Genomic DNA, 56612 nt, shown 5'->3' on the forward strand with positions numbered 1-56612 from the left:
AACTCTCACCATGCGGTGGAGCCGCTTATCCGGTATTAGACCTCGTTTCCAAGGCTTATCCCAGAGTCTGGGGCAGGTTACTCACGTGTTACTCACCCGTTCGCCACTGATCCACAAGAGCAAGCTCTCGCTTCACCGTTCGACTTGCATGTGTTAAGCACGCCGCCAGCGTTCGTCCTGAGCCAGGATCAAACTCTCCGTAAATGTTCAAACCACGACCCCATCCAAAGACAAGACCGTGAAACCTTTTACGAAAACAGTCAAAGACTGCGTTCGAACCCCGGCATCAAACAAAACATCACTGACATTTCGTTATCTACCAAAGGAATCCCACATCCCCACCACCAAAACTGGCAGCCAGGATGCCGGGAATTAATAATTTGGCATCGACTATGTGGCACACTGTTGAGTTCTCAAAGTTCGGACACGCACCTCACTCAGTCTCACAACCTCGCTCGGGGCAACCCTTCAATCTTACCCATTCTCACTGGAAAGTCAAACCGGCTTCCCGGTCATTTTCCATATTGAATGGCGGTGCTTTTCCGAATCATTTCCGATCCGGCTGAAGCAACCTCTCAATCTTACCCATTTCCTGGAGCCTGTCAAATCGCTATTCTCGCGATCCATCAGTCAGGAGCCGGGCGTCCTCGGTCGCATCCAGTCCAAGCGCACGCACTTAGTCTTCGATACATTCGAGGAGCTGCTTCGACGCCTCCCGCGGCCTTGTTCAGTCCTGCGGTGAGCGTGGAGCCCGTGGCCTTCTTCAGTCCTCCGGAGCTCGTTCCCGTCGTCGGCAACGGAGAAAACATTACGGGCTTGTGAACGCCAGGTCAAATCCCGTGTCGCCCGGGCGTGTCGCACCTGTCTTCCCTGGCAGACAGCCAGATTGGCCGTGCAACGCGCCCTCGCGACGTCACACCTGCCGCAGAAGTCCCACGGTCTTCTTTCCTCGCCGCAGCACGGACCACCCACCTGCGACGACGTCCTCGGTTCCCAGCACCGCGTCGACGTCCTCGACCTTCACGTTGTTGACGTACGCGCCGCCCTCCTGGATGGCGCGACGGGCGGCCGACTTCGACGGCACGATGCCCGTCGCGACGAGCGCATCGGCCACGGAGATCCCGGCTACGGCCTCGACGCCGCCGAGCTCCTTGGCGCAGCCCGAAAGCGTCTGCTCATCGAGGGACACCAGATCGCCGCGACCGAACAGCGCCTGCGAGGCATCGACCGCGCCCTGCGCGGCCTTCTCGCCGTGCACGAGCGTGGTGACCTCCCACGCAAGCGTCCGCTGCGCCTCGCGCTTGAACGGTTCCTCGGCCACCTTGGTCTCCAGCGCATCGATCTGCTCGCGCGTGAGGAAGGTGAACACCTTGAGGTAGCCGATGACGTCCGCGTCGGCCTGGTTCAGCCAGAACTGGTAGAAGGCGTACGGGCTCGTCATCTCCGGGTCGAGCCAGACGGTGCCCGACTCGGTCTTCCCGAACTTCGTGCCGTCCGCCTTCGTGATGAGCGGGGTGGCCAGCGCGTGCGCGCTCCTACCCTCCGCCTTGCGGATCAGCTCGGTGCCTGACGTGAGGTTGCCCCACTGGTCGGAGCCACCGGTCTGAAGCGTGCAGTCGTAGCGGCGGTACTGCTCGAGGAAGTCCATGCCCTGCAGCAGCTGGTAGCTGAACTCGGTGTACGAGATGCCCTCGTCCGAGTTGAGGCGGCGCGCAACCGTGTCCTTCGAGATCATCGTCCCGAGTCGGAAGTACTTGCCGACGTCGCGCAGCAGCTCGATCGCCGACATGTCCTTGGTCCAGTCGTAGTTGTTGACCATCCGAGCGGCGTTGTCGCCCTCGAAGCTCAGGAACGGCTCGATCTGACCGCGGATGCGCTCGACCCACTGGTGGACGACGTCGACCGGGTTCAGCGTGCGCTCCCCCGCCATCTTGGGGTCGCCGATCAGGCCGGTCGCACCGCCGACGAGTGCGAGGGGCTTGTGCCCCGCCATCTGGAAGCGACGCACCGTGAGGATCTGCACGAGGTTGCCGATGTGCAGGCTCGGCGCCGTCGGGTCGAATCCGCAGTAGAGCGTGACAGGCCCCTCATCGAGGTGAGCCCGCAGCTCATCCTCTCCGGTGGTGAGCGCGATAAGCCCGCGCCAGGTCAGCTCGTCAAGGATGTGCTCAGTCATGATGGGGCCATTGTGCCAGTGCGTGCCGACTACCAGTGCGTGCCGACTACGACTCCACGTGCAGCTGGTCCACGGTCGCCGCCTCGAGCCGGCCCGCATCGGGGACGCGGGCCAGGCCGGGCTCGCGTGGGATCGCGAGCTGACCGTCCTCGATGACGAACGGGTCGGTGATGTCCTCGGCGTAGAAGCGGTCGGAGGCCGAGATGTCACCCGGCAGGGTGAAGCCCGGCATGCCGGCGAGCGCCGCGTTGGCGGCGCGACCGATGCCGGTCTCGAGCATCCCGCCGCACCACACCGCGATGCCGTGCGCGCTCGCGAGGTCGTGGATCCTCCGCGCCTCGAGGTAGCCGCCGACGCGCGAGGGCTTGATGTTGATGATCTGCGCCGCGCCCATCGCGATCGCGTCGGCGGCCTTGGTGACCGACACGACGGACTCGTCGAGGCACATCGGCGTGCGCATGCGCGTGGCGAGCTCGGCATGCTGACGCATGTCGTCCTCGGCGAGCGGCTGCTCGATGAGCAGCAGGTCGAACTCGTCGAGCTTCGCGAGGTGGTTCGCGTCGACGAGCGTGTAAGCGGCGTTCGCGTCGACCTGGAGGGGGACGTCGGGATGCGCCTCGCGCACCGCACGCACCGGGTCGAGATCCCAGCCGGGCTTGATCTTCAGCTTGATGCGCACGTAGCCCTCGTCCAGGTAACCCTGCACGACGTCGAGCAGCTGCGGGACCGAGTCCTGGATGCCGATCGAGACGCCGGAGGGAACGGACGTGCGCGTGACCCCCAGGTAGTCGGCGAACGAGGTGCCCGCGGCGCGCAGCTGGGCGTCGAGGACCGCCATCTCGACGGCGGCCTTCGCCATCCGGTGGCCCACGATGCGCTCGAGGTGGTGCGCGACCGTCTCCGCGGTGAGCGGCGCCTTGCGCTGCGCCTCGAACAGCATCGGGAAAAGGTAGGTCGTCATCACGTCGATGACACCCGCCGTGTACTCCTCGGAGTAGACGGGCTCGCTGAGCGCGCCGCACTCGCCCCACCCGACCACCTCGACGCCGTCGACGTCCGCATGGAGCTCGAGCACGAGCACCCGGCGATGGGTCTGGGTTGAGAACGAGGTGGTGAACGGAGCGACCAGCGGCAGGTCGAGCGTGCGCAGGGCGACGTGGGTGATCCTCATGGCTTCTCCAGCAGGTAGTGACCATCGCGGGTGGCGGCGACCAGCCGCCACCCGGCGTCGAGCAGGGGGACGAGGGTGTCGCGCAACGCGACTCGCCACAGCGCGGCCGTGGCGGGATCCCGTCGGCGCAGGCCCTCGATGTCGGCGGGCAGCGCCGCCGACACGGACGATGCGGCAGCGGGCAGGGGCGCGACGACGGGCAGGTCGTCGGGACCGACGGACAGCACCTCAGGGACACCCTCGGCGGACGCGGGCTGCGAGTCCGCCGAGGGCAGCGGCACATCGAGCGGCCAGCTCACGAGGATGCGATCGCTTCCCTGGCCAGCGTTCACCCCGTCGACCATCTCTCCGTAGAAGTCGACGAGGTAGTCGGCCAGCCCGGCGCCGAGCCTGCGCATGTTGAACGCGGCGTTGCGCGCGACGAGCGGGTCGTACGTCCAGGTGATCCGCGTCAGTCCGCGGTCGAGGCACCAGGCCCGCTGATGCAGTTTCATCGCGGTGCCGATGCCACGGCCCGCGGTCCCCGAGACGACGCCGGCGACGTGCGAGTGCAGCGCCTCCCCGAGCGGCTGGGCGAGGAAGCCGACGCACACGCCGACCATCGTCTCGCCCTCGAAGGCCGCGGCCACGTAGCTGCCCGCATGCTCGAGCGCGACGAGCGCGGGCGCGGTCAGCACCGTGGCGCCCCAGATCTCGTCCAGCACCCTCTCCGCCTCGGGGCACTGCGCGGGGTGAAGCGTGCGCACGACGACGCCCGCGCGGACGGCGGACTCGTCGGCGTCCTTCCACGCGTCGGCGAGGACCTGGGTGTCCACGGCGTTCATCGGCGGCCTCCCTCGGCGAGCAGGTCCCTGATCAGCAGCGAGGCGAGCGCCGTCCGATGCGGGACGTGCGCGAGCACCACGTGCTCGTCCTCGGCATGCGCGCCGCCGCCGACGGCCCCGAGCCCGTCGAGCGTCGGGCAGCCGACCCCGGCGGCGAAGTTGCCGTCGGAAGCGCCGCCGACGGCGATCTCCTCAAGCGCGTCGATCCCCGCCTCCGGCGCCAGTCGTGCCGCCCTCTCGTACAGCGGCAGGGCGGATTCGCGCTCGAGCGGACGGCGGTTGACCTCTCCGTGCAGCACGATCCGCGCGCCGTCGAGCACGGGCTCGAGGCGGCGGAGAGCGGCATCGACGCGGTCCTGCTCGGCGACGGTCCGACACCGCACATCCACGTTGACCCGCGCGTTCGCGGGCACGGTGTTGCCCGTCGTGCCGATCGTCGCTCGGGTAGGCGTCACGGTCGTCCCTGCCGCGGCGTCCGCGATCGACTCGAGCGCGAGGATCTGGTGGGACAGCTCGATCCCCGCGTTGACGCCCTTCTCGGGGTCGAGCCCGGAGTGGGAGGCGCGGCCGACCGCCTCGACCTCGTACCAGGAGACGCCCTTGCGCGCAGTCTTGAGCGCGCCTTGCGCACCCGCGGAGGCCTCGAACACGAGGGCCGCCTCGTGTCGTGCGGCCTCCTCCTCGATCAGCGTGCGCGAGGTCAGCGAGCCGATCTCCTCGTCACCCGTGACCAGCAGGGTCACGCCGTCGACTGCCTCCGGACCCCCGGCCTGTGCGAGCATCGCGACCGCATGCACGGCCTGCACGGTGCCCACGATCATGTCGAAGCACCCCGGCCCTCGCAGCACTCCGTCCCGCACCGAGAACGGGATGCGCGCAAGCGTGCCGAGCGGCCACACGGTGTCGTGGTGACAGATGAGGAGCACCCGGCGCGGGCCGGTGCCCAGGGACCAGCGCAGGTGCGGGACTCCGTCGATGACGAGTCGCTCCGATGCGGCGGCCAGCCCCGCCTCGGCGAGCCTCGCGCCGATGACCGCGTCCGTGAGGTCGGCGCTGAGGGCGATCGCGCGCGGATCCTCCGACGGCGACTCGCACTCGATCAGCTCTTTCGCATCGGCGATCATGCTGTCGAGCCGGGCGCCGGCGGAGTCGAGAAGAGTCACCTCGTCATCGTGGCACGGCCCGCGTTACGGCGTCGTTTCCCGCTCGGCCCGTCGGAACCGTCCTGTCGCGCTCGAGCTGCCGTCGCATCGTCCTGGTCCCCGCGACGTGGTCCCCCCGGCCGATCGAGGCGCGGGGTCAGTCGAGGTAGGGCTGCGTGCCGTCCACGATCACGTCGGCCGCGCCTCGCACGCCCTCGTCGGCCAGGAACACCTGCTCGCTCGCCTGCCACCGCTCCCATTCGTTGCGCATCGCCTCGCCGTCGCGCTCAACGCCCCTCGCGACCCGCACGTCCCACGGCGCCTCGACGAAGACCACGAGCGACGCGAAATCGCGGGCGGCTCGCTGCCCGACCCCCACACCCTCGATCACGAGCGTGTCCGCCACGGGCACCGGGATCGTCTCCGCGCGTCGTCCCTCGTACCAATCCCAGCGGCCGAAGGCGCCGTGCTCGTGCCGCGACAGCGGCTCAAGGATGCCGTGACCCAGGATCGGCCACATGGTCGGCAGTCCGTCCCAGCCCTCGTAGATGTCGTCGCCGTGGATCACCTGCGCGCACATCTCCTCGCCGAGCCTTCCGCCCAGCGTGGTCTTCCCCGAGCCGGCGGGGCCGTCGATCAGCACCACGCGGGTCGTCCCGCAGCGCACCGGGGATCTCCGCACCCGGGCCGCGAGGTCCCGCACCGAGAGCTGTCCCATGGGGCACAGCATAGGGTGTGAGGATGGCGAACGAGGCGCTTCACCCCAGGGTCCAGCAGGTGCAGGCGGCGCTCCACGCGGGCGGCGTCGACGTGACGGTGAGGCAGATCGACGAGTCCACGCCGACCGCCGCAGCCGCCGCCGAGTACCTGGGATGCGACGTCGGCGCCATCGCGAACTCGCTCGTGTTCATGGCGGATGACGAGCCGATCCTCGTGCTCACCTCGGGGGCGCATCGCGTGGACACCGCGCACCTCGCCGAGCGCATCGGCGCCGCCAAGGTGCGCCGCGCCTCGGCCGCTCAGGTCACGTCCGCCACGGGGCAGGTGATCGGCGGGGTCGCCCCGGTCGGTCATCCCGCTCCCGTGCGCACCTACCTCGACGTGGCGCTGCTCGAGTACGACGAACTGTGGGCGGCGGCGGGCATCCCCGCGTCACTGTTCCCGATCAGCTACGCCGACCTGCTCCGCGTCACGGGCGCGATCGAGGTCGAGGTCGACTGAGGGGTCAAGGTCGGCACCGGCTGAGGCCTGCGAGGGTCGACCCTCGCCTCGACGCGAAGCGGTCCGGCCGAGCCCCGGCTACTGCTCGTAGGACGTGAAGCCGCTGCCGCTCACGCGAGCGAAGTAGCCGAAGCCCCAGCCGCCGCCCGAGGCAAGCTGCCACCCGTAGTAGGAGTCCGAGGAGTCACGCGTTCCGGTGAACCAGATGACGTCGTCCACGCCGTCGCCGTCGAAGTCGCCGGAGGCGACATCGTGCAGCGCGGGTGACACCGTGCTCCACTTGGCCCGCTCCCAGTCGTCGAAGCCCTCGACCGTGCCCGAGGCGAGCTGCCAGCCGTTGTACGCCGTGTCGCTGCTCGACGTCCCCGTCATCCAGATGATGTCGTCCGCACCGTCGCCGTCGTAGTCGCCGTACGTGAAGCGCTTCTTGCTCGGCACGAGGACGCTGTTCTTCACCTTGAGGTAGCGGCTGAACTTCTCTGTCGAGCCGTAGCTCATCTGCCAGCCGGACTTCTTGGACGACGAGCTCCGCGTGCCTGTGAACCACACGACGTCGTCCGCCCCGTCGCCGTTGAAGTCGCCGTAGCCGAACTCCTGCTTCGCCGGGGTCACGCTGCTGGCCTTCACCTGCACGAAGCTCCGGAAACCCGTGGTCTTCTTGCCGCGGGCGAGCTGCCACCCCGACTTCTGCGCGGTCGCACTCGCTGTCCCCGTGAACCACAGGACATCGTCCCGCCCGTCCCCGTTGAAGTCTCCGTACGCGAGGGTGCGGTCGGCAGGGGTCGAGGAGCTTCCGCTCACGCGGACGAACCCAGAGATCCCGTTGGCCTTGCCGTAGGCGATCTGCCAGCCCCAGAACTTGGCGTTCGATTTGCTGCCCTTGCCGGTGAACCAGAGGACGTCGTCATATCCGTCGCCGTTGAAGTCACCGATCGCGACCTCATGGTTCAGAGGAGAGACCGCGCTGTGGCGGACCTTCGTGAACGACGCCATCCCGCTCGCGCCGCCATACGAGACCTGCCATCCGTTCTTCTTGACGTCAGCACGCGTCGTGCCGGTGAGCCACAGCACGTCCTCGTAGTTGTCGCCGTTGAAGTCGCCGTACCGGAACTCGTCCGTGAATCCCGCGTCGAACACGTCGAAGTCGATCGAGTCGACCTCCTTGCCTGCACCCTTGGGGCGCAGCGCGTACGCCATGCGGGCGTCCTTGTCGTCGTTGATCGATCCGATCCACGACGTCCGTCCCTGCGCGGTCTGCAGGATGCGCCCGTGGCCGAGGTAGATGGCGACGTGACGGATGTCGTCGGGATCGCCGGTGTCGGACCAGAACATGAGGTCGCCCGGTTCCAGGGAGTCGCTCGCGAGCGTCGTCCCGCGGCCGACCTTGATCTGCTTTCCGTCGCCCCAGTACTGACCCCTCGACGAGGCTGGGTCGACGACGCCGGGGCTGACGTGCCTCCACGCCAGGTACACCGATCCCGAACAGTCGAAGCGGCCCTGCTCACGCGCGCCGAGCGCGTAGTCGACCCCCACGAGCGAGGTGCGGGCGTAGTAGGCCGCGGCCTGCCCGGCGGTGACCGTCGCGGCCTGCGCGGGCGGCGACACGACTGCGGTGACGAGGCCCCATGCGAGGGCGAGGATGAGCGCGAAGCCGAGCCTGGCCATCCATGACCGTTCCGCGTCGCCGCCCTGGGCGGACCGTACGCGTGCGTGCGTCATGGATGCCTCGCTTTCTCTCGAATGACCTCACACCCCCTATCGGGCGCGATGGTCGAGGGTAGACAGCAAATCGGACGATGGCACTGCAAATGTGACGAAGCCCACCGCGTGGCGTCGATCAGACCCCGGGAGGCCAGCCGGCGAGCTCCGCGGCGAACCATCCGCACCAGCCGGCGACGCCCGCCATGAGCGCGAGGCCCACCCACGTGGGCATGAGGTACGCGTACGACAGCGCTACGCAGACCGCCGCGGCGAGGAAGGAGGCGATCGCGAAGGGCGGCCCAAGGAGATCCCTTGCGTCGAGCCCCAGGCAGACGAGCGCGACGGCCTCCAGGAGCGCCACCACGTGGAGCGCCGAGTAGAACGCGCTGACGATGAGGGTGATCCGAGCAGCGTCCCCCGCGCCGTCGAGCGATCCGATGCGGTAGACCAGCCGACCGTGGAGCGCGGATGTCGCGATCGCGACCGCCGCGGCGACGACGGTCAGCACGGCTGCAAGCGCTGTGCCGAGCCCCACCGGGCTCATGGTGCGCCACGCGGCCACCACGCCGACGATCGCGACGACGCTCAGGATCACGAGCAGCTCGTCGATCCACGCGATCCGCGTGCGCCGCGGGGCGACCCAGCCGTCGACCTCATGCGCCGCGGGCGCGCCACCCACGGAATGCTCGAGCACCGCGGCCACGATCAGCCCGAGACCGAGCACCACGAATGCGATTGCTGCGACGGCCTGGTCCATCGGCACCCCCGGGGACGGCGGAGCCCCCGTCCGCCTCCGCCAGGGTACGACGCGGGCTCGCGCGGGTGACGACCGTGCAAGGTGGCGACGCAGGCGCGCGGAGGCGCAACGCGCCTCAGATCACGACGCGGACGAGGCCCAGGGCCGGAAGTGCTTCACGCGCGCACGCGCGGCCTTGCCCTGCTCGACGACCTGCTCGGGCGCGGTGCCGCCGACGTTGTCGCGGGCAGCGAGCGAGCCCTCCACGGTCAGTACCTCGAGCACCTCGGGCGTGAGGCCCTCGTGGATCGCCTGCATCTCCTCCGGCGTCATCTCGTGAAGCTCCTTGCCGCGCTTCTCGCACAGCCGCACGCACGCTCCGGCGACCTCGTGGGCCTCGCGGAACGGCACGCCCTGCTTGACCATCCACTCGGCGATGTCGGTCGCGAGCGAGAAGCCCGCGGGCGCGAGCTCGGCGAGACGCTCGGTCTGGAACCGCAGCGTGCGGACCATGCCAGCGAACGCGGGCAGGACGACCTCGAGGGTGTCGACCGAGTCGAAGACGGGCTCGTGGACCTCCTGGATGTCGCGGTTGTACGCGAGCGGCAGACCCTTGAGGGTCGCAAGGAGTCCTGTCAGGTGGCCGATGAGGCGACCCGCCTTGCCGCGCGCGAGCTCGGCGATGTCGGGGTTCTTCTTCTGCGGCATGATGCTCGACCCGGTCGAATACGAGTCGTCGAGGCGGACGAAGCCGAACTCCACGGTCGCCCACGCGATGATCTCCTCCGAGATGCGCGAAAGGTCGGTGCCGATCATCGCGGTGACCCACGCGAACTCGGCCACAACGTCGCGCGAGGCGGTCGCGTCGATCGAGTTCTCGCACGGACCCAGGAAGCCGAGCTCCTCGGCGACCGCGGCGGGGTCGAGCCCGAGCGTCGAGCCCGCGAGGGCGCCTGCGCCGTAGGGCGACCACGCGGCGCGCGCGTCCCAGTCCGTGAGCCGCTCGACGTCGCGCAGCAGCGGCCACGCGTGCGCCATGAGCGAGTGTCCGAGGGTCACGGGCTGGGCGTGCTGGAAGTGGGTGCGGCCGGGCATCGGGTCGGAGAGGTGGCGGTCGGCCTGCTCGAGCAGCGCGTCGACGGTGTCGAGCAGCATCGAGGCGATGAGGCGCGCGTGACGGCGCAGGTACACGCGGGGAAGGGTCGCGATCTGGTCGTTGCGCGACCGTCCGGCGCGGATCTTGCCGCCGAGCTCGGGGCCGACGCGCTCGATCAGCAGGCGCTCGAGGGCGCCGTGCACATCCTCGTCAGAGTCGGCCGCGACGGCCTTTCCGGAGGCGACGTCGCCACGCAGCCGCTGCAGGCCGTCGACCATGGCGGCCACCTCATCGTCGTCAAGGAGTCCCGCCTTGTGCAAGGCGTGCGCGTGGGCGATCGAGCCGCGCAGGTCATCGTCCGCGTAGCGCCAGTCGAAGTGCGTCGACTTGCTCAGCGCGGCGAGCGCCGCGTCGGGTCCGCCCTCGAAGCGTCCGCCCCACAGCGCGCCCTCGTTGGTGCCCTCTGCCTTGCCCATGTTCACTCCCCTGACTCCGTCCGACGGCTCGCGGCCGCCGCTACCGACACTCTCTCACCCGCAGGATGCCTCGACCTGCGGAAACCGACACTGACCTACCCGGATGGCGTAGCCCGCCGCCCGACACGGCGACCGGGTGCCCGGTGGTCACCCACCCGGCACCCGGTCGCGATGTGGCTGCTAGTAGCCGAGGCGCGCCTGACGCGCCGCCGCCTGCTTCGCCGCGAGACCGTAGATCTCGATGTAGCCGCGGGCGGCCGACTGGTCGAACGTGTCGCCCTCGTCGTAGGTGGCCAGGTTGAAGTCGTACAGGCCGGTATCCGACTTGCGGCCGTCGACGATCGCCTTGCCGCCGTGCAGCTGCATGCGGATCTCGCCCGACACGTACTTCTGGGTGTCCTCGATGAACGCGTCGAGCGACTGCTTGAGGGGCGAGGACCACATGCCGTCGTAGACCAGCTCGGTCCACTCGTCGGACATGCGGCGCTTGAAGCGGGCCTGCTCGCGCTCGAGCGTGACGTTCTCGAGCTCCTTGTGGGCCTCGATCAGGGCGATCGCGCCGGGAGCCTCGTAGATCTCGCGCGACTTGATGCCGACCAGGCGGTCCTCGACGATGTCGATGCGGCCGATGCCGTGGGCGCCGGCGCGCTGGTTCATGATCTCGATCGCCTGGAGCGGGGTGACCTTCTCGCCGTCGATCGCGACGGGGATGCCCTTCTCGAACGTGATGAGCACCTCGTCGGGCACCGGCGGGAAGGCCGGGTCGTCGGTGTAGTCGTACACGTCCTTCGTCGGGGCGTTCCAGATGTCCTCGAGGAAGCCGGTCTCGACGGCGCGGCCCCACACGTTCTGGTCGATCGAGAAGGGGTTCTTCTTGGTGGTCGCGATCGGCAGGTTGTGCTTCTCCGCGTAGTCGATCGCCTTGTCGCGGGTCAGCGCGAGGTCGCGCACCGGCGCGATGCACTTGAGCTCGGGTGCGATCGAGGTGATGCCGACCTCGAAGCGGACCTGGTCGTTGCCCTTGCCGGTGCAGCCGTGCGCCATCGTGTCGGCGCCGAACTGCTTCGCCGCGGCCGCGATGTGCTTGACGATCACGGGCCGCGACAGCGCCGAGACCAGCGGGTACTTGTCGTGGTAGAGCGCGTTCGCCTTGAGCGCGGGCATGCAGTACTCGTTCGCGAACTCGTCGCGCGCGTCGGCGACGTACGCCTCGACGGCGCCGCAGTCCAGGGCTCGCTGGCGGATGACCTCCAGGTCTTCACCACCCTGGCCGACGTCCACGGCCACGGCGATGACCTCGGCGCCGGTGGCGTCGGCGATCCAGCCGATGGCCACCGAGGTGTCCAGGCCTCCTGAGTAGGCCAGCACGATCCGATCCGTCATGAGCTTCTTCCTTCTACGAGTGCTTGTGTGAATGTTCTGGGTGGTTCAGTGGTCATGCGGGGCCACGCCCGAGGCGCGGTCCAGGAACTTCTGGGCGAGCCGCAGCCCGCCGTCCGCGTCGCGCGAGATCACGAGCACGGTGTCGTCTCCCGCGACGGTGCCGACGATGTCGGGGTCGTCGTGGCTGTCGATCGCCGACGCGAAGTACTGCGCGCCGCCCGAGGGCGTGCGCAGGACGGTGATGTTGGCCGAGCCGTCCGCGCTGAACAGCAGCTCGCCGCACAGGCGCGTGAGCCGCTCGCCGGTGGTCTCCTCGGGGTCGCCCTCGTTGCCCACGGCGTACACGTGGCCACCGGAGGAGGCCCGCACCTTCACGGCGCCGATGTCGCCCAGGTCGCGCGACAGCGTCGCCTGGGTCACGGAGATCCCCTCCGCCTCGAGCCGCAGCGCGATCTCGCCCTGAGAGCCGATCTTCTCGGTCTCGATGAGGCGACGGATCAGCGCCTGACGCGCGGCCTTGGTGGCGGGGACGGCGGCCTTCACTGCGACACCAGCCACGTGAGCAGCGCCTTCTGCGCGTGGAGCCGGTACTCGGCCTCGAGCCACACGATCGACTGCGGGCCGTCGATGACCTCGGCGGTGATCTCCTTGCCGCGGTAGGCGGGCAGGCAGTGGAGCACCTGCGCGCCGTCGGCCGCGAGCTCGAGCGTGCGCGCGTTCACCTGGTACTGGTCGAACTGGCCGTGCCTCGCGGACGACTCCTCCTCGTCGCCCATCGAGATCCACGTGTCGGTCGCGATGATGTCGGCGCCGCGCACCGCGTCGTCGTGATCCGTCGTCACGGTGATGGACCCGCCCTGCTCGGCCGCGATCTTCTTCGCGTCCAGGACGATGCGCTCGTCGGGCATGTAGTCGGACGGGGCGCCCACGCGCACGTGCATCCCGGCGAGCGCGCAGCCCAGCAGGTACGAGTGCGCCATGTTGTTCGCGCCGTCGCCCACGTAGGTGAGCGTGAGCCCCTTGAGGGAGTCCACTCCCCCGCGCGCATCCGCGATCGCGGCCAGGTCGGCGAGGATCTGGCACGGGTGGAACGAGTCGGTCAGCGCGTTGACGACCGGCACGCCGGCGTGCTCCGCCATCTCCTCGATGAGCTCCTGCCCGAACGTGCGCCACACGATCGCGCTGACCTGCCGCCCGAGCACCTTGGCGGTGTCGGACACGGACTCGCCGCGGCCCATCTGCGAGGTGTTGGAGTCGAGCACGAGCGGGTAGCCGCCGAGCTCCGCGACGCCGGCCGAGAACGACACGCGGGTGCGGGTGGACGGCTTGTCGAACAGCACCGCGACCGCGCGCGGCCCGGCGAACGGCTGGAGGAGGTGACGATCTGCCCGGAAGGCGAGCGCGAGCTCGAGGACCTCGCGCTGCTCGGCCGCGGTGAGGTCGTCGTCCCTCAGGAGGTGGCGGGTCACGAGAGCGCCTCCTCGGGGGCGGTCGCGGACGATGCGGCGGCTGCCTTCGCGAGGTGCTCGCCCAGGTGGGCCTGGAGCCACTCGACGAACGTGTCGGCCTCGGGCCGGGTCAGGACGAGCGCCGGGGCCAGGCGGATCGTGTCGGGGCTGGGCGGGTTCACGATGAAGCCGTCCTCGAGCGCGGCGGCGGCGACCGCGGCGCTGATCTCCGCCTCGAGCTTGATGCCGAGCAGAAGGCCCTCGCCACGCACCTCCGAGACGCCAGGGATCGCCCCGATGGTCTCCTTGAGGTGCTCGCCGAGGGACTTCACGTGAGCGAGCAGGTCGCGCTGGTCGATCGCGTCGAGGGTCGCGAGGGACGCGGCCGCCGCGAGCGGGTTGCCGCCGAACGTCGTGCCGTGCTGGCTCTTGCCGAGCAGCGAGCCCGCCTCCTCACCGAAGCCGATGACCGCACCGATCGGGAAGCCGCCGGCGAGGCCCTTCGCGAGCGTGACCACGTCGGGCTGGATGCCGTGCGCCTGCATCGCGAGCCACGTGCCCGTACGCGCGATGCCGGTCTGGACCTCGTCGGCGATCATGAGCGCGCCGTGGCGGCGCGTGAGCTCGCGCACCGCGGTGAGGTACTCGTGGGTCAGCGGGATCACGCCGGCCTCGCCCTGGATCGGCTCGAGGAACATCGCGGCGACGTCGTCGCCCATCGCGGCCTCGAGCGCGGCGATGTCGTTCGCGGGCACCCACTCGACGCCCGGAGCGAGAGGCTCGAAGGGCTCGCGGTAGGCGGCGTTGTATGTGAGCGCGAGGGCTCCGGTCGAGCGGCCGTGGAAGGCCTTCTCAAGCGCGAGGATCCGCGTGCGGCCGGTGCGCCGGGACATCTTGAACGCGGCTTCGTTGGCCTCGGTGCCCGAGTTCGCGAAGAACACGCGCGAGCCGGCGGGCGCGCCGGAGATCTCGAGCAGGCGCTCCGCGAGCTTGATCTGCGGCTCGGTCGCGAAGAAGTTCGAGACGTGGCTGAGCGTCGCGGCCTGGGTCGCGATCGCGCCGGCCCACTCGGGGTCGGCGTGGCCGAGGACGTTCACGGCGATGCCGCTCAGGAGGTCCAGGTAGCGCTTGCCGTCGGTGTCCCACACGTGGCTGCCCTCGCCGTGGCTGAGCACGCGCATCGGCACGCCGTAGGTCGCCATGATCGAGTGCTCGTAGCGCTTGAGGCCGACTGCCCCGGCGGTCGCGCCGGACTCGCCGTGCGCCGAGAGGTCGGATCCGTCGTGGTTCATGTCCACAGCTCCTTGTCGGGAAGGATCATCGTGCCGATGCCTTCCGAGGTGAAGATCTCAGTGAGGATCGAATGCGGCACGCGACCATCGATGACGTGCGCCTGCTTGACGCCGCCGCGCACCGCGCGCAGGCAGGCCTCCATCTTGGGGACCATGCCCGACTCGAGCGTCGGCAGGATCGTGTCGAGCTCGCCCGCGTGCAGGCGCTGGATCAGCGAGTCCCTGTCCGGCCAGTTCCGGTAGAGACCCTCGACGTCGGTCAGCGCGATGAACTTGCGCGCGCGCAGCGCCACGGCGAGCGCCGAGGCCGCGGTGTCCGCGTTCACGTTGAGCACGGTCGTGGAGTCGTCGACGTCGGGGGCGACGGTGGAGACGACGGGGATGCGCCCCGCCTCGATGATGTCCTGCACGGCGGCCGGGTTGACCTTGACGACGTCGCCGACCAGGCCGACGTCCACCGGCTGACCGTCGACGGTCGCGTAGCGGCGACGCGCCTGGAAGAGGCCCGCGTCCTCGCCGGACAGGCCGACCGCGCGGGGGCCATGCTCGTTGATGAGGCCCACGAGCTCCCGGGTGACCTGCCCGGACAGCACCATGCGGACCACGTCCATGGCCTCGGGGGTCGTGACACGCAGGCCCCCGCGGAACTCGGACTCGATGCCGAGCTTGCCGAGCATCTGTGAGATCTGCGGTCCACCGCCGTGCACCACGACGGGGCTCAGGCCCAGCAGGCGCAGGTGGACGACGTCCTGCGCGAAGGCGCGCTTGAGCTCGTCGTCGACCATGGCGTTGCCGCCGTACTTCACCACGACGACCGCGCCGCGGAACTCCTCGATCCACGGCATGGCGTCGATGAGGACGGAGATCTTCTGGGCGGCGCTGAGGCCGTCAGTCATACGTGCTTCGGCAGTCATGGTCACCTCAGGAGGAGTAGGCCGAGTTCTCGTGGACGTAGTCGTGGGTGAGGTCGTTGGTCCACACCGTGGCGCTCGCCTCGCCGGCGTGCAGGTCGACCTCGACCAGCACCTCGCGGCCGGTGAGGTCCACGAGGTCGCGATCGTCGCCGACGCCCGCGGCGCGGCACACCTGGACGCCGTTGATGACGACGTCGAGGGCGTTCGCGTCGTACGGGGCGACCTCCTCGGGAACCGTGCCCGCGGCGGCGATCACGCGACCCCAGTTAGGGTCCTGGCCGAAGATCGCGGCCTTGAACAGGTTGGAGCGCGTGATCGCGCGGGCGACGGCCTCGGCCGCGTCCTCGCTCGATGCGTTCACGACGGTGACAGCGATGTCGTGGCTCGCTCCCTCGGCGTCGGCCACGAGGCCGCGCGACATCTCCGCGGAGACCTGGGTGAGCGCGGCGACGAAGTCAGCCTCCGACGGGGCGACTCCCGAGGCGCCCGAGGCCAGCAGCAGCACCGTGTCGTTGGTCGACATGCAGCCGTCCGAGTCGACGCGGTTGAACGTGGTGCGGACGGCCTCGGCGAGCGCGGCCGACGCAAGCTCCTCGGTGACGACGGCGTCGGTCGTGATGACGCACAGCATCGTCGCCATCCCCGGCGCGAGCATGCCCGCGCCCTTGGCCATCCCGCCCACGGACCAGCCCTGGCCCTCGGCGACCGCCTGCTTGGTGACCGTGTCGGTGGTGAGGATCGCGTGGGCCGCATCGTCCCCGCCCTCGGCGGAGAGCCCGGCCGCCGCATCGTCCACTCCTGCCAGGAGCTTCTCCATGGGAAGCCGGACACCGATGAGCCCGGTCGAGCACACCGCGACGTCGCCTGCGGACACGTCCTTGCCCGCGGCCTGGAGGACCTCGGCGACGTGCTCGGCGGTGCGATGGGTGTCGGCGAAGCCCTCGGGACCCGTCGACGCGTTCGCGCCGCCCGAGTTCAGGACGACGGCGTCGACACGACCGTCGGCGACCACCTGGCGGCTCCAGGCCACGGGCGCGGCGAAGACGCGGTTGGAGGTGAACACGCCGACGCCGACGTGCTCAGGCCCCTCGTTGACGACGAGCGCGACGTCCTTCTTGCCGGTCGACTTGAGGCCCGCGACCACTCCGGCCGCGGCGAATCCCTGGGGGTGAGTGATGCTCACTGCAGTGCCTTCCCTGCGCGCCCTACGGCGCGACGCCGATCGTGTTGAGGCCCGTGGTCTCGGGCAGGCCGAGCGCGACGTTCATGCTCTGCAGCGCGGCGCCCGCGGTGCCCTTGACCAGGTTGTCGATCGCGCACACGACGACGACGCGACCGGCCTTCTCGTCGACCGTGACCTGCATCTGAGCCACGTTCGCACTCAGGGTCGAGGCCGTCGTGGGCCACTGCCCCTCCGGCAGGACGATCATGAAGGGCTCGTCCTTGTACGCCTCGATCCACGCGTCGCGCACGGTCGCGGGGTCGACGCCCTCCGCGAGGGGCGCAGTGATGGTCGCGAGGATCCCGCGGGCCATCGGCACGAGCGTCGGGGTGAAGCTGATCCGCACGTCAGCGGCGCCGGCCTTCGAGAGGTTCTGGACGATCTCCGGGATGTGCCGGTGGGTACCGCCGACGGCGTAGGGCACCGCGGCGCCCATCGCCTCGGAGGCGAGGTACGGAACCGCGAGCTTCTTGCCCGCGCCCGAGTAGCCGTTCGCGAGCACCGCGACGATGTCGGTCGGGTCCACGAGGCCAGCGGCGACGCCCGGCTGGAGGCCGAGGGAGACGGCAGTGACGTTGCAGCCGGGGACGGCGATGCGCTTGACGCCCTCGAGACGCGAGCGCTGGTGGCCGTCGGGCGTGATGAGCTCGGGCATGCCGTAGGGCCACGTGCCCGAGTGCTCGCCTCCGTAGTACTCGGCCCACGCCTCGGCGCTCGCGAGCCGGTGGTCGGCGCCGCAGTCGATCACGAGGGTCTCGGGCGGCAGCTGCGCGGCGATCGCACCCGACGTGCCGTGCGGCAGGGCGAGGACGACGACGTCGTGACCGGCGAGGTTCTCCGGGGTCGTGTCGACGATCACCCGGTCCGCGAGATGCGGCAGGTGCGGCTGGTGCTTGCCGAGCGGATCACCCGCCGAGGAGTGCGCGGTGAGCGCACCGAACTCGACATCGGGGTGCGCGCTGAAGACGCGCAGCACCTCGCCTCCTACGTAGCCGGAGGCACCTGAGACAGCGACCGAGATCGTCATATGCATAACTATACACAGGAATGAATACAACGGGGTTCGGTGGCGTCACCGCGTGTCGCCGCATACCCGGGGCGCGTTCTTCCGGCCGCCGGGACGCCTGCACAATGGACGCATGAAGCGCACGCTCACCCTCGCCGCGGCCGCGGCGCTCGCCCTGTCGGGATGCTCAGGAAACGACGCTACCCCCACGAGCAGCGCGTCCGCGAGCGCAACGCCCTCCGCATCGTCGTCGGCGACCGCCTCTGCCTCCGCGGGCCCCGCGATCTCGATCGACCCCTCGGCGTCCACGATCGCGCTTCCCGAGGCGTTCTGCGACGATGCCGACCAGCTCTATCAGCGCGACCTCACCGTCTCGGAGGCGCTGGGCGCGATCGATCCCACCGCGCTCACGGAGGAGCAGCTCGCCGATCCCGACGTGTTCTCCGGATACCTCCAGGCGATCGACATCGACGGCTGGGAGTCGTGGCGCGCCCTGTACCTGCAGGCGGCCGAGGACTCGCAGTCCGAGCAGATGCGGGAGTGGATCGACGTGATCGTCGCCGCCACCGACCTGCAGTACGAGGCGTACGCCGAGGCCGCCGAGACGACGGACAACATCACCGACTGGACCGCGGCGGTCAACGAGATCCTCTACGAGCGCGCGGATGAGCTCGAGGCGACCGGCAACGAGGCGCTCAACGCATCCGAGGCCTCGCTCGCGTCGTGCAGCATGCCGCTGTCGGTCCCGGCGGGCGAGCTGCTCGGCTACGTCGGCTGACCCTGGGCCACGGGCGCCCCGGCTTCCTCAGCTCGCAGGTGCCCGACTGGACCCGCTCCCCCAGCCGCGGGAATCGCCGCGGCCGGGCATACGCTGACAGCACCATGAGAGCCATCCAGATCTCCGCCACCGGAGGACCCGAGGTCCTCACCGTCGCCGACCTGCCCGAGCCCACACCGCAGCCCGGCCGCGTCCTCGTGAGGACCACAGCCGTCGGCGTGAACTTCATCGACACATACCACCGCAGCGGCGCCTACCCGATGCCGTTGCCGTTCGTGCCCGGCCGCGAGGGCGCGGGCGTGGTCACGGACGTGGGCGACGGCGTCGACGGGATCGCGGTCGGGGACCGCGTCGCGTGGCCCTTCAGCCCCGGCTCGTACGCCGAGATCGTGTCGCTCGCGCCCGAGGACATCTACGCCGTCCCCGAGGGAGTGTCCCTCGAGACTGCCGCCGCCGCGATGCTACAGGGGCTCACGGCGCACTACCTCGTGACGTCCGTGCACCCGGCCGCCGACGGCGAGACGGTGCTCGTGCACGCCGCCGCGGGAGGCGTGGGGCTGCTGCTCACGCAGATGGCGACGTCGCGCGGCGCCCGCGTGCTCGGCACCGTCAGCTCGGACGCGAAGGCGGAGCTCGCCCGCGGGGCCGGGGCGGAGGTGATCCGCTACGACGCGATGACCGACATCGCGACCGAGCTTCCCGAGGCCGTGCGCTCCCTCACCGGCGGCGAGGGTGTCCATGCCGTGTACGACGGCGTCGGCGCCTCGACCTTCGACGGCTCCCTCGCGTCGCTGCGACCACGCGGGATGATGGCACTGTTCGGCGCCGCGTCCGGACCGGTGCCGCCCTTCGACCTGCAGCGCCTCAACGCGGGCGGATCGCTGACCATCACGCGCCCGTCGCTCGGGCACTTCCTCGCGACCCCCGACGAGCGCGCCTGGCGCGGCGCGGAGCTGTTCGGCGCGATCCGCGACGGCTCGCTCGACGTGCGCATCGGCGCGACGTATCCGCTCACCGAGGCCGCCGACGCGCACCGCGCGCTCGAGGGCCGCGCGACGACCGGCAAGGTGCTGCTCCTGCCCTAGCCCGGCGCATGTCGCCCCCGCGCGGCGCGACGGCGTAGACAGCGGCGCGCCCTTCTGGGCGGCGACGCCAGGGTCAGCGCACCCGTGCGCCGTTCACGGCAGCGGCGCCTCGCCGAGAGCGGTATCCGGCGCCTCGACCCGCATGTGATGCGGCTTCACGAAGAACGCCGTGAGCACGCTCGCGACGAGGATCGCGGCGGCGGGCAGCATGACGGTCTGGGACATCGCGACGGAGAAGGGCTCGGCGAGCTCCTCGGGAAGCGTGAACGATCCCGAGATCTCGGTCGAGAACCCCTCTCCTCCCCCGCCCAGGTGCGCGGACAGGCGTCCCACGATCAGCGTCGCGACGGCCGCGGAGCCGATCACCGAGCCCACCTGTCGGGTCGCGTTGTAGACGCCCGATCCTGCCCCCGAGGACTGCGGCGGAAGGGCACGGTTGGCGGTCGTCGCGAGCGGCCCCCACGTGAACGCCGAGCCGACGCCGATCAGCAGCGACGCCCCGAGCAGCAGGACGATCGAGGCGCCGGGTCTCATGAGCACGGCATAGACCCATAGGCCCGCGGACATCATCACGGTGCCGGGCACGGCGAGCAGCCGCGGGTGGACCGTGTCGACCAGACGTCCCGAGAGCCGTGCGAGGAAGAGGGACATGAGCGCCGACGGCGCGGTCATGAGCGCGGCCTGCGTCGGGCTCATGCCGAGCACGATCTGGAAGAAGTACATGACCGGGATCATCATGCTCGTGACCGTGAAGCCGACGGCGATGACCGCGCCGTTCGCGATCGCGAAGTTGCGGTCGTGGAACAGCGACAGTGGCAGCAGCGGCTCCTTGCGCGTCCTCCCCTGCCACCACACGAAGACGGCGAGGCACGCGAGGCCGCCGACGATGCACAGCCACACCCACGGCGCCCAGTCCTTCGCCTGACCTTCCTGAAGCCCGAAGACGAGGCCGAACATGCCGAGTCCCGACAGCGCGACGCCGACCCAGTCGAACGAGTGCGAGTGCGTCTCGAGCGTCGGCACGAGGAACCACGCGGCGACGAACGCAATGATGCCGATCGGCACGTTGACGATGAAGATCCATTCCCAGCCTGGACCGTCGACCAGGACGCCTCCCGCGAGCGGGCCCAGCAGGCCGGCGATGCCGGCGGTCGCGCCCCACAGTGCCATCGCGCTGCCGCGCCGGGCCGCGGGGAAGGTGCGGGTGATGACCGCCATCGTCTGCGGCGTCATGAGGCTCGCACCGAGGCCCTGGAACGCGCGCGCGGCGACGAGGTTGCCGATCGCGGAGCCCGGCAGCACGTCCGCAAGCCCGCAGAGAAGGGACGACACGGTGAAGACCGCAAGGCCGATGAGATAGATCCGCCGGGGCCCGAACCGATCACCGAGCCTGCCGGTGATGAGGAGGGGCACCGCGTAGGTGAGCAGGTAGGCGCTCGTGACCCAGATGACCGCATTGGTGTCCACGCCGAGCGCGGACTGGATCGACGGGTTCGCGACCGTGACGATCGTCGTGTCGATGAGGATCATGAAGAAGCCGAGGATCAGCGCCCACAGCGCGCGCCACGGATTCTGGACCTCTTCCAACATCCCCGCCTTCCCGCTGACCTTGCCCCTCGTCGACTCTAGACCAGCGGGTCGCGGCCCAGGTGCCGCATGAGGGATCACCACCAGGCACAATGGCTCCATGCAGAACCTCAGGATGCGGATGATGCGGGAGGAGGACGTCCCTGCGGTGACGTCCCTGAACCGAGGCGCGTCTCCCGCGGTCAACATCCTCACCGAGGAGGAGGTGTCTGCCCTGTTCGGGCTGTGCGACATCGCGCTCGTCGCGACCAACCGCGAGCGCCAGGTCCAGGCGTTCCTGCTGTCGCTCGCCCCCGGGCAGCCCTACGAGTCCGAGAACTACCAGTGGTTCGAGAGCCGCGGCATCCGCCACCAGTACATCGACCGCATCGTCGTGTCCCCGTCGGCCAAGGGCACCGGCATCGGCCGCGCGCTGTACGAGTCGGTGTTCGAGCGGGCACGCGAGCGCGGCGCCAACGAGGTGAGCTGCGAGGTCAACACCGAGCCCGCGAACCCCGGCTCCCTCGCGTTCCACGAGCGGCTCGGGTTCCGGCTGCTCGCGGAGCAGTGGACCAAGGGCGACACGGTGAAGGTCGCGCTCCTCGCGCGCTCCGTCTACTGAGTCCCGCGCGCTACAGGACGCGGCACTCCCACACGCCGACGAAGTGATCGCCGGAGTCGGGGTCGGCGACGTCGAACGTGCCTGAATCGAGGCCGTCGCTCACCGTGACGATGCCCGCACCCTGGATCGCCTTGCCGCTCGCGTCGAGGAAGGTCACGACGCCGTCATACGTTCCCGCGTCGTCGACGTCCTGGGGGACGCCGAGCGTCGCGGTGGCCACTCCCTCCGCGACCGCGAGGTCCTGGACCACGATCGCGAGGCCGCCGTGCGTCTCGGGGTCGCCGCAGTCCGCCGTCACGAGCGGGTCGTCATCGACGGCCCGGGAGGCCTCGACGCGCACCCCGATCGGCTGACCGTCGGACTGGCGCACCCCCTCGATCACGGCCGTCACGGGGCCGCGGCGGATCGACGCCATCGGTGTGGCGGCTCCTGGAGAGACCGAGGGATCGACCGAGGGGACGGGATCGGCCGCGACGGGCGCGGACGCGTCGCTCGACTGCACGACATTCGTCGGCAGGGAATCGGTGGACAGCGCGGAGTCCTCGGGAGGAGCGCTTGCGCATCCTGCGAGGGTGAACGCGAGCGCGGCCGCTGCCAGCGTGGCCGTCACCTCGCGCATGGGCCCTCTCCCGTCGCTCACGGGGCGCTCCGACGCCCCGTCTACGACAGTTGTACCGCGACCGGGGGTGGCGTGTCGATGACATTGGTCACACCGGCGAGTCGCGTCATCCGGGGACGCCGTCCCGAACCGTTCAGTCCACCCTCGTCGCGGCGATGATCCCTGCGTACGGCTGGAGGATCAGGTCGAGGTCGCGGTCGGCGCCCTCGGCCCACAGGCCCGAGATCTGGCCATCGAGATAGAGGGCGTTCGGCGCCCCGAGCCCGTCCCTGAACATGCGTGCGAAGGTGTCGAGGTTGACCACGTCGTCCGAGATCGCGAGATACACGATGCCGCCGTCCTCGGACACCCCGACGCCGCTGCGATAGGCGACGTTGGACGAGCCGGGGGTGAACTCGGGATGGATCTCGCCGTCGAGCACGAGCGCAGGCCCGGACTGGGTCGCCTGGACCACTCCCGCGGGATCGTACGCGGTCGAGTCCACGACCTCGGCGGTGCCGTCGTCCAGGACCGCGAAGACGCCGTTGGGCTTGAGGTGGAAGTTCCCGTAGCCGTCGTTGAGGTTGAGACCGACGAGCTGCTCGCCGTCGGAGACGAGCAGGCCGCCCGGAGTGTAGGTCTCGGTGAAGATGCCGGCGTTGGTGAGGACGTCGCCGTCGACCTCCGCCAGGTAGGTGCCGCCTGGCTCGCCGTCCCAGACCACGCGGATGTCCCACTCGGACAGGTCGAGCTCGGCGACGGCGAACTCGAGCCCCTCGAACTCGTAGGGCTGGACGGCGGAATCGGGGTCGACACCGTCCTCGACCGGGTCCTGGGCGCTCGAGGTGGCCGAGGGCGACGGAGAGGACGACGGAGAGGACGATGCGGTGGCGGTGCTCTCGCTCGACGCGTCGGTCGTGTCGGCGCCGTCCGTCCCGGAGCACGCGGCGAGCAGCAGCACGACGGCACCGAGCGCCGCGACCCGGCCGTGCAGGGGCCGGCGGGACACGATCGTGAGGGGCGAACGCATGGCGCACAGCCTAGGCGGTCGGCGGTCGCGTCGAACGCGCCGGGGCGAGCGCGACGATGGCCGGGGAACAGATCGAACGCGTCACGGGTTTGACCGCATGGACGCCGTGGTCGCGGTCAGGCTCCGCGACCGCGAGCGCCACTGAGGAGACAGACAGTGAGCGACTCGACGCACCGGTACGACCCCCACCGCTCCCCCCTCGCGCGCTCCGATGCGTTCGTGTTCTTCGGGGCCACCGGGGACCTCGCCCGCAAGCAGATCTTCCCCGCACTGCTGGCGATGGTGAGGGACGGCACCCTCGACGTCCCCATCGTCGGCGTCGCCTCCTCCGGATGGACGGTCGACGACCTCAAGGCGCGCGTCCGCGAGTCCGTCGGCTCCTCAGCCTCCCGACACCCCGAGGCCTTCGCGCGACTGCTCGAGCTGCTGCGCTACGTCGACGGCGACTACCGGGACGCCGCGACCTTCGACGCCCTGCGGCGTGCGCTCGGCGACGCGACCCGCCCGACCCACTACCTCGCGATCCCGCCCGCGCTGTTCGGCACCGTGGTCGAGGGCCTCGCGGCCGCAGGCCTCCACGAGGACGCGCGCGTCGTGGTGGAGAAGCCCTTCGGGCGCGACCTCGAGACGGCGGTCGAGCTGGATGCGATCATCTCCTCGGCCTTCCCCGAGCAGTCGGTGTTCCGGATCGATCACTTCCTGGGCAAGGAGGAGATCATGAACCTCCTCTACTTCCGCTTCGCCAACGCGCTCGTCGAGCCCGTCTGGAACCGCGACAGGATCGCGAGCGTGCAGGTCACCGTAGCGGAGGACTTCGGCGTCCAGGGGCGCGGCGCGTTCTACGAGTCGGCGGGCGCGCTGCGCGACGTGGTCGAGAACCACATGTTCCAGATGGTCGCGCTGCTCGCGATGGAGGCTCCCGCCTACCAGGGCTACAAGGCCGTCCACGACGCCAAGGTCGCCGTGTTCAAGGCGATGCGCCCCCTCACGCGGGAGGACATCGTGCGCGGGCAGTTCGAGGGATATCGCGACGAGCCCGGCGTCGCGCCCGACTCCGACGTCGAGACGTTCGCCGCGGTGCGGCTGTGGATCGACTCGTGGCGCTGGGCCGGCGTGCCCTGGTACCTGCGCACGGGCAAGCATCTGCCGACGAAGGCCGCCGAGGTCGTGGTCGAGTTCAAGCGTCCCCCGCAGCAGCTGTTCGACGACGCGCTGAGCGGCGCCGACCGACCCAACTACCTGCGCTTCCGGCTCTCCCCCGTGCCGCAGATCGCCCTCGCCGCGCGGGTGAAGACCCCCGGCGAGGAGTTCCGCGGCAGCCAGCAGGAGCTGCGCGTGCATGTGGATCCCGCATCCGACAGGCCCGCGTACGCCCGCCTCCTGTCGGATGCGCTGCGCGGCGACCCCTCGCTCTTCACCCAGGAGGAGTCGATCGAGGCCGCATGGCGTGTGGTCGACGCGGTGCTCGACGATCACGCCCCCGCGGTCACGTACCCGCGCGGGAGCTGGGGTCCCGCCGAGGCCGACGATCTGATCGCTGCGCACACCACCTGGATGAACCCCACCACCGATGAAGGAGACGACGCATGACCACCGACACCCCCCTGCAGCTCGGCATGATCGGCCTCGGCCGGATGGGCGCCGGCCTCACGCGGCGCCTGCTCGCCGACGGACACACGGTGGCGGTGCACGACGTCTCGGCCGACGCGGTCGACGCGCTCGCCGCCGAAGGCGCGGCGCCCGCGCACGACCTCCCCGCGCTCGTGGCCGCCCTGGACGCTCCCCGCGCCGTGTGGGTCATGGTGCCCGCGGGCGAGATCACCGAGGACGTCATCGGTCGGCTCGCCGACGTGCTCGAGCCCGGCGACGCGATCATCGACGGCGGCAACTCGTACTACCGCGACGACCTTCGCCACGCCGCGGAGCTCGCCGCGAAGGGCATCTCCTTCGTGGACGTCGGCACCTCGGGCGGCGTGTGGGGCGCCGAGCGCGGCTTCTCGCTCATGATTGGAGGCGACGACGCGACGGTGGGACGCCTCACGCCGATCTTCCGCACCCTCGCGCCCGGCGTCGAGGCCGCCGCACGCACGCACGGCAAGGATGGCAAGCTCGAGCCCGGCGAGGAGGGCTGGCTGCACTGCGGGCCTGTCGGCGCGGGCCACTTCGTGAAGATGGTGCACAACGGCATCGAGTACGGGCTCATGGCCGCGTACGCCGAGGGATTCAACATCCTCAAGGCGGCCAACGCGGGAGTTCCCGGCAGCGCCGCGCATGAGGCGCAGACCGCCCCGATGTCGAACCCCGAGTACTACCAGTACGACTTCAAGGTGGACGAGGTCGCCGAGGTGTGGCGTCGCGGCTCCGTCGTCGGGTCGTGGCTGCTCGACCTCACCGCCGACGCCCTCCACGCCTCCCCCGAGCTCTCCGAGTTCTCGGGCGAGGTCGCCGACTCGGGCGAGGGGCGCTGGACCTCGATCGCCGCGATCGACGAGGGTGTGCCCACCCCCGTGCTCACGACCGCGCTGTACTCGCGGTTCGCCTCGCGCGATCTCGACGCCTACGCCGAGAAGGTCCTGAGCGCGATGCGCAAGGGCTTCGGCGGGCACGTCGAGAAGCCGACCGGCGAGTAGCCGAGGTCCAGGGCGCGGGATCCGCCCCGCACACCACGTGCCTCGCGTCGGGGCGCGCTGCCCCGACGCGTCCACCCGCCTCGGCGCTCACCCCTCGCGAGCGGGAACGGTCCGACTTAGCCTGGTGCTCACGAGACGCGACACAGTCCTGGGACCCTTGTCCCGCGCGAAGCAGCCCAGCCAAAGGCAAACTTCAGGTAAAGGACGGGTCCCCGGGAGTCTGCCTGTCCTCGCCGCGACAGCGGCCACACCGGCACCGCCACCTCAGGCACCGCCGTACACCTGACGACGAAGGAGTCCACGTGAGCACCACTGCCCCGACTCAGCTGCTTGCCGACGTCGACCTCGCACCCGAGGTCCGCGCGGCGCTCGAGGCGAGCCCCCGCGTGACGATCCCCGCCACGCGCGAGGAGCTGTACCGGATCGCCCTCGGACCGGAGGGCGGCCCCGTCTTCTCGGTCGACTACGACGTCAACGGCACGCCCGTGACCGAGGCCACGGTGACCCGCTGCCGCAACGGCATCGCGGTGAACTACCCCGAGGACTACATGCGGCGCCGCGACCCCAAGTGCATGGTGATCGCCGACGACCGTCCCACCGACAAGACCCGCTACGCGGACCGCTTCGGCGAGTCCTTCGACCGCGTGCGCATGGAGACGATGCAGTGGCTGGGCGAGCAGGAGCTCGTGGTCGTGCCGTTCAAGGCCGGTGGCCTCACCTACGGCTCGCCCTCGCTCGCGATCGTGCCCGCCAGCTCGGCGTTCTTCGCGCTCGCGCTGGTCGACCTGCAGGGCTGGACGACGTTCGAGGAGATCGGCACCTTCAGCCCGCGCTCGATCCTCTACGTCGCGCCGCCCTTCCGCCACACCCACTTCGACGGCAAGCAGGTCGTCGTCCACGACCGCACCGAGACGCTCCACGAGATCTTCGCGTACAACCTGTACCCGGGCCCGAGCGCCAAGAAGGGCGTCTTCTCCGTGCTGCTCGACATCGGCGAGGAGGAGCGCTGGATCACGGCGCACGCCTCGTCCGTGCGCGTCACCACGCCGTACGACAACGACACTGTGATCATGCACGAGGGCGCCTCGGGCGGCGGCAAGTCCGAGATGTGCCAGGACCTGCGCCGCGAGGACGACGGCCGCATCCTCGTCGGCCGCAACGTCGTGACCCAGGAGGACTACCGCATCACGCTGTCGGAGACCTCCGAGCTCTCCCCCGTGACCGACGACATGACGCTGTGCTACCCGTCGATCCAGGACGGCTCGGGACGCATGGTCGTCGCCGACGCCGAGGACGGCTGGTTCGTGCGGGTGGACGGCCTCACCGAGTACGGCAACGAGCCGCACTTCGAGCAGGCCGTGATCCACCCCGAGGAGCCGCTGGTCTTCTTCAGCATCGACGGCGTGCCCGACGCGACCGCGCTGCCGTGGGAGCACACGCCCGACTCGAACGGGAAGCCCTGCTCGAACCCGCGTGTGGTGATCTCCCGCAAGAACATCCGGAACATCGTCAACGAGCCCGAGCCCGTCGACGTCCGCACGTTCGGCGTCCGCATGCCCGCGTGTACGGAGGACAACCCCACGTACGGGATCATGGGCCTCACGCACTTCGTGCCGCCGGCCATCGCGTGGATGTGGCGCATCATCGCGCCGCGCGGCGACAAGAACCCCTCGATCGGCGAGCACGCGGACGCGGTGAAGAAGCTCGAGCACGGCGGCATGGTGTCCGAGGGCGTCGGCTCGTACTGGCCGTTCTCGACCGGCACCAAGGTCGCGGCCGCGAACCTGCTGATGGAGCAGATCGTCACCTACGACCGCACCCGCTACGTGCTCGTTCCCAACCAGCACATCGGCGCGTACAAGGTCGGCTTCTCGGCCGAGTGGCTCACCCGCGAGTGGCTGGCCCGCAAGGGCGGCGGCCGCATGCGCGTGGACCAGCTCGAGGCCGCCCGCTGCCCGCTGTTCGGCTACAGCCCCAAGGAGATCACGCTCGACGGACAGCCCATCCGTCAGACCCTGCTGCGTCCCGAGATGCAGTCGGCGGTCGGCGAGGCCGCATACGACGCGGGCTGCCAGATCCTCACCGGGTTCTTCAAGTCCGAGCTCGAGCAGTACCTCACCGATGACCTTCACCCGCTCGCGCGTCAGATCATCGAGACCTGCATGAACGACGGCACCGTCGCGGACTACGAGAAGCTCACGCCGATGTTCCTGTGACGCGGACTCTGTCGCTCGCGATGCCGGCTCACCGGCCTTCGGGCGCCTGACGGCCGTCCGCCCCGCTCACCGCCCTGTCGCGGGACTACGCTGGAAGAACAGCGTGATCCTGCGGCAGGGCGGTCGTGCTTCGGCCGCCGAGGAGGTGTCCGATGGCGGGGCTCTCGACGGGTTTCGATCCCGCACTGAGCGACCCGCGGTCGGTGATCGCCGAGGCCCGCGGCGACGTCGACTCGGGACTGACGTCGGCCCAGGCCGCCGAGCGCCTCGCGCGTGACGGCCCCAATCGGCTCACGGAGTCCGTACGCACTCCTGCCTGGAGACAGCTCCTTCACCAGCTCCGGGACCCCCTCGTCTACCTGCTGCTCGGCGCGATCGTCATCTCGCTCGCGGCATGGATCGCGGAGGGTCACGACGAGACTCCGTGGGACGCGCTCGTCATCATCGTCGTGGTGGCCGTCAACGCGGTCCTCGGCTTCGTGCAGGAGCGCCGCTCCGAGAACGCGGTGGCGGCCCTGCAGCGGATGTCGGGCGCGACGGCGCTGGTCGTGCGCGACGGAACCGCCGTCCGCATCTCCGCCGCCGACGTGGTCGTGGGCGACCTCGTCATGCTCGCCGAGGGTGACGCGGTCGTCGCCGATGCGAGGATCATCGACGGCAGCGTGTGGGCCGCGGAGGCCTCGCTCACGGGCGAGAGCGCACCGGTCGCGAAGGACCCCGCGACCCTCGCGGAGAGCGCACCCTTGGGCGACCGCTCGTGCATGGCGTTCGCGGGCACCGGCATCACCCGCGGCGCCGCGCGAGCCGTGGTCACGGCCACGGGCATGCAGACCGAGACGGGAAGGATCGCGGGACTCCTCGAACAGACCGAGCAGGCCCCCACTCCCCTGCAACGCCAGATCAGGACGCTGAGCCGCATGCTCGGCATCGCGGTCGTGATCATCGCCGCCGTGGTGATCGCCGCGGTGTTCCTCACGCGCGAGGTCTCGACGCCGAGCGAGCTCGTGGCCGTACTCCTCCTCGGAGTCGCTCTCGCGGTCGCGGCGGTGCCGCAGGCGCTGCCCGCCGTCATGACGGTCGTGCTGGCCCTCGGGGTCCAGCGCATGGCGCGCCGCAACGCGATCGTGAAGGAGCTGTCCTCACTCGAAGCGCTCGGCTCTGCCTCGGTCATCTGCACCGACAAGACCGGCACCCTCACGGAGAACCGGATGACGATCCGCGCCCTCGTCACCGCCGCCGGCGAGACGGAGATCCGGAGCGAGACGACCATCGGCGACGACGCCGCCGCGGCGGTGGTGCTGACGTACGGCTCCCTCGCGGGCGACGCGGTCCTGTCCTGGCAGGACGGCGAGCCAGTCTTCGAGGGCGATCCCACCGAGACCGCCTTCCTTGCCGCCGAGCATCGGCTCGGACTCGCCTCGCGCCGCTCGGGCCTCACGCGAGTCGCGGATGTCCCCTTCAGCTCGGAGCGTCAGCGCATGAGCATCGTCGCCACGGACGACGCGGGTGGCGCCCTGCTCGCCACCAAGGGCGCCCCAGACGTGATCCTGCCGCGCTGCACGAGGGTGCTCGACGCGGCTGGCGAGGCGCGCTGGGACGAGGAGGCCCACGCGACCATCGAGCACGGGATGGCGGATCTCGCGGAGCGCGGGATGCGCACCCTCGCCGTCGCGTATCGGCGCTTCCCCGCGATCGTGGAACCCTCAGAGGAGCACGAGACCGACCTGGTCCTGGCGGGAGTCGTCGGAATCGTCGACCCGCCACGCGCACAGGTCCCGGCCGCCGTCGCGGAGGCGCGAGCGGCCGGCGTCCGGGTGGTCATGGTCACGGGCGACCACCCCGCGACCGCCCAGGCGATCGCGGCCGACGTCGGGATCGCCGACGCGGAGAGCCCCGTCGTGTCAGGGGCGGATCTGGCCGCGATGACGGATGACGAGCTCGACGACGTAGTCGGCCGCTCGGTGGTGTTCGCGCGCGTCGCCCCCGAGGACAAGCTCCGGCTCGTCGACGCATACCAGGCGCGCGCGGAGGTCGTCGCGATGACGGGCGACGGCGTCAACGACGCCCCGGCGCTTCGCGCCGCGGACATCGGAGTCGCGATGGGTCGCGGCGGCACGGAGGTCGCGCGCGAGGCGGGCGCGATGATCCTCGCCGACGACAACTTCGCGACGATCGTGATGGCGATCAGGGAGGGGCGCGGCATCCTCGAGAACATCGCGCGCTTCCTGCGGTTCCTCATCGCGGCGAACCTCGGCGAGGTGCTCTCGGTGTTCTTCGGCGTCGTCGGCGCGGCGACGCTCGGGCTGACGGCGTCGGACGGCACGCTCGTCGCTCCCCTGCTCGCGACCCAGATCCTGTGGATCAACCTGCTCACGGACATGGGGCCGGCGCTCGCCGTGTCGGCGGAGCGCTACGCCGACGACCTGATGGAACGGCAGCCTCGTCGCCCGCGCGACCCGATCCTCACGCCCCGGACGTGGCTGTTCATGGGCTGGACCGCGGTCTGGATGGCGCTCGCGACGCTGCTGACGCTCGACGGCTTCCTGCCGGGCGGACTGATCGAGGGCACGTCGGACCTCGAGACCGCCCGCACCGCGGCGTTCACGGTGCTCGTGTTCGCCAACCTCACCGTCGCGTTCACCGCAAGGTCCGAGACGGTCACGGTGATGCGCGGGCTCCTGTCGAACGGCTGGCTGTGGGGCGCGGTCGCACTGTCGGTGCTGCTGCAGATCGCCGTCGTCCACGTGCCCATGCTCAACACGGCCTTCGAGACGGCGCCGCTGAGCCTCGGGCAATGGGGCGTCTGCGTCGCGGCGACGGTCGCGGTGCCGCTCGCAACCGAGGCGCTCAAGGCGGTCCTGCGCGCCCGCGACCGCAACCGCAGCCGTGGATGAACGACGCCCGGGACCTCCGCATCGTCCCGTTGCCTTCTCGCGATAGTAGGTTGAAGGCGGCAACTTGCGAGCAGGAGGACGAATGGACGCGGCTGAGCAGCGGGCCCGCATGAACGAGGTCCCGGTCGAGGACCCGACCCGCACCGAGTACGAGAAGCTCATGAACGACGAGTGGTTCAAGTACCGCTCGGGCCCTGAGCTGGCGGACATGCAGCGCGCGACGATCGGCACGCTGCGTGAGATCAGCGCGAACTACTTCGACGACCCCGTGCGCTCGACGGAGATCCTGTCGGAGCTGGTCGGCGACTGCGGCCCCGGGCTCGACTTCCGTCCGCCGATCTACCTCGAGTACCGCGAGCGCGTGCACTTCGGCACGAACGTCTTCATCAACTCGAACCTCATGATCCTCGGCTCAGGCGAGGTGACGATCGGCGACAACGCCCTGATCGGTCCCGAGGCGCGGTTCTACACCGTCAACCACGCGTTCGACGTCGAGACGCGTCGCGAGGGCTGGGAGCGCGCGTTCCCGATCGTGCTCGAGCCCGACGTGTGGCTCGGCGGCTCGGTCGTGATCTGCCCGGGCGTGACGATCGGGCGCGGCTCGGTCGTGGCCGCGGGCTCGGTCGTCACGAAGGATGTCCCTCCGATGACCGTCGTGGGCGGCAACCCCGCGCGCGTGCTCAAGCACCTCTGATCGATCATCTCTGATCGAGGCCGCGCGCGGCGCGCGGCCTCGCGGTGAGGCGCCGGGCCGTGTGCGGGATCAGCGCGTGGTGTCGTCCTCGTCGGCGTCGGCGTCGGAGGTGTCGGCGGGCTCAGCGTCGGCAGACTCGGCAGCCGATCCCTCGGGCTCGTCCGCGGCATCGGTGCCGGTCGCCTCGACAGCCTCCGCGCTCGCGTCGTCCTTCTTCTTGGGGCCGGTGAGCCAGCCGGTGTTCAGCGGACCCTCCTCCTTGGCGCCCTTGTAGAACTGCCAGCCGAAGTAGATGACGGCGATGGCGATGGCGATGTAGAAGAACGCCTGCGCGGCGATCTCGGTACCCTGCCCGGCGGCTTCGGCGAGAATCATGCGGGGATTCTCTCACGGCCAGCGCGTGCGGGCACAGCCCCCGGGGAAGCACCGTGCGCGACAACGAGAACGGTCCTCATGACCGACTTCTCCTGAGGAGGAAGCGGCCCTACTGTCGAGGCATGAGTCCCCACAGCCACGGGCCAGCCGAGCACGCGGGAGGACGCCACCGCGCGCGCCTCACGGCGGTATTCGTGATGGTGGCGGCATTCATGGCCGTCGAGATGGCGGTCGCCCTCGCGAGCGGTTCGCTCGCGCTGCTGTCCGACGCCGGTCACATGGCCGCCGACGTCGTGACGCTCGGAGCCGCCCTGATCGCGACGCGCGTCGCGACGCGCACGGACTCGACGGGCACGCGCACCTACGGCTCGTACCGTGCCGAGGTCTTCGCCTCCGGCATCGCCGTCGCCGTGATGCTCGCGGTCTCGGCGTACGTGGTGATCGAGGCGGTGCAGCGCATCGGCTCGTCTCCGGAGATCCCCACGTGGCCGATGCTCGTGGTCGGCGCCCTCGGTCTCGCGGTCAACGTGGTGAGCCTCGTGCTGCTGAGGGCAGGTGCCGAGGAGTCCCTCAACGTGCGAGGCGCCTACATGGAGGTGATCGCGGACGCGGCCGGCTCGGTGGGAGTCCTGGTCGCCGCCGGGCTCATGATCGTGACCGGCTCGCCCGTGTGGGACGTCGTGGTCGCCCTCGCGATCGGCGCGTTCGTCGCCGTGCGCGCGGTTCTGCTCGGCCGGGAGGTGCTCGCGGTCCTGGGCCAGCACGCGCCGCGCGGCTTCGACGTCGCCGCGGCGGCCCGGGACCTCGCCGCGGTCGACGGCGTGCTCGATGTGCACGACCTCCACGCGTGGACGCTCACGTCCGGCATGAATGTCGCGACCGCCCACCTGCTCCTGGCCCAGGACGCTCAGCCGCGCGCTGCGCTCCTGGCCTCGCAGGAGGTGCTGCGCGACCGGCACGGCATCGCGCATGCGACTCTTCAGCTCGAGGAGTCGCCGTCGGCGCAGTGCCACGACGTGCGCTGGTGACTTCCAGCGCTCGCCCAGGCGCTACAGCTCGAGCCGGATCTGCTCCGCGTCGAGCTCGCGCATCGACGCCTGAAGCGTCGCGCTCGTGAAGATCCCGACCGAGCGCGCGTCCAGCAGGACCTCGCGCTGCGCGTGGATCACGGCGAGCCGCTCTCCTCGCTCGTCGAGCTCGAGCCCCTCCTCCCGGGCCTGAGCGACCGCATCGTCGGCCGCCTCGCCGAGCATCTCGTCGAGCTTCGCCCGCTCCTGCGCGCGCTGCTGAGGAGTCTGACCGGGGTCGGGCTTGAGGAACTTCACGAGGGTCTCCGCGGTGCCGCCCTGCACGCCGAGGGACACGACCGCGACGACGAACGCGATGAGGATCAGCAGCGACCTTTCGGGGGCGTCGGAGGGAAGCGTCTGGGCACCCGCGATCGTGACGACGCCCCGCATGCCGGACCACACGAGCAGCGCGCCGTCGCGCCAGCCGAGCTGTGTCGACGCCTGGTGCGTCGCATCGGCCTCCGCGCGCACCAGCCGCACCCGGATGCGGCGATGCAGCTCCTCCTCGGGACGCCCGGGTCGCAGCCGGACGCTCACGCGGTCGAACCAGATGAGCGGCGGCGGGGTGCTCAGATCGGCGAGCTGCGCCTGGTCGGCCGCGATCCGCTCGCGCTTCTGGTCCGCCGTCTCGGCGTCGCGGCGCAGGATCCCCATGAGCGGCACGATGAAGGCCGTGCGGATGAGGAGGCTCAGCGCGAGCGCGGCCAGCGCGATCCCGACCGCGCGCCCGACGCCCTGGTGACGCTCCTCGACCTCCTCGATGACACCGAGCAGCTCGAGGCCGAGGATGAGGTACACGGCGCCCTCGAGCACGAGCTCGAGCGCATGCCAGGTCTGACGGTCGGCGACGCGATGCTGCGGGCTGAGGACGTGCGCGGCGCCGTTGCCGGTCACGAGCCCGGCGACCACGGCGGCGACGAGTCCCGAGGCGCCCATCATCTCGGCGGGGATGGCCGCGACGAACGGGACGGTGAACGTGATGACGGTGTTCACCGTGGTGTCGCGCACGTACGACCGGACCCACAGGTTCAGCAGGCCGACGATCCAGCCGACGATGACGGCCACCGTCAGCGCGCTCACGAACACCCAGCTGACCGACCAGAAGGTCACCGCGGCCGCGGTGGCGGCGACGGCCGCGCGCAGCAGGACCAGGGCCACGGCGTCGTTGAGCATCGACTCGCCCTCGAGCACCGTCGTGACGCGCGGGTTCACGCCGAGCCGCTTGATGATCGCGGTGGCCACGGGGTCCGTGGGGCTCACAAGCGCACCCAGCGCGAGCGACCATGCCCAGCTGAGGTCGAGGATCCAGTGGAAGAAGACCCCGAGCAGCGCGGTGGAGAGCAGGACGAGGATCACCGAGAGCCCAGAGATCGTGCGCAGCTCGCGCCTGAAGTCGGTCGCGGGGATCTGCACGGCGGCCGCGTAGAGCAGGGGCGGCAGCACGCCGGAGAGGATGATCTCGGGCTCGACCTCGACCTCGGGCATGCCGGGCACGACGCTGGCGAGCACGCCGAGCGCGACGAGCAGCAGCGGCGCGGCGATGCCGAGCCGAGGGCTGAGGGCGTGCGAGGCGGCGATGCCGACCAGGGCGAGGACGCCGAGGATGAGCAGCTGCTCCACGGTCACACCACGCTCTCGGCGAGCACCTCGAGCGCGCGGTGGCGCTGCTCGTACGGGACGAAGAGGTGGTCGTGCTTGGCGCCGGCCACGACGTTGCAGGCGATGCCCGCGTCCGCGAGCGCCGTCGAGAAGGCCGCGGTGAGACCCACCGCGTCGAGCGACGAGTGCACCTCAAGCGTGATCCATGCCGACTCGAACTCGTGGTCGAGCCGGAGGTTGGTCGCCGTCGCGAGGTCGACGACGATCGAGATCCCCTCGTCCTCGACCATCGTCGCGACGGGCGTCACCCCCCTCGGCACGGCGGGCACGGTCGCCCAGACGTAGCGTCCCTCGTTGAGCCGAGGGTTCATGCCGCCGAGGAGCAGCTCGAGATCGTCGATGCCTGACATGACCCCAGCCTAGGGACTCGAGCCGCGGAAATGGCAGGGAGTGCCCGGGGATTCGCAAGGGACGATGCGGCACGTGGTCCAGGACGAAGCGGCCGGGGTGGGCGAGGGACGATGCGGTGAAAGGTGCAAGGTCGGGGCCTGGTCCGGGGCCGGGGCCTGGTCCGGGGCCGGGGCCTGGTCCGGGGCTGGGGCTGGGGCCGGGGCCGGGGCTGGGGCCTGTCAGAAGAGCGTGGCCGGGGCGGCGATGCCGGCACGCGCGAGCTCAAGCTCGACCAGGTTCGTCTCGTTCCCCGCCTGGCGGGCCTTCACGTTCCCTCGGTCGGCGCGCCCCATCGCACCGTCGGCGTCGGCGCCGCGCACGACGCGCGCCTCTGTCCCGACCGCCCGTGTGCGCCTCCACTCCCCCTCGCGATCGCGACCGGTCGAGGGCCCGGCCCCGCACGCCTCCGAAGAAGCCGAGGCCGAGGCGGTCCCCGTCACCGCGGAGGACGCGACGCCGCCGGTGTTCTCGTCGAGGAACGCGCGGTCGAGGCGGTGCGCGCGGATGAGCGGCTTGATGCGCGCGGCGAGTTCGCGCCTGTAGCCCTTCGGCGCGTACGCGCCGTCGCCGTACAGCGCGCGGTAGCGGGGCGTGAGGTCCGGGCGGTGGGTGTTGAGCCACCGCGCATACCACTCCTTGACGCCCGGTCGCAGGTGGAGCGCTGTGTAGGTGACGGCGGTTGCCCCCGCGTCCTTGATGCGACCGAGCGCCGCGTTGAGGTACTCCTCACTGTCGGTGAGGAACGGCAGGATCGGCATCATGAAGACGGTGACGTCGAAGCCCGCGCCTGCGGCCGCGGACACCGTGGCGAGCCGCGCGGCGGTCGTGGGCGTTCCCGGCTCGATGGTCTGCTGGAGGTCGTCGTCGAAGATCGCGATCGACATCGCGAGGTCCACGGGCACCCTCGTGGCGGCCTCGGCGAGGAGCGGGAGGTCGCGCCGCAGGAGCGACCCCTTCGTGAGGATCGAGAACGGCGTGCCCGAGTCCGCGAGCGCCGCGATGATCCCCGGCATGAGCCGGTAGCGCCCCTCGGCGCGCTGATACGGATCCGTGTTCGTGCCGAGGGCGACGTGCTCGTGCGACCAGCTGGGCCGCGACAGCTCTCGCCTGAGCACCTCGGCGATGTTCGCCTTGACGATCAGCTGCGAGTCGAAGTCCCGCCCCGCGTCGAGCTCGAGGTACTCGTGGCTGGGCCTCGCGAAGCAGTACACGCACGCATGGCTGCAGCCTCGATACGGGTTGATGGTCCACGTGAACGGGACCACGGAGGACTCGCCGACGCGATTGAGCGCGCTCTTGGCGGCGATCTCATGGAAGACGATGCCGTCGAACTCGGGGGTGCGGACCGACCGGATGAGGTTGCTCATCCGCGCGAGGCCCGGCAGCGCGTCGGGCGCCTCCGCCTTGAGCGTCTGGCCGTTCCACCTCATGCCCTGATTCGAACACGTGTTCGAATCCGGGTCAAGCGACGCGCCGCGCTCGTGGAAGGGCGTCAGCGGCGCCCGCCGTCGCGCACGCGGGGCAGGGAAGCGTCAGGCGAGGACTGTGCAGGTCAGGCGAGGACGGTGCAGGTCAGGCGAGGACGGTGCAGGTCAGGCGAGGACGGTGCAGGTCAGGCGAGGACGGTGCGGCCGAGCGCGAAGCCCGTGACGTGCGCGATGTAGACGCGGTACCAGTCGATCGCGAAGCTGTGGTCGCCTGCGGCGATCTGGACGTCGCGGAGGTACAGCGAGTCCGGCACGGTGTCCGCGCGCTCCTCGAACTCGATCATGCCCTCGGTGGGGTCGTGCGCGAGGTCGCCCGCGAGCGCGGCGAGGGTCTCGATGCCGACGTCACCCGGGTGGCCGCCCGTGTTGTAGCGACCCCAGTACTCCCGCGCCGACACGAGCTCGCCGGTGATGACGAGCCCGCCCGTGCTGAGGGTGAGTCCGACCGAGGACACGGTCGAGAGGGTGGTGGCCTTCGCAAGACCCTCGAGGGAGAGGGGCGACAGCTCTGTAGCGGACATGCGGATACCTCCGTAGGGACGGTTTCCGTCACGCTAACAGCGAGGATCACACCGGGGAACGGGTAGGTGCGACACCCCACAACCGCTCACATCGGGCCCTTGCTGGACGATGCGGCGGCCACCGCGGGGCCAGGGCCGGGAGACGGGGTGCTGAAGTGAGGCGGACCGCCTGGCGTCAGCCCCTCGGGTCGCGCATCTCGACGACGTCGAGCAGCGCCCCCGTGCGGCTGAGCCGCCGGCCGCGCGCGACGATGTCCATGCCGAGCCGCTCGTAGAGGGCGATGTTGCCCTCCTCCTCGGCGCGCACGGTGCACGACAGCCCCTCGAGGCCGCCCGCCTGCGCGGTCTCGCGCAGCGCGGCGACCACGAACGAGGCGATGCCCCTGCCGCGCGCCTCGGGCACCACTCCCAGACGCCCGAAGTAGCGGGTGCCGTCACCCGCGTCGTGATGCTTGACCATCGCGACGGCGACTCCGTCGAGGCGGGCGACGGCGACGTGCACGCCGTTGCCCATCTCCTTGGCGAGGGAGCGCGCGTTCTCGAGCATCGCACCGGCGGTCTGACCCTTGGCGGTGTACTCGGCGAAGGCACGATGCATGACGTCGATCGCCTCGACCGCACCCTCGGGCGCGATGCTCAGCTCGATGTCGACCTGCGGGGCGCCCTCGGCGCTGCCACGCTTCTTGGTTGCGTTCACGAGGTGACACGATAACCCGGTCGCGCCGGGACCCCGGACCACGCCCCTCTTAGGCCTGGCAGATGTCCGCTTTGCGGGGCGCTCAGGCCCCCATCGCGAGCGCCACGGCGAGGCCAGCCATCACGGCGGCGATGACGCCGTCGAGCACCCTCCATGCGCCGGGACGGGACAGCGGCCCCGAGAGCAGCCGCGCGCCGTAGCCGAGCGCGAGGAACCAGACCACCGAGCCGCTCATCGCGCCCGCGGCGAAGATCCAGCGGAGGTCGCCATACGTCGACGCGACGGTTCCCATGAACAGCACGGTGTCGAGGTACACGTGGGGGTTGAGCCACGTCACGGCGAGGACCGCGAGGAGCGTCACACGCAGGGTCGATGGGGTCAGGGAGGGGGCGAGCGTCGTCGCGGCGCGGCGGGGATCACGGCTGGTGAGCTCGCTGCCGACGGCTCGGTGCCCCAGGCCCGCTTCCCCGACCGGCCCGACACCTGCATCGTCCGAGGAGGCGCGCCGACCACCCGAGGCGACGCGCACATCGTCCACCTCGAGTGCCGCCCCCGCGGGCCGCCAGGCGCGCCGCGCGGCCACGACGGCGTAGCCGAGCAGGAACGCCGCCCCGCCCCACCGCGCGACGCCGACCAGCCAGGGCACGCTCAGGACCGCGGCCCCGACCCCGGAGACCCCCACGGCGATGAGCACCGCGTCGGAGGCCGCGCAGATCGCCACGACCATCAGCACGTGCTCGCGGCGCAGCCCCTGACGCAGGACGAACACGTTCTGCGCGCCGATCGCGACGATGAGCGACAGGGAGAAGCCGAGCCCGGCGAGGTAGGTCATACGGCGACGGTAGCCAGCCCGCAGAAGAAGCACCACTAAGCATTTGCGATGCTCCATTAGCCTTGCTTATATGCAGATTCCCGCAGACCTCGCCCACACGCTCGCGACCGCGGTCGCGGAGGGCTCGCTCGAGGCCGCGGCCCGCGCGCTGCACCTCACCCAGCCCGCGGTCAGCCAGCGCCTGAGAACCCTCGAGCGGCTCACTGGCCAGGTGCTGCTCGTGCGCTCCCGCCCCGTGCGCGCGACCGCCGCGGGCGAGATCGTCATCCGCTACGCCAAGCAGGTCGCGCGGCTCGACGCCGACGCGTCCGACCTGCTCGGGCTCACGGGCGCTGGCGCGCCGTCGCTGTCGATCGGGGTGAACTCCGACTCGCTCGCCACATGGTTCCTCGCTCCCCTGGCCCGGCTGACGGAGAGGCTCGGCGTCGTGTTCGACCTCCATCGGGACGACGAGGGGCGCACGGCCGACCTGCTGGCGAACGGCACGGTGGCGGCCGCGGTCACCACCCAGCGCGATCCCGTGCCGGGCTGCACCTCGACGCGCCTCGGCACGATCGCCTACCGGGCGGTCGCATCGGAGGGATTCGCGCGTCGCTGGTTCCCCGAGGGAGCCACTCGCGAGGCGCTCGAGTCCGCCCCGCTCGTGGACGTGGACCGCGAGGACAGGCTGCAGACCCGCTACCTCGAGGCCGTGGGAGCGGACGCCGCGCTGCCCCCGCGCCATCGGATCCCGACCACGCCGGACTTCGGGCGCGCGATCGCGATGGGCATGGCATGGGGCCTGATGCCTCAGGTCCAGCGCGAGGCGACGACGGGCATCGTCGAGCTCGGCGGGCCGGAGATCACGGTCGACCTGCACTGGCAGCAGTGGCGCGTGCACTCGACGCTGCTCGACGAGGTCGCCGCGGAGGTCGCGGCCGAGGCGGCGCTGCACCTCACGGCTCAGCCCGGCTAGCGATCCGCGAGCGCCGCGAGGAACGCCTCCTCGTCGGCGGCCGCGAACACGGTGAGGATCACCTCGGACACCGAGGTCGGCCCCGCGAGGTGCACGACCACCTCGTGCACCGCGATCGGCGCGGCGATCTCGACGGGGAACCCGTAGATGCCGGTGCTGATCGCGGGGAAGGCGACGGAGCCCAGCCCATGGGCGGCCGCGAGCGCGAGCGACTCCCGGTAGCACGAGGCGAGCAGCTCGGCCTCGCCGCGGCCCCCTCCGTGCCAGACGGGACCGACGGTGTGGATCACGTGGCGCGCGGGCAGCCGGTACGCGCCCGTGATCCTCGCCTGTCCCGTCGGGCAGCCGCCCAGGGTGCGGCATTCGGCGAGCAGCTCGGGCCCGGCCGCGCGGTGGATCGCGCCGTCGACTCCCCCGCCGCCCAGCAGCGACTCGTTCGCGGCGTTGACGATCGCGTCGACCGCGAGCGTCGTGATGTCGGCGCGCTCGACCCGGATCCCCGGCCCCCGCATCGTCGCTGGCCCGTCAGTCCGAGGGCGGCGGATCGTCCTCGCCGCCCGGAGGCATGTGCGTGTGCTCGGGCGCCCTCGCGAGGAAGACGATCGATGCGGCGAGGCCTCCCCAGATGACGGCCATCGCGAGCAGCATGAGCAGCAGGGCGTCGGCGCTCATCGCGCACCTCCGTTCGCGTCAGGCGGGCCGGGTTCCTCGCCGTCCCCGGACGACGCGGTCGCGGGGTCGTAGGGCTCGGTCACCTTGGCGCCGACCTCGGCGGGCAGCCGCAGCTGGGCGCGCGTGGGCCAGACGTTCGGGTGCTCGACGTCGCGGCGCCACCGCAAGCGCGGCATCACGAGACCCATCACGATCAGGAACGCCACGGTCCCCCAACCGAAGGTGACGAGGAACCACGTCGGGTAGCCCTCGTAGCCGTCGACTGCGAGCGTCACGGCCTTGTCGACGAGCATGTAGATGAGCAGCACGCCGACCGCGCTCACGAGCAGATGCCAGTAGCGGCCGGGGCGCAGCGGCGAGACGGCGGCGAGGTGTCGCTCGAGCTCGACCGCCCGCTTGCCGAACCACAGCGACGCCGCGATCATCCCGATCGCCCCCGCCACGATGCCGAGCTGGTTGGACCACTGGTCGACGGTGTCGAGGACGTACAGCCCGGTCGTCGTCCCGAAGGCCACGATCGACAGGCACGCGGAGACCAGGCCGAGGACGGTCGCGCTGATGCGGGGGTTCCAGCCGAACTTGTCCTGCAGCGCGGCGGACATCGTCTGCATGATGGAGATGAGCGAGGTGAGCCCGGCGAGCACGAGCGAGGCGAAGAACAGGGCACCGAAGATCCACCCGCCGGACATCTCCGCGATCACCGCGGGGAACGTGACGAAGGACAGCGACACGCCCGCGATGCCCGACAGCTCAGAGACCCCCACCCCCTGCTCGTGGGCGAGGAAGCCGAGCGCCGCGAAGACCGCGATGCCGGCCAGGAGCGAGAAGGAGCTGTTGCCGAAGGCCACGACGAGCGCAGGCCCCGTGATGTTCGAGCGGCGGCGCCGGTACGAGGCATACGTGATCATCACGCCGTACGCGAGGGACAGCGAGAAGAACACCTGGCCGTACGCGGCCACCCACACGTCGAGGTTCGCGAGCGCGGAGAAGTCCGGGGTGAAGAGTGCCTCGACCCCGTCCCATGCGCCTGGCAGGAACAGCGCGCGCACCACGAGGATCCCGAAGGTCGCGATGAGCAGCGGGATGCCGACCACGTTGAGCCGCTCGACGCCGTTGTGCAGGCCCAGGGCGAGCACCCCGATGGTGAGACCCCACACGAGCACGAGGGGCAGGACCACGCCGGGCACGAAGTCCAGGCTCACGCTCGCGCCGTCGGCGAGAGCAAGGTAGTCGCCGAAGAAGAAGCCGCTCGGGTCGTCCGCATAGTCGAGCCCGAAGCTGAACCAGAAGTAGCTCAGCGCCCACGCGATGATCACCGTGTAGTAGAGCCCGATCACGAAGTTGATCGCGATCTGGAACCAGCCGAGCCCCTCGGCATGGCGGTGGACCCGATGCATCGACAGTGGCGCGGAGCCGCGGAAGCGGTGGCCGATGGCGTTCTCGAGGAACAGGATCGGGATGCCCGCGGTCACGAGGGCGAGCAGGTACGGGATCATGAAGGCGCCGCCGCCGTTCTCGAATGCCTGTCCGGGGAAGCGCCAGATGTTCCCCAGGCCGACGGCCGAGCCGACCGCGGCGAGGATGAAGGCCGTCTGGCCGCTCCAGTGCTCGCGCGTGGCGGGCGCCGGCTCGACGGCGTCCTGCGCCGCGTCTCGGGACATGACGTCCTCCTCCGCTCTCGTGGGCATGCGACTGACCGCGCGCACCAGCGACGATGTGGCCCACGCTAGTCCGACAGAGCCGGGAGCGCGCCCCGAGTCCGCTGCCCGGTGTCAAAGATCACCGCCCCCAGAAATGGGGGCTGTCCGGCGGCGCCCGGTGTCGATAGCGTCCAAGCAGTCCCCCGGACCACGAGAAGGACGCGCACCGATGCCGTACTACCGCCACGAGGCTTTCCGGTTCTTCCTCACCATCGTCGGCGCGACCACCGTCGTCGCCATGGTGACGGGGCTGTTCGTGCCGCCGCTCACCGCGGTGTGCAGCACTCTCCTCCTGGGGGCGGGCGCCACCTTCCTGGCCGTCGTCGTCGCGATGGAGACCCGCGAGGCGCTGCGCGGCCTCCGCCGGCGCCACGCTGCCGCGTCCCGCCGACTTTCCTGAGAGGCGCGATTGCGGCCGGGTCCGCGCTCGCGCGGGCGAATTCCTCCCGCCGGACGATGACGCATCACTCCAGGAATGCCTATGATCGCCGCATGCCCGATGGCCATAGATCCCCGCTGACCACCCATCGCCGTACGGGAGGGCGCCCGTGACCGAGGCATGGCTCCTCCTCCTGCTCGCGCTGCTGCTGATCGCCGCGAACGCACTCTTCGTCGCCGCCGAGTTCGCCTTCATCACCGTGGACCGGCCCACGGTCGACAAGGCCGCCGAGTCCGGAGACAAGCGCGCTGCATCGATTCAAGCGGCGCTCAAGCACCTCTCGACGGAGCTGTCGGGCGCGCAGCTCGGCATCACCGTGACCTCCCTGCTGGTCGGCTTCATGGCCGAGCCCTCTGTCGCGACGCTGCTCGCTGCGCCGCTCGAGGCGACTGCCCTTCCCGAGTCGACCGCGACCGCCGTGGCGCTGGTCCTCGCGTTCCTGATCGCGACCGGGACCCAGATGGTGTTCGGCGAGCTCGTCCCCAAGAACTGGGCGCTCGCGGAGCCGCTCAAGATCGGCCGCGCCGTCGCGGGCGCCAACCGCGGCTTCACGTGGTTCGCCGGACCGCTCATCCGCGTGCTCAACGGCTCCGCCAACCGCGTCGTGCGGATGTTCGGGATCGAGCCCCGCGAGGAGCTCGCCTCCGCGAGGTCCGCCCAGGAGCTCGAGTCGCTCGCCGAGAGGTCGGCGCAGCGCGGAACCCTCGAGCCGAGGGTCGCCCGACGCCTCGCGCGCGCGGCGGAGATGAAGGCGACCACTGCGTCGGACGCGATGACGCCTCGCACCCGCGTGCACTTCCTCGACGCGGACGACTCCGTCGCGGAGCTGCTCACGGTGGCCTCGCACACCGGCCACGCGCGCTTCCCCGTGCTCGGCGAGGACGTCGATGACGTCGTGGGCGTCGCGCACTTCAAGCGTGCGCTCGCGGTGCCCGCGCGCCAGCGGTCCTCGACGCCGGTGCGCGAGATCTGCCTGCCCATCGCCTCCGTGCCGTCGACCATGCCCCTGAGCGCGGTGCTCACCGCTCTGCGCGAGGGCTCGCAGATCGCTGTGGTGGTCGATGAGTACGGCGGCACCGACGGGGTCGTCACGCTCGAGGACCTGGTCGAGGAGATCGTGGGCGAGATCGAGGACGAGCACGACCGGCCCGTGTCGCGCTTCCGCCGCGTCGCGGAGCGCACGTGGTCGCTCTCGGGCCTGCTGCGACCCGACGAGGCGGGCGACATCATGCACCTCGCGATGCCCGAGGCACGCGAGTCCGACACGCTCGGCGGCCTGCTGACCGAGAGGCTCGAGCGCTTCCCCCGCCTGGGAGATCAGGTCGAGCTCGAGGCGCGGGACGAGGACGCGCGCGACGAGGACGACCTCGCCACCCCTGTGAGCGTGCGGCTCACGGTCACACGCCTCGACGGCCACCGCGTCGACCGCGTCCTCGTCGAGGTCAGGCCTCTGACCGACGACGATGCCGAGCCCGAGGGAGAGGACCACGATGCCTGACTACGCCGCGATCCTCATCGCGCTCGCGCTGCTCGCGGGCAACGCATTCTTCGTGGGCGCGGAGTTCTCGCTCGTCTCCGCGCGCCGCACCCAGATCGAGCCCCACGCAGAGGCGGGCTCCTACCGGGCCCGGGTCACCGTGAGGGCGATGGACCGGGTGTCGCTCATGATGGCGGGCGCGCAGCTCGGCATCACGGCATGCTCGCTGGGCCTCGGCGCCATCGGTGAGCCCGCGGTCGCGCACCAGCTCGAGAAGCCGCTCGCGGCGATCGGCGTCACGGGGGCATGGCTTCACGGCATCGCCTTCGCCGTGGCGCTCGTGATCGTCGTCGGTCTGCACATGGTGCTCGGTGAGATGGTGCCCAAGAACATCGCGATCGCCGGGCCCGAGCGCTCCGCCCTCCTGCTGGGCCCACCCATGTACTACCTGGTGGTCCTGCTCAAGCCGCTGATCGTCGCGCTCAACTGGATCGCGAACGGCGTCCTGCGCCTCCTGCGCGTCCAGCCGACCGACGAGGTCGCGAGCGCCTTCGACGCCGACGGGGTCGCGGCCCTGGTCGCGGAGTCGCGCGAGGAGGGCCTGCTCGACGAGCACGAGCACCGGGTGATGGAGGGCTCGCTGCAGCTGTCGTTCGAGACGGTCCGCGACGTGCTCACGCCGGTCGACTCGCTCGTGACGCTGCCGGTCGACGTCACGCCGCAGCGCGCCCAGAAGGAGTGCGTGCGCACGGGCTTCTCACGGTTCCCGCTGGTCGATGCTTCCGGCGATTACGTGGGATATCTTCACCTCAAGGATTTCGTGGCGGTGCCGCGCGGCGGCGCGACCAAGCCCGTGCCGGACGACGCGGTGCGGCCGCTCACGGTGCTCAGCCCCGATGCGTCGCTCGAGGAGGCGCTCACGGCGATGCAGGCGCGCGGCACCCACATCGCGCTCGTGCGCGACGAGGCAGGCACGCTCCTCGGGGCGGCCATGCTCGAGGACGTCATCGAGCGCCTCGTGGGCGAGGTCGCGGACGCCGGCCAGGCGGTCGCCTCGCAGGGCTGAGCCGATACCGCGACTCGACTCCGGGAGCCGGCGAGAGGCGTGCGGCGAGGGACATCCGCTCAACAGCCAGCGAGCGCGAGCCTCTCCTCGCCGTCGATGAGCAGCCGGGCGGTGACCTCTCCCGGCGCGCCATGGAGGTGCTCGAACGCGGCGTTGTAGGAAGCGAGCCACGCGGTCGCGGCCCATGCCACCTCGCGCTCCTCGACCGTGAAGGCCCTTCCCCGCGCGGCCTCGTACGCGACGAGGACCCGATCCCCCGTCGCGACGTCGGCGATGCGCCCCCGCTCGGGCAGCGCGACGTGGTCGACGGCAAGCGTCCCTACCAGCACGGCCTCGGGGCGCGCGGCGATCGAGTCCCAGTCGTGAACGACGGGGCGCGGAGCGCCGTCGTCGTTCACCCACCTCACGTTGAGGCCGTTGAGGTCCGTGTGGCCGACGACGTGGGGCAGGTCCGCCGCAAGCAGCCGGTCCCGCGCACGGCGCGCGATCCGCACGAGCGCGGGCGGCAGGTCGGCCTCGATGCGGTGCGGATCCCACCGGGCGGACGCGGCGGGCGGCCATACGCGGGCGGCGTCGTGGTCGTAGTGGAGCCACGGCGGCGGGGCGAGCCCGTCGGAGTCGAGCCCCACGAGCGCGTCGATGAGGCTCGCGAGCAGTCGCGCGTAGGGCTCAGCGGCGTCTCCCTCGGGCTCGACGTCGCCGCCGTCGCGCCACTGCTCGGCCGTGACGACCTCACCCGTCGCGCCCACGGACGCGGCCTCGCTCGTCCCGGCGGTGGCGTCACCCGCCACCCATTCGAGCGGAGCGGGCCCGGCGAGCAGTGCGGGACACTCGATACCCGCCCGCGCGGCGGCGAGCTGGGCCCGGGCCGCGGCGGCCACGTGCGCGCCCCCACCGCGTCGCTTGAGCGCGATCCGCCGTCCGTCCTCGAGCAGCACCCCGGACACGTCGGACATGGACCTCGCGCCGAAGAACACCTCGCGGGGCGCGACGCCGAGGTGCGCTGTGACCCACTCGGCGAGCGCGTCGTCCAGGATCGGTCCGCCTGCCATGGGCCCACGCTAGCGTGGGGCGCATCGGTCCGGGCGAGGAGACGGAGAGCCACATGGCCTACATCGCGACGGGGCGCGTGGCAACGGAGCCGGAGCTCGCAAGCGCCGACGACGGCGTCGAGATCTGTACGTTCCGGCTCGCCGCGACCAGGCTCGACCGCTGCGGCAACCCTCAGACCGAGTGGTTCATGGTCCGGCTCCACGGTGACGATGCGGCGGTCGCTCGCGACACGATCGCGAAGGGCGCGGACGTGGTCGCGACGGGGACTCTTCGGCCGGTGCCGGGCGAATCGAGAATGCTGATCGACGGCGCATCGGTCGCACTCTCCGGCTGACGAGGATGCACGAAGGCCCGGGCGCTCTCGGAGCGCCCGGGCCTGTGCTGGATCGCGTCAGCGTCCGCGGCGACGACCACCCGCGGAGAAGGCCGCGGCGGACGAGTAGCCGCCTCCTTGGCCGGACTGCGACGACGAGCGCCCGCGGCCGGAGCCGGAACGGCCCCCACCCGAACGCCCCTGCGGCGCGTGGCCCTGCGCGTGCTCGGCGGCGCCACGGTCGCGTCCCTGGCCGCGACCGCCGTGCGACTGCCCACCGCGGGACTGACCGCCACGCGACTGTCCGCCGCGCGAACCCGCGGCCTCGTCCCGGCGCGGTCCGCGACCCGAGCGGGCCTGACCACCCTGACCACCCTGGCCGCCACGCGCGCCACCGGAGCGCGAGCCGCCGGAGCGACCGCGACCGCCGCCGCGCGAGCCCGACGTCTCCGACGCCGGGGCCGGCTTCACGTAGGGAGCGACCTCTCCGACCAGACGCACGACCTGCTTGGACTCGGAGTTCACGGCCTGCGCCTCGACCGTGATGGAGGCCTTGCGCAGCAGCTGCTGCGTGTCGCGGCGCTGCTCGGGCAGCACGACGGTGACGACGTCGCCGGAGGTGCCGGCGCGCGCGGTACGGCCCGAACGGTGCAGGTACGCCTTGTGCTCGGCCGGCGGGTCCACGTGGACCACGAGCTCGATGCCGTCGACGTGGACGCCGCGCGCGGCGACGTCCGTCGCGACGAGCACCTTCACGTCGCCCGACGCGAACTGGGCGAGGTTGCGGTCGCGGGCGTTCTGCGACAGGTTGCCGTGCAGGTCGACCGCGGGGATGCCGTCGGCGGTGAGCTGCTTGGCCATCTTCTTGGCCTGGTGCTTGGTGCGCATGAACAGCACGCGGCGGCCCATGCCGGAGGCGAGCGCGCGCACGACGGCCTTCTTCGAGTCCACGGAGTCGACGTGGAAGACGTGGTGCGTCATCGCGTCGACGTGCGAGTCGGCGCTGTCGACAGAGTGGAGAAGCGGGTCGCTCATGAACTTCTTGACGAGCTTGTCCACGCCGTTGTCGAGAGTCGCGGAGAACAGCAGGCGCTGGCCCCGCTTCGGGGTGGCGTTCATGATGCGCGTCACGCCGGGCAGGAAGCCGAGGTCGGCCATGTGGTCGGCCTCGTCGAGCACGGTGATCTCGACCGAGTCGAGAGAGACGATGCGCTGGCCCATGAGGTCCTCGAGGCGGCCGGGGCACGCGACGACGATGTCGACGCCGCGCGAAAGCGCCTGCTCCTGGCGACGCTGGTTGACGCCGCCGAAGATCGTGGTGGTCGACATGCCGTACGCGGCGGCGAGCGGCGCGATGACCGCGTCGATCTGGGTCGCGAGCTCGCGGGTCGGGCACAGGATCAGCGCGCGAGGCTGGCCGGCGCGGGCGCGGCCGCCCTTCGCACCGAGCCGCGCGACGACGGGCAGCGAGAACGCGAGCGTCTTGCCGGAGCCGGTCTTGCCGCGGCCGAGCACGTCGCGGCCCGCGAGCGTGTCGGGGAGGGTGTCCTCCTGGATGGGGAACGGGGTGGTCTTGCCCTCGCGCTCGAGCACGGTGGTGAGCTGCGTGGGCACGCCGAGATCGGCGAACTGGAGAGACATGCAGAGTCTTTCTGTCAGGTGCCGGACGCGCGCACGCGCACATCACCCCTGCGTTCAGGGGCACCGGCAGTGGTGGCGAATCGCGGAGGTATCCGCGCTCGTTCGCCGAAGAGAGGATTTCTACGAGCCGCGCAGTATCGGGGACTGGCGCTGGCGAGAAGGAGAAGCAATCTGCGACGCATGTCGGGCCGAGCGGCCCGAACACCCGACCAGGATAGCAGGCGGGTCCCGCTCCCGCGTGAGACTTTCCTCTCACAGGCTTCCCAAATGCACCGATATGCCCGATTCTGGGAACGCTCGACCCTCACGCGGGCCACGCTCGCGATGCATCTGTCCGCCATGCCGTCCGGAAGCGGCTACGGGAAGGTCCCCTCATGCACCGCTCGCTCGCGCCCAGGCTCGGCGCCGCGCTCGCCGCCGTCGGCCTGGTGACCCTGGGATGCGCCACGGCCGCGACGTCGGGTCTCGACGCGCACGCCGACGCCCTGAGCGGCACGCAGTCCGCCGCCGCGCAGGACGCGCAGGGCTCCGGGGGCCAGACCGCGGGATCTGCGTCGGACGGCGATGCCGAGGGCGAGCAGGCGCAGTCCGCCTCATACGAGGCCATCGCTTCCGACACCACGAGTGCCGAGGCTACGGGTTCAGAGGCGCCGGGCGACGAGTCCACCTCGTCGACGGATTCCGCGACCGGCGCGTCGCCCTCCGCCTCCGCGGAGCCGGGTCACACGCTCGCGACGCTCCTGGTCGACCCGCTCGGCCTCAACGTCGACCTCGACCCGGACCTCGACGAGGATGCGGCCGAGGAGGCCGCCCCCGCCGAGCCCGAGACGCCCTCGACGGTACCCGTACCGATCGTGCCGGTGCGCGAGGCAGGATCAGGGATCACAGTCGTGGCCTCGAGCACCGCGAGCGACCGCAGCGTGCAGGCCCTGACCGACGCCGGCGACGCCGCAACCAACGACACGGGCGAGGCGTGGGAGGCCGCGTCGTCGGGCGAGCAGTGGGTCGAGCTGCGCTTCGACGAGCCGCGCACCATCTCCGCCGTGGAGCTCTTCGGCTCCGACGACGACACCGGCACGGTCTCGTGGGGCCAGCTCGCGTTCTCGGACGGCACCAGCGTCCTCGTCGGCGGCGTGATCGCGGGCGACGCACCTCCGACCACGGTCGCATTCCCGTCACGCACCGTGACGTCGGTGCGCTTCGAGATCACGGGGACGCTCGACGGCACCCCCGCGTCGCTGCGCGAGATCGTCGTGCACGACACGGGATCCGTCGTCCCCCAGTACGTGGGCGCCGACGCCTCCACCCTGATGCCCACGCAGACCGCGACGGCCGCGCAGGCCTGCGAGACCCCCTTCGGCGACGTCGACCACTCCCGCCTGCACCTCGTCTGCCCCGATACCGGCGCGACGCTGACCGGCGTGTCCAGCATCGTGCTCGCGGGACCGAGAAACACGACCGCCACGGTGACCGCCTGGGCCCCCGCATCGTCCGGATCCTCGACGGGAAGCGTGACGACCATCGGGACCGTAGCGCTTGACTCGAACGGCTACGGGACGTTCACGCCGTCCGTGGCGACCCTCGCGGACCTCATGGCCGGCCCCCTGCCCCTGCGTTTCACGCTGCCGGATGGCGGTGACCTCACCGCGCAGTTCTGGAACCCCGGCGGCGTCCCGACTGCGGAGGCCTCCTCGAGCGCGGCGACCGACGGGCTCGCGCTCGTCTACGACCTGGACTTCCGCGAGGACGTGTCGATCGCGAAGGGCGGCGTCGACGCCCTCTTCTCCTCGAACAAGCCCAACTCCGGCGGCACTGGCGACGAGTACGGCGCCGCGATCTTCGCCGACCCCAGCGCGGGCTACGGCAACCTCACGCGAGTCGCTGACGAGTACCTGCGGATGCGGACGTCGCCGCTGCCGGAGGGCGAGTCAGACCCGAACAAGTGGGGCCGCGACAAGGTGGGCGGCATGCTGGCCTCGGGAGGCGCGGCGGGCAGCGGCCTCGCGGCGCAGTACGGGTACTTCGAGGCGCGTCTCCTCGCCCCCGATGCTCCCGGCACCTGGCCGGCGTTCTGGCTGCTGTCGGCGGGCCAGTTGCGTCAGGGCTTCGAGGAGACGCCGGTGGACGAGGTCGACATCGCGGAGATCTACGGCGTCGACTCGACCAAGTACTGCCTCGCCGTCCACGGCTGGCTCACTCCCGAAGGGGCGGACGACATCGCCTGCGAGGGCTACGAGCACCTGGACGATGTGGCGCTCAGCTGGCACACGTACGGCGCCAGGATCACGGAGGACGGGGCGGAGTTCTACCTGGACGGCGTGAAGGTCGACCAGATGGGACCGCTGCCCAACGACGACGAGCCGTTCCACTTCCTCGTGACGATGGCGCTCGGCGGAGGCTGGGACGTGGATCTGTCGGCCACGGACGGCATCACCGACCTGTACGTCGATTACGTGCGGGTCTACGCCTGAACCTGCACCGCCCGGAAGGCCCTGGCGCCTCGGCCCTAGTGGAGCGAGCCCACCATGTCGGCGAAGGCGCCGCGCGCCTCGACGGCGACGCCGCCCTGGCCGTTGGGCCGGGAGATGGTGTGCAGCGCCGCGCCGTCCCACCAGTACAGGTGCGGGGACAGCGCGCCGGCCGCTCCCGACGACGAGCGGGCGACGAACTGCGCGGCGGCGCTGATCGCCTGTACCGAGCCCGCGCCCTCGACCGCGTGCAGCACGATGCCGTGCCGGTGCGGCGCCCCCACGACCACGCCGCGAGGGAGGGCCCGCGGGCCGTAGACCTCGTGGAGCAGCGCCGGCATGTCGAGGATCCGCCCGGCGAAGAAGTAGGACTCCGAGGACAGCAGCGTGAGCACCGCTCCGGGTTGGACCTCGAGGTCCTCGCGGTCCTCGATGGGCGTGGCGAGCGTCCGTGCGCGGCCGGCGGCCCAGAGCGCCTCGACGTCGCGCCCCGCGAGCGCGTCGCCACCGAGCATCTGGACGCTGTCGGGGAAGTCGAGCGCGAGCACCTCGACCACCCCCTCGGCGACGGGCCTCGCCTGCTCCGCGGTGAGCGGCGTGCCGGGCTCGGACAGCGCGGCCGCCGGCAGAACGCGCGCGTGGACGATGCCGATCATGTCCTGGTCCGACAGGTCGGCCGCAGCGAGCGGCGGGTTGAGCAGCGTCTCGACGTGGCCGTGGACGATCGCTCCCCACGCGCGCGGGTCGGGCGAGGCCTTGACGCACGCGACGGCGAGGTTCCACAGGCCGAAGGCGCGCCCGTCCTCCGCGATCACTGCTCCCCGCGCGGGCCTGACGTGGAGCCCCCCTGCGGCGAACGCGTCGATCACGAGCCCCCTGAACGTGTGCGCCTCCTCCGCGGTCAGGAACGTCAGCTCCGGATCCTGCGGTTGCTGCTGCGGTTCCTGAGCGCGCTCGCGCCGACGTCGTCCGAACATGGAATCCCCCAGATGATGCCGTCGCGCACCGCGCCCCCGCACGGTACCGGCGAGCCCACTTTGCCGTATCGGAAAGGTCCGACGCAAGGGTCATCCCTGGCAATCACCCCATTCACGGGGATTCCCGCACGCACCGGACGGGTTTTCGCGGCACCCGAGAGCACTTGACGATGTGTCCAAGCAGACATCGGCGCGTCTCACCCGCCCCCTGCGGGTACCGATGGGACATTTGGACGCCCGTGATCCCCGCGCGAGCGCAGTCCCCAAAGGAGTAGGACCATGAAGCCGACGCTCACCCCCGGCTCGCCACTCGCGAAGGCCGCCGATGCGGCCCTGCAGTGGGGCCATTCGATGGAGACTCTCACGGGCACGCCGCTCGAGCAGATCCAGCGCACGTCGCGCATCGCCGCATGGCTGCTCGGCCAGGGCATCTCCCCCGTGATCATCCAGACTCCTTCCACGGAGTACGCCGCCTGCATGCGGGACGACCTTGACCGCGAATGGATCGACCGGGGCGCGTGCTGGACCGTGAACCCGCCCGTGGGCACGCCGACGTTCCCCGAGAGTGCCGTGGTCGCGGTGCTCGACGAGGCGGACGCGGAGCGCACCGAGACGCTCGACGAGGACACCAAGCCTCACGTGATCCTCACTGCGACGGGGATCCTCCGCATCGTCCTCAACCACCCGGTGCGGGGTCCGCGCTAGGCGTCATCCGCCCGCAGCGCGTGCCTGACGAAGGCGCCGATCTCCGCGAGCTCCTGGGGCGCGAGACCGACCTCGGACGCGGGCGACACCGCGAGCAGACGCCCTCCCGGCCACGACTCGGGCCCGGGCAGCGCCGCATCGTCCAGCGAGGCCCGCCAGGAGTCGATCAGGTCGTCGATCCACACCACGGCATCGTGAGACGCCACCGCCTCGCGCGCCCGCGCAGCCTTCCACCAGCCCGGTCCCGCGAAGTGGTTCTCGCCATCGCCGGGCGCGAGCGCCGGCCACCCGCGTCCCAGGTCGATCGCCGGCGCGAGCCGCTTGGGCGCCTGCCGACCCCACGTGGTGCACCACGCGCCGTCGACGCCGGGCAGCCACGCGAGCCGGCGCAGCTCCTCGACCATCGCCGTCGAGTACTCGACGCCGAGCATCCCGCCGACGGGCGCGGTCTCCCATGACTCGGCGGGCCACACGTCGCCGTGCGAGCCGGGCATGGCCTGCGGGGCGATGACGCCGTCGACGTCGAGCAGGAGCAGGACCCGAGCCATGCGGTGAAGCTACCGGGCGAGGTCGAACACGACGACGCGCTCGCTCCACTCCCCGATCGCCGCCGCGACCGGAAGGTGCTCGGGGTGATCCAGGTAGCCGTCGCGCGCGACCGCGTCCTCGAACGTGACCACGAGGCCCCAGTCGAAGCCATCCTCAAGACCCTCGGAGCTCGCGCTCGCGCCCTCGACCGCGTCGACCACACCGTCGATCGTCGACGTGAACCCCGCGACGCGGCGCCCCACGTCGTCGAGCACGCGGGACGGCATGTCCTCGCGCCATCGCACCAGCACCACATGGACCAGACTTCCCGTCTCGCTCATGCGTCGAGTCTTGCACCAGGAGTGCCTCGGCGCGCGCCCGACGGCCGCTTGCAAGGGCGAGCCTCGTCCTCCTCGGGGCCGCAAGGAGCCTACCCCGCGGGGGACCTTGGTCCCCCGCTCACCCCGGGAAGACGGCGCTCGGGGACGATTCTGCGGAGAGCCTGAGCGACACATGTCATTCTCAGGTTTGACGGTGTTGTGCACCCATGCGAACATGAATTTCCAGCGCCTGATGGAAATTCAAAGACGAAGGAGGTCCGGCGCCATGATCGACGACGATTCGGACACCACGGCGAGCAACCTCGCACCCATCGCCTCCTTCCCCTCAGCACCGGCCGCAGGGCGCGACGAGGCGACCTCCAAGGGGCCGCGGGGCCCTTACAAGAAGTCCGCACAGACCCGCGCGGCAATCCTCGCCGCGGCCACCGACGTGTTCGCCGAGAAGGGCTATCACGCGAGCTCGATGCGCGAGATCGCGCGGCGCTGCGACATCGACCAGTCGACCGTGACGCACCACTTCCCGAACAAGTCGGCCCTCCTGCTGTCCCTCATGCAGGAACGCGACGCCCAGGGCGACGAGGTCATCGCCGCCGCCCATCCCGACTCCCTCGACCAGATCCCCCGCGCCGTCATCGCACTCGCGGAGCACAACGCGCGCACGCCCGAGATCATCGCGCTCTACACGCTCCTTGCGGCCGAGTCGGCCACTCCCGATCACCCGCTTGAGGAGTTCTTCAAGGCGCGCACGGCGCGGGTCCGCGAAGGCTTCCAGGGATGGTTTGCGGACCTGGAGGAGGCGGGCCGGCTCCGTAGCGACGTCACGCCCGAGTTCGCCGCGACGGCCTTCCTCGCCCTCTGGGAAGGCGTCCAGCTCCACTGGCTGATCGACCGCGATTACGTGGACGTGGTCGCGACCCTCGAGGGCTTCCTTCGAGTGATCATGCGCGACGCCGACTGATGACCCTCCTCATGCTTGACCACCACCCTCCATCCCAGAAAAGAGTGCAGCACCGATGACCACCATCCCCCTCAACTCCGAGTGGACCTACCGCAGGCCCGCCGGCCCCTTCGCGGGCGTCAACGGCAGCCCCGAGGTGCTGGGAACGGTCCGCCTGCCGCACGATGCCCTGCGGGACGAGACCCGCGCGGCGGACGTCCCCGCCAAGGGCGCCGCGGCCTTCTACCCGTCCGCCGCCTTCACGTATGAGCGCGCGCTCGACGTCCCGGCCGAGTGGGAGGGCAAGACCGTCCAGCTCGAGGTCGAGGGCGCGATGCGCCGCGCGCAGGTGTTCCTCAACGACGAGCTCGCTGGCGTCCGCGCGGACGGCTACGCGCGCTTCTTCGTCGACCTCACGCCCTTCCTGAAGTACGGCGAGGCCAACGACCTGCGCATCGAGGTCCGCACGGGCGAGGACTCCCGCTGGTACTCCGGCGCCGGGCTGCACCGTCCGGTGACCCTGCACGTGGACGATGCGATCCGCATCGTCTCCGATGGCGTGCGCCTGGTGACGGAGCGGGTCGAGGACGACCAGGCCGTCGTCTCGGTCGCCACGACCGTGGTCAACGACACGAGGACGACGCGCACCGTCTGGGTGGTCACGGACATCACCTCCCCCTTGGGCGCGCGGGTCGAGGGCGACAACACGCCCCTCACCCTGGCCCCCGGCGAGACCTCGACCGTGCGTCAGATGATGTACCTCGGCGACCCCGACCTGTGGAGCCCCGACTCCCCCGCGCTGTACCGCGCCGCCGTCACGATCGACAACGGCGTGCCGGTCGAGACGGCCTTCGGCATCCGCACCGTGACCGTGGACCCCAAGAAAGGGCTGCGGATCAACGGCGACGAGGTGCTGATGCGCGGCGCGTGCATCCACCACGACAACGGCCCGCTCGGCGGCGCCGCGATCGGCCGCGCCGAGGAGCGCCGCATCGAGCTGCTCAAGGAGGCCGGGTTCAACGCGATCCGCGCGGCCCACAACCCGCTGTCGAGCGCGATGCTCGACGCGTGCGACCGGCTCGGCATGCTCGTCATGGACGAGGCCTTCGACATGTGGACGCGCTTCAAGACGCCCTACGACTACGCCGCGGACTTCCCCGTGTGGTGGGAGGCCGACCTCGAGGCGCTCGTCGCGAAGGACCGCAACCACCCGTCCGTGATCATGTACTCGATCGGCAACGAGATCGTCGAAGTCGGCACGCCCCACGGAGCCCGCTGGGCACGCAAGCTCGCGGACAAGGTCCGCGCGCTCGACCCCACGCGTCCCGTCACGAACGGCGTCAACGCGCTGCTCGCGATCATCGACGAGATGCCGCAGATCATCGAGGAGATGGGCGGTCTCAACGCCCTCATGGCCGACAAGAACGCGATGGCGACGGTCGGCGCGACCGACACGGCCACCGCTCGCATCGAGGAGTCGTCGGCAGCGGTCGATGTGCTCGGCCTCAACTACGCGGAGAAGCGCTACGCGCCCGACCGCGAGCGCTTCCCGCACCGCGTCATCGTCGGCTCGGAGACCTTCGGCCCGATGATCGGCGAGCTGTGGCCGCAGGTCGTCGAGAGCCCGAACGTGATCGGCGACTTCACGTGGACCGGATGGGACTACCTGGGCGAGGTCGGTATCGGCTCCACCATGTACGTCGGCGACGAGAACGCCTCGGGCCAGCTCGAGCGCGAGTTCCCGTACCTCACCGCGTGGTGCGGCGACATCGACATCACGGGCCACCGCCGCCCGCTGTCGTACTACCGGGAGATCGTGTTCGGGATCAGGACCGAGCCGTACATCGCGGTGCGCCGCCCCGAGTTCCACGGGCGCGAGATCCTCAACCCGTCCATGTGGGCGTGGAGCGACTCGGTGTCCTCGTGGACATGGAACGGCTTCGAGGGCAAGCCCGTGACCGTCGAGGTCTACGCCAACGCCTCCGAGGTCGTGCTCGAGCTCGACGGCGCGGAGATCGCGCGCGGCCAGGTGGGTGACGAGAAGGCGATGCTCGCGGTCCTCGAGACCACGTACCAGCCCGGTTCGCTCGTGGCCATCGCCTACCGCGACGGCGCCGAGGTGGGCCGGACCTCCCTGGTGACCGCCGACTCGCCGTCGCTCGTCGCGTCGGTGGACCGTTCCTCGCTGACCAACTCCGACGACGACCTCGCGTTCGTGGCGATCGAGCTGCGTGATGCCGCGGGGGTGCTCGCGGCCGACGCTTCCGCAACCGTCACCGTGACCGTCGAGGGCGCTGCAGTCCTCGCGGGCATGTGCTCGGCGAACCCGTCCACGGAGGAGCGCTTCGACGCCTCGACGTGGGAGACCTTCGATGGCCGCGCGCTCGC

General features: G+C 70.8%; 52 protein-coding genes and 1 rRNA gene (1 of these 53 running past the window's edge). 19 read left to right on the plus strand and 34 right to left on the minus strand.

All coding sequences use genetic code 11. The features are described 5' to 3' along the window. The 6 genes from B7K23_RS12705 to B7K23_RS12730 all read right to left on the minus strand — a co-directional run. A 16S ribosomal RNA gene (locus tag B7K23_RS12705) occupies nucleotides 1-204 on the minus strand; the annotation flags it as partial. 709 nt (nucleotides 205-913) lie between these two features. Then, nucleotides 914-2176, minus strand: a complete 1263-nt coding sequence (tyrS, locus tag B7K23_RS12710; protein WP_084126977.1) for a tyrosine--tRNA ligase — start codon at nucleotides 2174-2176, stop codon at nucleotides 914-916. Between the two features lie 46 nt (nucleotides 2177-2222). Next, nucleotides 2223-3347, minus strand: a complete 1125-nt coding sequence (menC, locus tag B7K23_RS12715) for an o-succinylbenzoate synthase (protein WP_084126978.1) — start codon at nucleotides 3345-3347, stop codon at nucleotides 2223-2225. Continuing rightward, complete coding sequence (locus B7K23_RS12720; RefSeq protein ID WP_234996534.1) at nucleotides 3344-4171, minus strand: hypothetical protein; 828 nt, start codon at nucleotides 4169-4171, stop codon at nucleotides 3344-3346. Before B7K23_RS12720 ends, menC begins: the two co-directional genes overlap by 4 nt. Continuing rightward, nucleotides 4168-5334: a M20/M25/M40 family metallo-hydrolase gene (locus tag B7K23_RS12725; RefSeq protein WP_234996535.1), complete on the minus strand. Its 1167-nt coding sequence runs from the start codon at nucleotides 5332-5334 to the stop codon at nucleotides 4168-4170. The genes B7K23_RS12720 and B7K23_RS12725 overlap by 4 nt, the downstream gene beginning before the upstream one ends. Before the next feature lie 136 nt (nucleotides 5335-5470). Then, on the minus strand, nucleotides 5471-6031 hold the full coding sequence (locus tag B7K23_RS12730) for a uridine kinase (protein ID WP_143338287.1): 561 nt from the start codon (nucleotides 6029-6031) through the stop codon (nucleotides 5471-5473). A gap of 23 nt (nucleotides 6032-6054) precedes the next feature. On the opposite strand from B7K23_RS12730, the gene B7K23_RS12735 reads away from it, so the two are divergent. Next, nucleotides 6055-6534, plus strand: coding sequence for a YbaK/EbsC family protein (locus B7K23_RS12735; protein ID WP_084126980.1), 480 nt, complete (start codon nucleotides 6055-6057; stop codon nucleotides 6532-6534). Nucleotides 6535-6612: 78 nt separating this feature from the next. On the opposite strand, the gene B7K23_RS12740 is transcribed toward B7K23_RS12735, so the two are convergent. The 10 genes from B7K23_RS12740 to argC all read right to left on the minus strand — a co-directional run bounded on the left by B7K23_RS12740 (nucleotide 6613) and on the right by argC (nucleotide 17835). After that, nucleotides 6613-8253, minus strand: a complete 1641-nt coding sequence (locus B7K23_RS12740) for an FG-GAP-like repeat-containing protein (RefSeq protein ID WP_084126981.1) — start codon at nucleotides 8251-8253, stop codon at nucleotides 6613-6615. A gap of 118 nt (nucleotides 8254-8371) precedes the next feature. After that, a complete protein-coding gene (locus B7K23_RS12745) occupies nucleotides 8372-8992 on the minus strand; it encodes a hypothetical protein (protein ID WP_084126982.1) in 621 nt (206 codons plus the stop codon). A gap of 120 nt (nucleotides 8993-9112) precedes the next feature. After that, nucleotides 9113-10543 (minus strand): argininosuccinate lyase, encoded by a 1431-nt coding sequence (argH, locus tag B7K23_RS12750; RefSeq protein ID WP_084126983.1) that lies wholly within the window; start codon nucleotides 10541-10543, stop codon nucleotides 9113-9115. A gap of 180 nt (nucleotides 10544-10723) precedes the next feature. Further along, on the minus strand, nucleotides 10724-11926 hold the full coding sequence (locus B7K23_RS12755) for an argininosuccinate synthase (protein WP_084126984.1): 1203 nt from the start codon (nucleotides 11924-11926) through the stop codon (nucleotides 10724-10726). Between the two features lie 45 nt (nucleotides 11927-11971). After that, nucleotides 11972-12484, minus strand: a complete 513-nt coding sequence (gene argR, locus B7K23_RS12760) for an arginine repressor (RefSeq protein WP_084126985.1) — start codon at nucleotides 12482-12484, stop codon at nucleotides 11972-11974. Next, on the minus strand, nucleotides 12466-13395 hold the full coding sequence (gene argF, locus B7K23_RS12765) for an ornithine carbamoyltransferase (protein ID WP_084126986.1): 930 nt from the start codon (nucleotides 13393-13395) through the stop codon (nucleotides 12466-12468). Before argF ends, argR begins: the two co-directional genes overlap by 19 nt. Next, the gene (locus tag B7K23_RS12770) at nucleotides 13392-14666 is read right to left on the minus strand and encodes an acetylornithine transaminase (RefSeq protein ID WP_084126987.1); all 1275 of its coding nucleotides are present in this window, start codon (nucleotides 14664-14666) and stop codon (nucleotides 13392-13394) included. The genes argF and B7K23_RS12770 overlap by 4 nt, the downstream gene beginning before the upstream one ends. Next, nucleotides 14663-15580 carry an acetylglutamate kinase gene (gene argB, locus B7K23_RS12775; RefSeq protein ID WP_084127544.1) on the minus strand — a complete coding sequence of 306 codons (918 nt, stop codon included), beginning with the start codon at nucleotides 15578-15580 and terminating at the stop codon, nucleotides 14663-14665. The genes B7K23_RS12770 and argB overlap by 4 nt, the downstream gene beginning before the upstream one ends. A gap of 7 nt (nucleotides 15581-15587) precedes the next feature. Next, on the minus strand, nucleotides 15588-16763 hold the full coding sequence (argJ, locus tag B7K23_RS12780; RefSeq protein ID WP_084126988.1) for a bifunctional glutamate N-acetyltransferase/amino-acid acetyltransferase ArgJ: 1176 nt from the start codon (nucleotides 16761-16763) through the stop codon (nucleotides 15588-15590). A 22-nt stretch (nucleotides 16764-16785) separates the two neighbouring features. Further along, nucleotides 16786-17835 (minus strand): N-acetyl-gamma-glutamyl-phosphate reductase, encoded by a 1050-nt coding sequence (gene argC, locus B7K23_RS12785; RefSeq protein WP_084126989.1) that lies wholly within the window; start codon nucleotides 17833-17835, stop codon nucleotides 16786-16788. Between the two features lie 106 nt (nucleotides 17836-17941). Here argC and B7K23_RS12790 point away from each other — a divergent pair, with 106 nt between their 5' ends. After that, a complete protein-coding gene (locus B7K23_RS12790; RefSeq protein WP_084126990.1) occupies nucleotides 17942-18586 on the plus strand; it encodes a hypothetical protein in 645 nt (214 codons plus the stop codon). 104 nt (nucleotides 18587-18690) lie between these two features. Beyond that, on the plus strand, nucleotides 18691-19671 hold the full coding sequence (locus B7K23_RS12795) for a quinone oxidoreductase (protein WP_084126991.1): 981 nt from the start codon (nucleotides 18691-18693) through the stop codon (nucleotides 19669-19671). Between the two features lie 93 nt (nucleotides 19672-19764). Here B7K23_RS12795 and B7K23_RS12800 read toward each other — a convergent pair whose 3' ends face one another. Next, nucleotides 19765-21261: a DHA2 family efflux MFS transporter permease subunit gene (locus B7K23_RS12800; protein WP_084126992.1), complete on the minus strand. Its 1497-nt coding sequence runs from the start codon at nucleotides 21259-21261 to the stop codon at nucleotides 19765-19767. Nucleotides 21262-21358: 97 nt separating this feature from the next. Here B7K23_RS12800 and B7K23_RS12805 point away from each other — a divergent pair, with 97 nt between their 5' ends. After that, the gene (locus tag B7K23_RS12805) at nucleotides 21359-21859 is read left to right on the plus strand and encodes a GNAT family N-acetyltransferase (protein WP_084126993.1); all 501 of its coding nucleotides are present in this window, start codon (nucleotides 21359-21361) and stop codon (nucleotides 21857-21859) included. A gap of 10 nt (nucleotides 21860-21869) precedes the next feature. Here the strand turns inward: B7K23_RS12805 and B7K23_RS12810 are convergent, their stop codons facing one another. Beyond that, nucleotides 21870-22478, minus strand: coding sequence for a hypothetical protein (locus B7K23_RS12810; RefSeq protein WP_084126994.1), 609 nt, complete (start codon nucleotides 22476-22478; stop codon nucleotides 21870-21872). 133 nt (nucleotides 22479-22611) lie between these two features. Then, entirely contained in the window at nucleotides 22612-23487 is an 876-nt protein-coding gene (locus tag B7K23_RS12815; protein ID WP_084126995.1) for a phosphodiester glycosidase family protein, read from the minus strand. 156 nt (nucleotides 23488-23643) lie between these two features. On the opposite strand from B7K23_RS12815, the gene zwf reads away from it, so the two are divergent. From zwf to B7K23_RS12840, 5 genes are all read left to right on the plus strand, one after another. Further along, nucleotides 23644-25077: a glucose-6-phosphate dehydrogenase gene (zwf, locus tag B7K23_RS12820; RefSeq protein WP_084126996.1), complete on the plus strand. Its 1434-nt coding sequence runs from the start codon at nucleotides 23644-23646 to the stop codon at nucleotides 25075-25077. Next, entirely contained in the window at nucleotides 25074-26117 is a 1044-nt protein-coding gene (gene gnd, locus B7K23_RS12825; RefSeq protein ID WP_234996536.1) for a phosphogluconate dehydrogenase (NAD(+)-dependent, decarboxylating), read from the plus strand. Before zwf ends, gnd begins: the two co-directional genes overlap by 4 nt. Nucleotides 26118-26419: 302 nt before the next feature. After that, entirely contained in the window at nucleotides 26420-28333 is a 1914-nt protein-coding gene (locus B7K23_RS12830) for a DUF4914 family protein (RefSeq protein WP_234996537.1), read from the plus strand. A 152-nt stretch (nucleotides 28334-28485) separates the two neighbouring features. Next, on the plus strand, nucleotides 28486-31227 hold the full coding sequence (locus B7K23_RS12835; protein ID WP_084126997.1) for a cation-transporting P-type ATPase: 2742 nt from the start codon (nucleotides 28486-28488) through the stop codon (nucleotides 31225-31227). A gap of 82 nt (nucleotides 31228-31309) precedes the next feature. Continuing rightward, nucleotides 31310-31921: a sugar O-acetyltransferase gene (locus tag B7K23_RS12840; RefSeq protein ID WP_234996538.1), complete on the plus strand. Its 612-nt coding sequence runs from the start codon at nucleotides 31310-31312 to the stop codon at nucleotides 31919-31921. A 69-nt stretch (nucleotides 31922-31990) separates the two neighbouring features. On the opposite strand, the gene B7K23_RS12845 is transcribed toward B7K23_RS12840, so the two are convergent. Beyond that, a complete protein-coding gene (locus B7K23_RS12845) occupies nucleotides 31991-32296 on the minus strand; it encodes a hypothetical protein (protein WP_084126998.1) in 306 nt (101 codons plus the stop codon). Nucleotides 32297-32418: 122 nt separating this feature from the next. On the opposite strand from B7K23_RS12845, the gene B7K23_RS12850 reads away from it, so the two are divergent. Beyond that, nucleotides 32419-33324, plus strand: a complete 906-nt coding sequence (locus tag B7K23_RS12850) for a cation diffusion facilitator family transporter (protein ID WP_084126999.1) — start codon at nucleotides 32419-32421, stop codon at nucleotides 33322-33324. Nucleotides 33325-33345: 21 nt separating this feature from the next. Here the strand turns inward: B7K23_RS12850 and B7K23_RS12855 are convergent, their stop codons facing one another. From B7K23_RS12855 to B7K23_RS12885, 6 genes are all read right to left on the minus strand, one after another. Beyond that, nucleotides 33346-34986 (minus strand): sodium:proton antiporter, encoded by a 1641-nt coding sequence (locus tag B7K23_RS12855; RefSeq protein ID WP_084127000.1) that lies wholly within the window; start codon nucleotides 34984-34986, stop codon nucleotides 33346-33348. Nucleotides 34987-34988: 2 nt separating this feature from the next. Beyond that, entirely contained in the window at nucleotides 34989-35375 is a 387-nt protein-coding gene (locus B7K23_RS12860; RefSeq protein WP_084127001.1) for an ACT domain-containing protein, read from the minus strand. Between the two features lie 219 nt (nucleotides 35376-35594). Continuing rightward, a complete protein-coding gene (locus B7K23_RS12870; protein ID WP_084127002.1) occupies nucleotides 35595-36845 on the minus strand; it encodes an Rv2578c family radical SAM protein in 1251 nt (416 codons plus the stop codon). A gap of 182 nt (nucleotides 36846-37027) precedes the next feature. Continuing rightward, nucleotides 37028-37423, minus strand: a complete 396-nt coding sequence (locus B7K23_RS12875; RefSeq protein WP_084127003.1) for a hypothetical protein — start codon at nucleotides 37421-37423, stop codon at nucleotides 37028-37030. A 175-nt stretch (nucleotides 37424-37598) separates the two neighbouring features. Beyond that, complete coding sequence (locus B7K23_RS12880; RefSeq protein ID WP_084127004.1) at nucleotides 37599-38120, minus strand: N-acetyltransferase; 522 nt, start codon at nucleotides 38118-38120, stop codon at nucleotides 37599-37601. An 82-nt stretch (nucleotides 38121-38202) separates the two neighbouring features. Beyond that, entirely contained in the window at nucleotides 38203-38952 is a 750-nt protein-coding gene (locus B7K23_RS12885) for a LysE/ArgO family amino acid transporter (RefSeq protein ID WP_084127005.1), read from the minus strand. A gap of 70 nt (nucleotides 38953-39022) precedes the next feature. Here B7K23_RS12885 and B7K23_RS12890 point away from each other — a divergent pair, with 70 nt between their 5' ends. Continuing rightward, nucleotides 39023-39907, plus strand: coding sequence for an ArgP/LysG family DNA-binding transcriptional regulator (locus B7K23_RS12890; protein ID WP_084127006.1), 885 nt, complete (start codon nucleotides 39023-39025; stop codon nucleotides 39905-39907). On the opposite strand, the gene B7K23_RS12895 is transcribed toward B7K23_RS12890, so the two are convergent. The 3 genes from B7K23_RS12895 to B7K23_RS12905 are packed head-to-tail and all read right to left on the minus strand — an operon-like array spanning nucleotide 39904 to nucleotide 42240. Then, the gene (locus B7K23_RS12895; RefSeq protein ID WP_084127007.1) at nucleotides 39904-40419 is read right to left on the minus strand and encodes an O-acetyl-ADP-ribose deacetylase; all 516 of its coding nucleotides are present in this window, start codon (nucleotides 40417-40419) and stop codon (nucleotides 39904-39906) included. The two genes, B7K23_RS12890 and B7K23_RS12895, sit on opposite strands and share 4 nt — an antisense overlap. A gap of 13 nt (nucleotides 40420-40432) precedes the next feature. Next, on the minus strand, nucleotides 40433-40579 hold the full coding sequence (locus tag B7K23_RS12900) for a methionine/alanine import family NSS transporter small subunit (RefSeq protein WP_084127008.1): 147 nt from the start codon (nucleotides 40577-40579) through the stop codon (nucleotides 40433-40435). Next, complete coding sequence (locus B7K23_RS12905) at nucleotides 40576-42240, minus strand: sodium-dependent transporter (protein ID WP_084127009.1); 1665 nt, start codon at nucleotides 42238-42240, stop codon at nucleotides 40576-40578. Before B7K23_RS12905 ends, B7K23_RS12900 begins: the two co-directional genes overlap by 4 nt. Before the next feature lie 208 nt (nucleotides 42241-42448). Here B7K23_RS12905 and B7K23_RS12910 point away from each other — a divergent pair, with 208 nt between their 5' ends. From B7K23_RS12910 to B7K23_RS12920, 3 genes are all read left to right on the plus strand, one after another. Further along, nucleotides 42449-42679, plus strand: a complete 231-nt coding sequence (locus B7K23_RS12910; protein ID WP_084127010.1) for a hypothetical protein — start codon at nucleotides 42449-42451, stop codon at nucleotides 42677-42679. A 148-nt stretch (nucleotides 42680-42827) separates the two neighbouring features. Then, on the plus strand, nucleotides 42828-44216 hold the full coding sequence (locus B7K23_RS12915; RefSeq protein WP_084127011.1) for a hemolysin family protein: 1389 nt from the start codon (nucleotides 42828-42830) through the stop codon (nucleotides 44214-44216). Then, nucleotides 44209-45261, plus strand: a complete 1053-nt coding sequence (locus B7K23_RS12920; RefSeq protein WP_084127012.1) for a hemolysin family protein — start codon at nucleotides 44209-44211, stop codon at nucleotides 45259-45261. Before B7K23_RS12915 ends, B7K23_RS12920 begins: the two co-directional genes overlap by 8 nt. Before the next feature lie 59 nt (nucleotides 45262-45320). Here the strand turns inward: B7K23_RS12920 and B7K23_RS12925 are convergent, their stop codons facing one another. Then, a complete protein-coding gene (locus B7K23_RS12925) occupies nucleotides 45321-46313 on the minus strand; it encodes a hypothetical protein (protein WP_084127013.1) in 993 nt (330 codons plus the stop codon). Between the two features lie 14 nt (nucleotides 46314-46327). Here B7K23_RS12925 and B7K23_RS12930 point away from each other — a divergent pair, with 14 nt between their 5' ends. Next, nucleotides 46328-46648 carry a single-stranded DNA-binding protein gene (locus B7K23_RS12930; protein WP_084127014.1) on the plus strand — a complete coding sequence of 107 codons (321 nt, stop codon included), beginning with the start codon at nucleotides 46328-46330 and terminating at the stop codon, nucleotides 46646-46648. A gap of 57 nt (nucleotides 46649-46705) precedes the next feature. Here the strand turns inward: B7K23_RS12930 and B7K23_RS12935 are convergent, their stop codons facing one another. Continuing rightward, nucleotides 46706-48268 carry a DEAD/DEAH box helicase gene (locus B7K23_RS12935; protein ID WP_084127015.1) on the minus strand — a complete coding sequence of 521 codons (1563 nt, stop codon included), beginning with the start codon at nucleotides 48266-48268 and terminating at the stop codon, nucleotides 46706-46708. Nucleotides 48269-48642: 374 nt separating this feature from the next. On the opposite strand from B7K23_RS12935, the gene B7K23_RS12940 reads away from it, so the two are divergent. Next, complete coding sequence (locus B7K23_RS12940; RefSeq protein WP_084127016.1) at nucleotides 48643-50739, plus strand: family 16 glycosylhydrolase; 2097 nt, start codon at nucleotides 48643-48645, stop codon at nucleotides 50737-50739. Nucleotides 50740-50774: 35 nt separating this feature from the next. On the opposite strand, the gene B7K23_RS12945 is transcribed toward B7K23_RS12940, so the two are convergent. Beyond that, nucleotides 50775-51713: a hypothetical protein gene (locus tag B7K23_RS12945; RefSeq protein ID WP_084127017.1), complete on the minus strand. Its 939-nt coding sequence runs from the start codon at nucleotides 51711-51713 to the stop codon at nucleotides 50775-50777. 279 nt (nucleotides 51714-51992) lie between these two features. Between B7K23_RS12945 and B7K23_RS12950 the strand changes: the two genes are divergently transcribed. After that, complete coding sequence (locus tag B7K23_RS12950) at nucleotides 51993-52418, plus strand: hypothetical protein (protein WP_084127018.1); 426 nt, start codon at nucleotides 51993-51995, stop codon at nucleotides 52416-52418. On the opposite strand, the gene B7K23_RS12955 is transcribed toward B7K23_RS12950, so the two are convergent. Next, on the minus strand, nucleotides 52415-52966 hold the full coding sequence (locus B7K23_RS12955; RefSeq protein WP_084127019.1) for a hypothetical protein: 552 nt from the start codon (nucleotides 52964-52966) through the stop codon (nucleotides 52415-52417). The two genes, B7K23_RS12950 and B7K23_RS12955, sit on opposite strands and share 4 nt — an antisense overlap. 9 nt (nucleotides 52967-52975) lie before the next feature. Next, entirely contained in the window at nucleotides 52976-53287 is a 312-nt protein-coding gene (locus B7K23_RS15535; RefSeq protein WP_143338289.1) for a Dabb family protein, read from the minus strand. Between the two features lie 265 nt (nucleotides 53288-53552). Here B7K23_RS15535 and B7K23_RS12960 point away from each other — a divergent pair, with 265 nt between their 5' ends. Both B7K23_RS12960 and B7K23_RS12965 read left to right on the plus strand, forming a co-directional pair. Then, nucleotides 53553-54245 carry a TetR/AcrR family transcriptional regulator gene (locus B7K23_RS12960; protein ID WP_159451417.1) on the plus strand — a complete coding sequence of 231 codons (693 nt, stop codon included), beginning with the start codon at nucleotides 53553-53555 and terminating at the stop codon, nucleotides 54243-54245. 55 nt (nucleotides 54246-54300) lie between these two features. Next, nucleotides 54301-56612 carry the 5' portion of a glycoside hydrolase family 2 TIM barrel-domain containing protein gene (locus B7K23_RS12965; protein ID WP_084127021.1) on the plus strand. 91 nt of this gene lie beyond the right edge of the window, so 2312 of the gene's 2403 nt are visible here — the first part of the coding sequence; it begins with the start codon at nucleotides 54301-54303; its stop codon lies beyond the right edge, outside the window.

It is taken from the genome of Demequina sp. NBRC 110054, assembly GCF_002090115.1.
GTDB lineage: Bacteria > Actinomycetota > Actinomycetes > Actinomycetales > Demequinaceae > Demequina.

Bases quoted from the DNA above. Each gene is read 5' to 3' on its own strand.
- B7K23_RS12735 (WP_084126980.1), top strand. From the start codon at position 6,055: ATGGCGAACGAGGCGCTTCACCCCAGGGTCCAGCAGGTGCAGGCGGCG.
- menC (WP_084126978.1), bottom strand. From the start codon at position 3,347: ATGAGGATCACCCACGTCGCCCTGCGCACGCTCGACCTGCCGCTGGTC.
- B7K23_RS12720 (WP_234996534.1), bottom strand. From the start codon at position 4,171: ATGAACGCCGTGGACACCCAGGTCCTCGCCGACGCGTGGAAGGACGCC.
- B7K23_RS12945 (WP_084127017.1), bottom strand. From the start codon at position 51,713: ATGTTCGGACGACGTCGGCGCGAGCGCGCTCAGGAACCGCAGCAGCAA.
- argC (WP_084126989.1), bottom strand. From the start codon at position 17,835: ATGCATATGACGATCTCGGTCGCTGTCTCAGGTGCCTCCGGCTACGTA.
- B7K23_RS12850 (WP_084126999.1), top strand. From the start codon at position 32,419: ATGAGTCCCCACAGCCACGGGCCAGCCGAGCACGCGGGAGGACGCCAC.
- B7K23_RS12895 (WP_084127007.1), bottom strand. From the start codon at position 40,419: ATGCGGGGGCCGGGGATCCGGGTCGAGCGCGCCGACATCACGACGCTC.
- B7K23_RS12815 (WP_084126995.1), bottom strand. From the start codon at position 23,487: ATGCGTTCGCCCCTCACGATCGTGTCCCGCCGGCCCCTGCACGGCCGG.
- B7K23_RS12810 (WP_084126994.1), bottom strand. From the start codon at position 22,478: ATGCGCGAGGTGACGGCCACGCTGGCAGCGGCCGCGCTCGCGTTCACC.
- B7K23_RS12890 (WP_084127006.1), top strand. From the start codon at position 39,023: ATGCAGATTCCCGCAGACCTCGCCCACACGCTCGCGACCGCGGTCGCG.
- B7K23_RS12790 (WP_084126990.1), top strand. From the start codon at position 17,942: ATGAAGCGCACGCTCACCCTCGCCGCGGCCGCGGCGCTCGCCCTGTCG.
- B7K23_RS12770 (WP_084126987.1), bottom strand. From the start codon at position 14,666: ATGAACCACGACGGATCCGACCTCTCGGCGCACGGCGAGTCCGGCGCG.
- B7K23_RS12910 (WP_084127010.1), top strand. From the start codon at position 42,449: ATGCCGTACTACCGCCACGAGGCTTTCCGGTTCTTCCTCACCATCGTC.
- argH (WP_084126983.1), bottom strand. From the start codon at position 10,543: ATGGGCAAGGCAGAGGGCACCAACGAGGGCGCGCTGTGGGGCGGACGC.
- B7K23_RS12795 (WP_084126991.1), top strand. From the start codon at position 18,691: ATGAGAGCCATCCAGATCTCCGCCACCGGAGGACCCGAGGTCCTCACC.
- B7K23_RS12955 (WP_084127019.1), bottom strand. From the start codon at position 52,966: ATGGCTCGGGTCCTGCTCCTGCTCGACGTCGACGGCGTCATCGCCCCG.
- B7K23_RS12900 (WP_084127008.1), bottom strand. From the start codon at position 40,579: ATGAGCGCCGACGCCCTGCTGCTCATGCTGCTCGCGATGGCCGTCATC.
- B7K23_RS12960 (WP_159451417.1), top strand. From the start codon at position 53,553: ATGATCGACGACGATTCGGACACCACGGCGAGCAACCTCGCACCCATC.
- B7K23_RS12835 (WP_084126997.1), top strand. From the start codon at position 28,486: ATGGCGGGGCTCTCGACGGGTTTCGATCCCGCACTGAGCGACCCGCGG.
- argB (WP_084127544.1), bottom strand. From the start codon at position 15,580: ATGACTGCCGAAGCACGTATGACTGACGGCCTCAGCGCCGCCCAGAAG.
- B7K23_RS12805 (WP_084126993.1), top strand. From the start codon at position 21,359: ATGCAGAACCTCAGGATGCGGATGATGCGGGAGGAGGACGTCCCTGCG.
- B7K23_RS12870 (WP_084127002.1), bottom strand. From the start codon at position 36,845: ATGAGGTGGAACGGCCAGACGCTCAAGGCGGAGGCGCCCGACGCGCTG.
- B7K23_RS12885 (WP_084127005.1), bottom strand. From the start codon at position 38,952: ATGACCTACCTCGCCGGGCTCGGCTTCTCCCTGTCGCTCATCGTCGCG.
- B7K23_RS12905 (WP_084127009.1), bottom strand. From the start codon at position 42,240: ATGTCCCGAGACGCGGCGCAGGACGCCGTCGAGCCGGCGCCCGCCACG.
- B7K23_RS12745 (WP_084126982.1), bottom strand. From the start codon at position 8,992: ATGGACCAGGCCGTCGCAGCAATCGCATTCGTGGTGCTCGGTCTCGGG.
- tyrS (WP_084126977.1), bottom strand. From the start codon at position 2,176: ATGACTGAGCACATCCTTGACGAGCTGACCTGGCGCGGGCTTATCGCG.
- B7K23_RS12845 (WP_084126998.1), bottom strand. From the start codon at position 32,296: ATGATTCTCGCCGAAGCCGCCGGGCAGGGTACCGAGATCGCCGCGCAG.
- B7K23_RS12755 (WP_084126984.1), bottom strand. From the start codon at position 11,926: ATGACGGATCGGATCGTGCTGGCCTACTCAGGAGGCCTGGACACCTCG.
- B7K23_RS12860 (WP_084127001.1), bottom strand. From the start codon at position 35,375: ATGTCAGGCATCGACGATCTCGAGCTGCTCCTCGGCGGCATGAACCCT.
- gnd (WP_234996536.1), top strand. From the start codon at position 25,074: ATGACCACCGACACCCCCCTGCAGCTCGGCATGATCGGCCTCGGCCGG.
- B7K23_RS12730 (WP_143338287.1), bottom strand. From the start codon at position 6,031: ATGGGACAGCTCTCGGTGCGGGACCTCGCGGCCCGGGTGCGGAGATCC.
- B7K23_RS12740 (WP_084126981.1), bottom strand. From the start codon at position 8,253: ATGACGCACGCACGCGTACGGTCCGCCCAGGGCGGCGACGCGGAACGG.
- B7K23_RS12800 (WP_084126992.1), bottom strand. From the start codon at position 21,261: ATGTTGGAAGAGGTCCAGAATCCGTGGCGCGCGCTGTGGGCGCTGATC.
- B7K23_RS15535 (WP_143338289.1), bottom strand. From the start codon at position 53,287: ATGAGCGAGACGGGAAGTCTGGTCCATGTGGTGCTGGTGCGATGGCGC.
- B7K23_RS12935 (WP_084127015.1), bottom strand. From the start codon at position 48,268: ATGTCTCTCCAGTTCGCCGATCTCGGCGTGCCCACGCAGCTCACCACC.
- B7K23_RS12920 (WP_084127012.1), top strand. From the start codon at position 44,209: ATGCCTGACTACGCCGCGATCCTCATCGCGCTCGCGCTGCTCGCGGGC.
- B7K23_RS12840 (WP_234996538.1), top strand. From the start codon at position 31,310: ATGGACGCGGCTGAGCAGCGGGCCCGCATGAACGAGGTCCCGGTCGAG.
- B7K23_RS12950 (WP_084127018.1), top strand. From the start codon at position 51,993: ATGAAGCCGACGCTCACCCCCGGCTCGCCACTCGCGAAGGCCGCCGAT.
- B7K23_RS12940 (WP_084127016.1), top strand. From the start codon at position 48,643: ATGCACCGCTCGCTCGCGCCCAGGCTCGGCGCCGCGCTCGCCGCCGTC.
- B7K23_RS12875 (WP_084127003.1), bottom strand. From the start codon at position 37,423: ATGTCCGCTACAGAGCTGTCGCCCCTCTCCCTCGAGGGTCTTGCGAAG.
- B7K23_RS12925 (WP_084127013.1), bottom strand. From the start codon at position 46,313: ATGGCAGGCGGACCGATCCTGGACGACGCGCTCGCCGAGTGGGTCACA.